At 72.6% G+C, this 57,671-nt stretch carries 39 protein-coding genes (2 of these 39 running past the window's edge); 27 read left to right on the top strand and 12 right to left on the bottom strand.

Annotated elements, in window-relative coordinates:
* The 3 genes from WMF19_RS43850 to WMF19_RS43840 all read right to left on the bottom strand — a co-directional run.
* Window positions 1-3,140, bottom strand: the 5' portion of a protein-coding gene (locus WMF19_RS43850) for a hypothetical protein (protein WP_437895809.1). It extends 88 nt beyond the left edge of the window; 3,140 of the gene's 3,228 nt are visible here — the first part of the coding sequence; it begins with the start codon at window positions 3,138-3,140; the stop codon falls past the left edge of the window.
* Complete coding sequence (locus tag WMF19_RS43845) at window positions 3,137-6,835, bottom strand: protein kinase domain-containing protein (RefSeq protein WP_437895808.1); 3,699 nt, start codon at window positions 6,833-6,835, stop codon at window positions 3,137-3,139. The genes WMF19_RS43850 and WMF19_RS43845 overlap by 4 nt, the downstream gene beginning before the upstream one ends.
* A 310-nt stretch (window positions 6,836-7,145) precedes the next feature.
* The gene (locus WMF19_RS43840) at window positions 7,146-10,679 is read right to left on the bottom strand and encodes an AAA-like domain-containing protein (RefSeq protein ID WP_437895807.1); all 3,534 of its coding nucleotides are present in this window, start codon (window positions 10,677-10,679) and stop codon (window positions 7,146-7,148) included.
* Between the two features lie 626 nt (window positions 10,680-11,305).
* On the opposite strand from WMF19_RS43840, the gene WMF19_RS43835 reads away from it, so the two are divergent.
* From WMF19_RS43835 to WMF19_RS43805, 7 genes are all read left to right on the top strand, one after another.
* Window positions 11,306-13,276 carry an alpha-amylase family glycosyl hydrolase gene (locus WMF19_RS43835; protein ID WP_437895806.1) on the top strand — a complete coding sequence of 657 codons (1,971 nt, stop codon included), beginning with the start codon at window positions 11,306-11,308 and terminating at the stop codon, window positions 13,274-13,276.
* Window positions 13,277-13,315: 39 nt separating this feature from the next.
* On the top strand, window positions 13,316-14,395 hold the full coding sequence (locus tag WMF19_RS43830; RefSeq protein ID WP_437895805.1) for an ABC transporter ATP-binding protein: 1,080 nt from the start codon (window positions 13,316-13,318) through the stop codon (window positions 14,393-14,395).
* A gap of 7 nt (window positions 14,396-14,402) precedes the next feature.
* A complete protein-coding gene (locus WMF19_RS43825) occupies window positions 14,403-16,706 on the top strand; it encodes an extracellular solute-binding protein (RefSeq protein WP_437895803.1) in 2,304 nt (767 codons plus the stop codon).
* Window positions 16,703-17,563 carry a sugar ABC transporter permease gene (locus WMF19_RS43820; protein WP_437895802.1) on the top strand — a complete coding sequence of 287 codons (861 nt, stop codon included), beginning with the start codon at window positions 16,703-16,705 and terminating at the stop codon, window positions 17,561-17,563. Before WMF19_RS43825 ends, WMF19_RS43820 begins: the two co-directional genes overlap by 4 nt.
* A 230-nt stretch (window positions 17,564-17,793) precedes the next feature.
* Window positions 17,794-20,667 carry a response regulator gene (locus WMF19_RS43815; protein WP_437895801.1) on the top strand — a complete coding sequence of 958 codons (2,874 nt, stop codon included), beginning with the start codon at window positions 17,794-17,796 and terminating at the stop codon, window positions 20,665-20,667.
* Entirely contained in the window at window positions 20,661-21,584 is a 924-nt protein-coding gene (locus tag WMF19_RS43810) for a response regulator (RefSeq protein ID WP_437325580.1), read from the top strand. Before WMF19_RS43815 ends, WMF19_RS43810 begins: the two co-directional genes overlap by 7 nt.
* A gap of 272 nt (window positions 21,585-21,856) precedes the next feature.
* Entirely contained in the window at window positions 21,857-23,956 is a 2,100-nt protein-coding gene (locus WMF19_RS43805) for a substrate-binding domain-containing protein (RefSeq protein WP_437895800.1), read from the top strand.
* A 112-nt stretch (window positions 23,957-24,068) separates the two neighbouring features.
* On the opposite strand, the gene WMF19_RS43800 is transcribed toward WMF19_RS43805, so the two are convergent.
* On the bottom strand, window positions 24,069-25,250 hold the full coding sequence (locus tag WMF19_RS43800; protein WP_437895799.1) for a serine hydrolase domain-containing protein: 1,182 nt from the start codon (window positions 25,248-25,250) through the stop codon (window positions 24,069-24,071).
* A gap of 174 nt (window positions 25,251-25,424) precedes the next feature.
* Here WMF19_RS43800 and WMF19_RS43795 point away from each other — a divergent pair, with 174 nt between their 5' ends.
* Window positions 25,425-25,898 (top strand): MarR family winged helix-turn-helix transcriptional regulator, encoded by a 474-nt coding sequence (locus WMF19_RS43795; protein WP_437895798.1) that lies wholly within the window; start codon window positions 25,425-25,427, stop codon window positions 25,896-25,898.
* Between the two features lie 71 nt (window positions 25,899-25,969).
* Here WMF19_RS43795 and WMF19_RS43790 read toward each other — a convergent pair whose 3' ends face one another.
* On the bottom strand, window positions 25,970-27,505 hold the full coding sequence (locus WMF19_RS43790) for a hypothetical protein (protein ID WP_437895797.1): 1,536 nt from the start codon (window positions 27,503-27,505) through the stop codon (window positions 25,970-25,972).
* A gap of 184 nt (window positions 27,506-27,689) precedes the next feature.
* Entirely contained in the window at window positions 27,690-28,460 is a 771-nt protein-coding gene (locus tag WMF19_RS43785; protein WP_437325575.1) for an SDR family NAD(P)-dependent oxidoreductase, read from the bottom strand.
* Window positions 28,461-28,601: 141 nt separating this feature from the next.
* Here WMF19_RS43785 and WMF19_RS43780 point away from each other — a divergent pair, with 141 nt between their 5' ends.
* Window positions 28,602-29,513 carry a LysR family transcriptional regulator gene (locus WMF19_RS43780; protein ID WP_437895796.1) on the top strand — a complete coding sequence of 304 codons (912 nt, stop codon included), beginning with the start codon at window positions 28,602-28,604 and terminating at the stop codon, window positions 29,511-29,513.
* Window positions 29,514-29,680: 167 nt separating this feature from the next.
* Here the strand turns inward: WMF19_RS43780 and WMF19_RS43775 are convergent, their stop codons facing one another.
* The 5 genes from WMF19_RS43775 to WMF19_RS43755 form a co-directional block, all read right to left on the bottom strand.
* The gene (locus WMF19_RS43775) at window positions 29,681-30,301 is read right to left on the bottom strand and encodes a DUF1349 domain-containing protein (RefSeq protein WP_437325573.1); all 621 of its coding nucleotides are present in this window, start codon (window positions 30,299-30,301) and stop codon (window positions 29,681-29,683) included.
* 138 nt (window positions 30,302-30,439) lie between these two features.
* A complete protein-coding gene (locus tag WMF19_RS43770) occupies window positions 30,440-30,814 on the bottom strand; it encodes a response regulator (RefSeq protein ID WP_437325572.1) in 375 nt (124 codons plus the stop codon).
* Window positions 30,815-30,828: 14 nt separating this feature from the next.
* Window positions 30,829-32,262, bottom strand: a complete 1,434-nt coding sequence (locus WMF19_RS43765; RefSeq protein ID WP_437895795.1) for a sensor histidine kinase — start codon at window positions 32,260-32,262, stop codon at window positions 30,829-30,831.
* Between the two features lie 195 nt (window positions 32,263-32,457).
* Complete coding sequence (locus tag WMF19_RS43760; RefSeq protein ID WP_437895794.1) at window positions 32,458-33,741, bottom strand: c-type cytochrome; 1,284 nt, start codon at window positions 33,739-33,741, stop codon at window positions 32,458-32,460.
* A gap of 5 nt (window positions 33,742-33,746) precedes the next feature.
* A complete protein-coding gene (locus tag WMF19_RS43755; RefSeq protein WP_437895793.1) occupies window positions 33,747-34,325 on the bottom strand; it encodes a hypothetical protein in 579 nt (192 codons plus the stop codon).
* A 362-nt stretch (window positions 34,326-34,687) separates the two neighbouring features.
* On the opposite strand from WMF19_RS43755, the gene WMF19_RS43750 reads away from it, so the two are divergent.
* The 7 genes from WMF19_RS43750 (at window position 34,688) to WMF19_RS43720 (ending at window position 43,956) form a co-directional block, all read left to right on the top strand.
* Window positions 34,688-35,722 carry a BMP family lipoprotein gene (locus WMF19_RS43750; protein WP_272102290.1) on the top strand — a complete coding sequence of 345 codons (1,035 nt, stop codon included), beginning with the start codon at window positions 34,688-34,690 and terminating at the stop codon, window positions 35,720-35,722.
* A gap of 19 nt (window positions 35,723-35,741) precedes the next feature.
* Entirely contained in the window at window positions 35,742-36,839 is a 1,098-nt protein-coding gene (locus tag WMF19_RS43745) for an ABC transporter permease (RefSeq protein ID WP_437895792.1), read from the top strand.
* A gap of 49 nt (window positions 36,840-36,888) precedes the next feature.
* Window positions 36,889-37,971 (top strand): ABC transporter permease, encoded by a 1,083-nt coding sequence (locus WMF19_RS43740; protein ID WP_437895791.1) that lies wholly within the window; start codon window positions 36,889-36,891, stop codon window positions 37,969-37,971.
* A complete protein-coding gene (locus tag WMF19_RS43735) occupies window positions 37,968-39,524 on the top strand; it encodes an ABC transporter ATP-binding protein (protein ID WP_437895790.1) in 1,557 nt (518 codons plus the stop codon). The genes WMF19_RS43740 and WMF19_RS43735 overlap by 4 nt, the downstream gene beginning before the upstream one ends.
* Entirely contained in the window at window positions 39,521-41,503 is a 1,983-nt protein-coding gene (locus WMF19_RS43730; RefSeq protein ID WP_437895789.1) for a DUF1585 domain-containing protein, read from the top strand. The genes WMF19_RS43735 and WMF19_RS43730 overlap by 4 nt, the downstream gene beginning before the upstream one ends.
* Complete coding sequence (locus WMF19_RS43725; protein ID WP_437895788.1) at window positions 41,503-42,225, top strand: hypothetical protein; 723 nt, start codon at window positions 41,503-41,505, stop codon at window positions 42,223-42,225. Before WMF19_RS43730 ends, WMF19_RS43725 begins: the two co-directional genes overlap by 1 nt.
* A gap of 180 nt (window positions 42,226-42,405) precedes the next feature.
* Window positions 42,406-43,956 carry an AAA family ATPase gene (locus WMF19_RS43720; RefSeq protein ID WP_437895787.1) on the top strand — a complete coding sequence of 517 codons (1,551 nt, stop codon included), beginning with the start codon at window positions 42,406-42,408 and terminating at the stop codon, window positions 43,954-43,956.
* A gap of 48 nt (window positions 43,957-44,004) precedes the next feature.
* On the opposite strand, the gene WMF19_RS43715 is transcribed toward WMF19_RS43720, so the two are convergent.
* Window positions 44,005-44,391, bottom strand: coding sequence for a PD-(D/E)XK nuclease domain-containing protein (locus WMF19_RS43715; RefSeq protein ID WP_437895786.1), 387 nt, complete (start codon window positions 44,389-44,391; stop codon window positions 44,005-44,007).
* Window positions 44,392-44,552: 161 nt separating this feature from the next.
* Here WMF19_RS43715 and WMF19_RS43710 point away from each other — a divergent pair, with 161 nt between their 5' ends.
* From WMF19_RS43710 to WMF19_RS43660, 11 genes are all read left to right on the top strand, one after another.
* Complete coding sequence (locus WMF19_RS43710; protein ID WP_437895785.1) at window positions 44,553-45,944, top strand: DUF1501 domain-containing protein; 1,392 nt, start codon at window positions 44,553-44,555, stop codon at window positions 45,942-45,944.
* Window positions 45,941-47,215, top strand: coding sequence for a c-type cytochrome (locus WMF19_RS43705; protein WP_437895784.1), 1,275 nt, complete (start codon window positions 45,941-45,943; stop codon window positions 47,213-47,215). Before WMF19_RS43710 ends, WMF19_RS43705 begins: the two co-directional genes overlap by 4 nt.
* 122 nt (window positions 47,216-47,337) lie before the next feature.
* Entirely contained in the window at window positions 47,338-49,053 is a 1,716-nt protein-coding gene (locus WMF19_RS43700) for a metallophosphoesterase family protein (protein ID WP_437895783.1), read from the top strand.
* 218 nt (window positions 49,054-49,271) lie between these two features.
* Window positions 49,272-50,159 carry a BPTI/Kunitz domain-containing protein gene (locus WMF19_RS43695; protein ID WP_437895782.1) on the top strand — a complete coding sequence of 296 codons (888 nt, stop codon included), beginning with the start codon at window positions 49,272-49,274 and terminating at the stop codon, window positions 50,157-50,159.
* Between the two features lie 241 nt (window positions 50,160-50,400).
* Window positions 50,401-51,534, top strand: a complete 1,134-nt coding sequence (locus WMF19_RS43690; protein ID WP_437895781.1) for a hypothetical protein — start codon at window positions 50,401-50,403, stop codon at window positions 51,532-51,534.
* Window positions 51,531-52,154 (top strand): RNA polymerase sigma factor, encoded by a 624-nt coding sequence (locus tag WMF19_RS43685; protein ID WP_437895780.1) that lies wholly within the window; start codon window positions 51,531-51,533, stop codon window positions 52,152-52,154. The genes WMF19_RS43690 and WMF19_RS43685 overlap by 4 nt, the downstream gene beginning before the upstream one ends.
* The gene (locus WMF19_RS43680) at window positions 52,151-53,023 is read left to right on the top strand and encodes a hypothetical protein (RefSeq protein ID WP_437895779.1); all 873 of its coding nucleotides are present in this window, start codon (window positions 52,151-52,153) and stop codon (window positions 53,021-53,023) included. Before WMF19_RS43685 ends, WMF19_RS43680 begins: the two co-directional genes overlap by 4 nt.
* 61 nt (window positions 53,024-53,084) lie before the next feature.
* Window positions 53,085-53,840: a hypothetical protein gene (locus WMF19_RS43675; protein ID WP_437895778.1), complete on the top strand. Its 756-nt coding sequence runs from the start codon at window positions 53,085-53,087 to the stop codon at window positions 53,838-53,840.
* Window positions 53,841-54,024: 184 nt separating this feature from the next.
* Complete coding sequence (locus tag WMF19_RS43670; protein WP_437895777.1) at window positions 54,025-54,825, top strand: BPTI/Kunitz domain-containing protein; 801 nt, start codon at window positions 54,025-54,027, stop codon at window positions 54,823-54,825.
* Between the two features lie 303 nt (window positions 54,826-55,128).
* Window positions 55,129-56,850 (top strand): DUF1592 domain-containing protein, encoded by a 1,722-nt coding sequence (locus tag WMF19_RS43665; protein ID WP_437895776.1) that lies wholly within the window; start codon window positions 55,129-55,131, stop codon window positions 56,848-56,850.
* Window positions 56,847-57,671: the 5' portion of a DUF1552 domain-containing protein gene (locus WMF19_RS43660; RefSeq protein ID WP_437895775.1), read on the top strand. 585 nt of this gene lie beyond the right edge of the window; 825 of the gene's 1,410 nt are visible here — the first part of the coding sequence; it begins with the start codon at window positions 56,847-56,849; its stop codon lies beyond the right edge, outside the window. Before WMF19_RS43665 ends, WMF19_RS43660 begins: the two co-directional genes overlap by 4 nt.

Genomic DNA, 57,671 nt, shown 5'->3' with positions numbered 1-57,671 from the left:
GCGCCCAAGGAGCTGGAGCTGGTCGGCGCCATGGTGATCGGCGCCATGGTGATCGGCGCCATCACCCGCGAGTCCGGCGTCGCGCGCTGGGACAGCGCGTCGCCGCGCCACCTGCCGTCGACGTCCGCCTCGGCCCGCCCCGGCGCCTCGCTGGACGTCGAGCTCCACTCATGAAGACCAGCCTGCGGGAACGGCGTGCGCTCGGCCAGGTACGCCGCGAGCAGCCGATCGCGCTCGAGCTCTTCCGTGCTCGGCGGCGGGGGAGGATCGAGCGTGGGCAGCTCGTCGGTCCACGTCAGGTCCGCTTCGTCCAGGCTCGGGCCGGAGCCGGCGCTGGAGCTGGAGAACGCGCGCGGCGCGTTCCGCTCCGTCGGGACAGGCTCCGGGGCGTAGCTCGGGGCACCACCCGGCGCATGGCTCGAGGCACGGGCCGGCGCCGGGCTGGGGATGCGGGGCTGCGCGTAGCCAGGGGCACGGTCCGACGCGTGGCTGGAAGCACGGGCCGGCGCCGGGCTGGGGATGCGGGGCTGCGCGTAGCCAGGGGCACGGTCCGATGCGTGGCTGGAAGCACGGGCCGGCGCCGGGCTGGGGATGCGGGGCTGCGCGTAGCCAGGGGCACGGTCCGACGCGTGGCTGGGAGGACGTGGCGACGCGTAGCCAGGGGCGCGTTCCGACGCATGGCTGGAAGGACGGGGCGGCAGATAGCCAGGGGCGCGGTCCGACGCGTGGCTGGAAGGATGTGGCTGCGCGTAGCCAGGGGCGCGTTCCGACGCGTGGCTGGGAGGACGTGACGACGCGTATCCAGAGGCGCGTTCCGACGCATGGCTGGAAGGACGGGGCGGCAGATAGCCAGGGGCGCGGTCCGACGCATGGCTGGAAGGACGGGGCGGGGTGTACGTGGGCGCGTGATCGAGCGCGCTGGCGGGCGGATGCTCGGACGTGAAGGAGGGGCTCCGCGAGGTCGGCGGCGGCCCCGGCGGCGGCGGATCGATGGTCGGGAGCTCGTCGTCCCAGTCCCAATCCTCCGGATCGACTCGGGAATCCGACCGGCGCACCGACGCGCCGAGCCGGAGATCACCCGACCTCCGCGACGCCGGGAACCCCGCCGGAGGGCCGATCGTCGGCAGCTGGCCCACGCCCTGGTCCCGCGGCGGCGCGTCGTCCCGGCGCTCGATCTGCCGCGACGGGCGCGTCGGCTCGGGCGCGGGCACGGAGTACCTCGTCGACGCGACCTGCCCGAAGGGCCGCGAGTCCCGCGGCAACCGCGGCGGAGGAGGGACCGCCATCGCCGCGCGCGCCGCCGCCGTCGAGGGGGGCGGCTGCGTCGAGATGAGGTTCTCGTCGCGACCCCGCTCGGCCGGCGCCGGGCGCTCCGCCTGCGCGGGCTGCCGCGGCTGCACGCTGGTCGGCGACGATCCGGCCTGCGCGGCGCTCGTGAGCGGCTTGCCGAGCCACGCGGCCTCCTTGCGCGCCTGCGCGGCGCGCGCGCCGTCCTCCGAGCGGAGCGCGCGCGGCGCGAGCGTGTCGCCCGGCTCCGTCGGCGGGACCTCGTCGCCGAAGAGCACCGGCGCGGCTGCCGTCACGCGCGACTCCACCCCCGCCGCGCCGCCCCTCCCGGGGCGGAAGCCGAACGCGGCGCGGATCGCCCGCTCGTGGTGAGGCTCGACCTCGACGGGCCGGACGATGAAGCACGGCTCCGCGCCCGGCGCCCGCACCGAGAGGTCGACGTCGAGCGGCGCGCCGAGGAGGTGACCCTGCTCGTCGAACAGGACGCGCACCGGCGGCTGCGCGAAGTGCGCGGGCGACAGCGGCGTCGAGAGGACGACCCCGAGCTCGCCGGTGCTCAGCTGCACGAACGTGCCGGTCGGGATGATGCCGAGCGCGCCGACGAGCAGCTTGCCGATCGCCCGGTCGGTCGCGCTCTCGGCGCCCGCGATCATGCGCTGGAGCACGGCGTCGAGCGACGAGGCGCCGCCCGACGCGGTCTCGATCGTCGGGAAAGGCGCCGTCCGGAGCTCCGTGAACTGGCGGGCCGCCGCGAGGATCCGCGCGAGCACCGTGGGGCTGCGCCGGCCGCCGTAGAGCGGGCCCTGCCGGCCGCCTTGCCGGAGCGCGAGCGCCTCGTAGGCGATCACCGTGCGCGTGATCGAGGGCGCGTGCAGCTTGCCGAGCGCCGTCAACATGACGGCCGCGCTCGCGGGCAGCCGCTCCTTCTCATCGTCGCTCAGGCCGCGCTCGAGGAGAGAGCGCGCGACAGGCTCGCCCCCGTCGGTCGAGCCGGCGAGCACCCCCGTGAGCCGCAGCCGGCTCACGTCGTAGAGCAGCGCCGCCGTGACGAGGCTCCCGAGCATCCTCCTGTCGGTCGTGAGCTGCCGGGCGATGCCGAGCGCGACGATCGCCGTGGACACGCTGATGCCCGCCTCGTCCGGGTCGGCGATCTTGCCCGCGGCGACCGAGAGCAGGAGGCGCGCGTCCTCCTCGGCCGCGGCCACGAGCTTCTGCGCGACGCGCTTCACCCGCTGCGGCAAGATCGCCGGGGACGAGCGCAGGGCCGCGTAGAACGACCGCATCACGAGGATCGCCGCCGCGTAGGTGCGGCTGATCCGGCCGATGCGCGTGCCGTCGCCGTCGATGGCCCCGCCGGGGAACGGGTTCGTGAGCTTGCGGACCCGGACGCCCCGCAGGCTCGACTGGAGGAGCCGCGCGGCGATGCTGCGGTCGCGCTGGGCGTCGGCGAGGAGGCGGGCGAAGGCGGCGAGCTCGGCGCGACGGACCGTCTTGTCGAGCACGAGCTCCGAGACGTCGCAGGCCTCGAAGAAGCTGCCGAGCTCCAGGGCGACCTCGTACGTCTCGCGCGAGGCGCGGAGCATCTGGCCGTTGATGAAGAGGGTGTTGCCCGCGAACACGATCGTCGCGGCCTCGCTCCCCGACAGCTCGCAGAACTGGACGATGCTGTCGATCGCGGACGGAACGAGCGACAGCACCGCCTGGTTCGAGTCGCTGTGCAGGAGGCACGCCTTCGCGAGCCGGTAGATCATCTGCACGAGGCCGAGCGCCGCGCGGCGCCGCACGTCGGCCTTCACGCCCGAGATCGCCGTGTCGCCGGTGCTCTCGTGGAGGTTGGCTTTCTCCTCGCTCACGGCTTCCTCCCGCCCCGGGGGGACGGAGACGGCGCCGGCTTCGTCGAGGGGACCGCGCTGCTCGGCGCGGGCTCGATGGCCGTGCGGGACGGCGCGCCGAGCGACAACGAGGCGGGGCCCTGCCGCACGCTGTACGGCGCGGCGCTGGCGCTCGAGGGCGGGGCGGGGGACCTCGGCGCCATGGCCGGGCGCGGCATCGACGTCGGCATCGGCGGCGGCGCGGCCGTCGGGGTGGACGACGCGGCAGAGGAAGGCGGCGGCGGCCCACGCCGGCTGAACGGCACGGAGGTGGGAGGCGCCGAGGCGGCGCTCGTCGAGGCGGGCACCGGCGACACGAGCGGCGCCCTGTAGGCGGGTCGGCCGGCGTCGCCGCCGTTCGGGGCCATGGTTCCGGGGCGCGGGGTGCTCCACGGCTCGAGCTGGTCCGGCAGGCTGAGCGGCCCGCCCGGGCTCACGCGCCGGACCGAGACGGGTGAGTACGAGCGCTTTGCGCGGGAGGGCGGCGCGCTCGCGTCCGGGGGCGCCGGCACCGGCGGGCGCTCGCTCGGGCGGGTCGGCGCGACCAGGCGCGCGGCGATCGCGACCGCGGCGCGCGCGGCGGCGTCGCGCACCGGCGGGGTGTTCCACCAGCGCGGCTTGGTCGCCTCCTTGACCGCGCGGAGCGCCTCGTAGCTCCGCGCCTGGCAGAGGAAGTGCGCGGCCAGCTCGCGGGTCTGCTCGATCGCCTCGGACGGGATGAGCTGGCGCTTCTCGAGCAGCTCGATCGCGAGCTTCTCGGCCCGCGCGGGGTTCAGCTGCGCGACGGTCTCGAGCCACTGCCGCCGCTCGGCCCCCGAGAGGTCGTGGAACGACGGCGCGACGATCCGCCGCACGAGCGTCGGGCCCGCGGCGAGGACGCCGAGCTTGCCGATGAGGCGCAGGGCCTCGCAGCGCACCGGCGGCGCGGGATCGTCGAGGAGCTTCTGGAGCTCGTCCCGGACGCGCTCGGCGGCGGAGCCCGCGGAGCCGCTCTCGCTCGCCGCGGCGTCGGGGAGCTCGGCGAGCGCGCTGATGCGCACCTCGACGTGCGGGCTCACGAAGCCCGCCTCCAGCGCTGCGAGGGCGCCGGGGGTCTTGAGCTGCGCGAGCAGCTGGAGGAGCGTCAGGGCGAGGGGGACCGGGGCGCGAGAGAGCAGGTCCCCGAGCTCGGCTTCCCGGCCCGGCGCCCACCGCCGCATGTACGTGAACAGGACCTCGCGCAGGCGCTCGGACTGCACCGCGCCGTGGCACTGGCATGCGGCGCTGAAGAGCGAGCCGTCCTCGAGCGCGTCGAGCGCGTGGGCCAGCCCCTCGACGATCGCCGGGTCGAGCGGCGCCACGCTCCGGCTCGCGCCGGTCTGTGCCGCGTTCCGGCTCGCGCCGGCCAGCATCGTGTTCCGGCTTGCGCCGGCCTGCGCCGCGCTGCGCCCTGCGTCGGCCTGCGCCGCGCTCCGGCCTGCGCCGGCCAGCATCGTGTTCCGGCTTGCGCCGGCCTGCGCCGCGCTTCTGCCCGCGCCGGCCTGCGCTGCCACGCCGGCCTGCGCCGCCACGCCTGCGGACGCCGCGCCGCCGAGGGCAGCGCCTGCGGCCGCGGCGCCTGCGGCCGCCGCGCCATGGCCCGCCGCGCCGGGGGCCGACGCACCCGCGGCCGCCGGCTCCTCCGGGTGAGCCGTCGCGAGATCGTTGAGGATCGCTCTGAGCGCCTCGACCGGGAACATCGCCTGCGCGAGCGCCCGGTCGACGGCGCGCGGCGAGAGCTGCGGCAGCGCGGCGCTCTGTCGACCTGCCGCGCCTGCCGTGCTCGCCGCGCCCATTGTGCCGCGCTGCATGCCGTCGAGCCGCGCGAAGAACGCGCGCCGGAGCATCGTCTGCACCTCGAACGCGAGCTCGTAGCTGTGCAGGACGATCTGGTCGGCGGTCCACGCGGTGAGCGCCCCCGTCATGCGGACCTCGTCGCCGTGCCGGACGGCGTCCACGTAGCCGTCGACGAACGCGTCCATGTAGCGCTCGTTCCACTGCTCCGACGGCAGCGAGATCTGGGCGCCGAGCGTGCTCCGGGTCAGCGGGTCGATGGCGAGCGCCGAGGCGGCCGCGCCGGTCTCCGCGAGCGCGGCCTCGACGTTCCTCTGCAGCGCCCTGCCCGCGAGCGAGCTCTCGTCCCAGAGGCTCTCGATCTGCGCGAGGGCGCGCGCCCCTACCGCGACCTCCCGGCACTGCTCCTCGAAATCCTCCAGATCCTCGTCGCCCTCGGCGAACTGGTCGATCGCCATGTACGCGATGTGCTCGAAGCGCCGGTCCCAGAGCGCCGTCACGGCGTCGTCGTCCTCGCCCATGCCGAAGCTCTGGTCGCGGAGCAGGATGGCGGCGAAATCGCGGAGCTCGGCCTCGGTGATGCCGGCCTTGATCTGGATCTTCCGGATGCCGTCGGCGAAGAGCTGGTAGGGGATGCGATCGAACGGAGACCTGTCGGGCTGCCAGATCGGCTGGCCGCCCGAGGTGAACGCGCTCGGGGTGACCTCCCAGCGGACGCCGAGGGGGTTCTGCGAGAGCGTCCGCGTGATCTCGTCGAAAGCGAAGTGGATGCCCTTGTTCACGTGGGGGTGGTTCCACCCGTACTGGCGGATGTTGCTGAGCACGAGCGCGAGCTGCTTCCAGACGCCGACGAGCCGCTGGCAGGTCTGCTCGACGAGCGCGATCGACGGCGGATCCTGGTCCTCGTCGATGGTGTCGTTGCCGCGGACGAGCACGCGCGGCGCCTTCTTCTCGCGCGAGGGCGTCAGCTGGCCGGCGGCGTGCGCGGCCGTCAGCCGGCGGAGCTCGCCGCGCATCGCGGCGGCGCTCTGGAAGCGGCCCCCGCGCTCGAAGGCGAGCGCCTTATCGACGAACGCCACGATCTCGACAGGCAGGTCGGGGACCTCGGTCGCGATCGACGGCGCGGTCTGCGTCGCCGCGAGGAAATACGACTCGGACTCGCTCCGGCCGCGGTTGAGCCGCTTGCCGGACAGGAGGGTGAACAGGCTCGCGCCGACCGACCAGAGGTCGGACCGGCCGTCGATGCCGGACACGCCCATCGCCTGCTCGGGCGACATGAAGGCCGGCGTGCCGAACGTGAGCCCCGCGCGCGTGGCCTGCCGCTCGGGGTCGCGCATGCGGGCGATGCCGAAGTCGAGGACCTTCACGTGGCCGGCGCTCGTGACGAAGATGTTGGCCGGCTTGATGTCGCGGTGGACGATGCCGATCGAGTGGCACTTCTCGAGCAGATCGAGCACGACGTCGAAGACGGGCAGCACCTGGGCGAGCGGGAGGGTGCCGCCGGCGCTGCTCGCGAGCCGCTGGAGCGTGGTGCCGGAGAGCAGCTCCATGACGAGGAACGGCTCCCCGCGGTCGCTGAGGTCGTCCTCGACAACGGCGACGCGCGCCGGGTGATCGACCCGGTTCGCGATCTTGCCCTCGCGCAGGAAGCGGTCCCGCAGCTCGGCGTTGCGCGCGAACTCGATGTGGAGGACCTTGACCGCCGCCCGCGTCCCCCTGCGGTGGGTCGCCGCGAACACCGCGCCCATGCCGCCGACGCCGAGCAGATCGTCCAGCCGCCACTTGGCGTTCAGGGCTGTCCCGATCCGCGCAGCGGCGGTGTCCACGAGGTTCGGCTCCTCGGCGTGCAGGTCGAGCGGGGCCATAGACCGGGCAGCGATCAGGGGCCGCGCAGTGCGCGGCAGAGGGCGAGCAAGCCTGGCCGAGCATACATGGTTCCCGCTCAAGCGCGAACCATGACAAGAACGTCCGCCCCCACGGAATAAAGGTAGGAGAAGCATCCTGTGGGGCTGCTCCCAGACGTCTCGCAGCGCGCAGTTCGCGTTGGTTCACGTCGGTTCACGTCGGTTCACGTCGGTTCGCGTCGGTTCACGTTCCCGCGTGCAGCCGATAGACGATCACGGCCCAGCGCGGAGAGCGCCGACACTCTCGGACAATCACCGACGATTCCCCGCTTCAGCGCACGTCCGGCCGCGGCGCTGCGCCGGCGTCCTGCTCGGGGGCGCCTGGCCACTCGGGACACGTGGCGCGGTAGTCGATGCCGGGCATGAGCTGCGCCCATTCCTCGCGCGTGAAGTTGCGCCCGGCGTAGGCGCACGCGCGCGCCATCAGGGACTCGGCCGCGATCGAGAAGACGCGCGCCGCGCCGTCGTTCGCTGCGGTCACGACGCGGGTGGCGTCGGGGCTGAACACGGCGTCCGTCAGCGTGACGCCCTCGGCCCGGAGGGTGATCGCCTCGCCCTGCCCGTCGACGGGGAGCACCCGCGCGATGCCGTCGCTCGACACCGCGACGAGGCGCGCGCTGTCGCTGCTGAACGCGACGGTCCGGACCGCCGCGCCGAGGCCGCTCAGGAGGAGGGGCTGGTCCTGGCCGTCGACGCGGAGCAGCCGCACGCAGCCGTCGAGCGCGGCGATCGCGACGTGGTTCCCGTCCGGGCTCACCGCGATCGCGGCGATCGCGCGGTCCTCGTACCCCGACGGGAGCACGCGAGGGGCGCCGCGGCCGTCCGCGGGCCACACCTTCACGTTGGGCCCCGACGTCGCCACGATGTGCTGGCCATCCGGGCTGAACGCCGCCCTGAGCAGCCCCGCGCGCTCGTCGCGCAGCACGACGGGCTCGCCCGGGACGCCGTCCTCGAACACGCGCAGGATGCCGTTCCACGAGGTCGTGACGATCCGGGTGCCCTCCGGGCTGAAGGCGACGCCCACCACCCGGTCGTCATGGACCCCGAGCACGATCGGCTGGCCCCGCCCGTCGGCGCGCCAGATCCGCGCCGTCTTGTCGGCCGAGCCGGTGACGACGCGGCTCCCATCGGGGCTGAAGTCGACGCTGAGCAGGTGGTCCTCGTGCCCGCGGAGGACGACCGGCTCGCCCGAGCCGTCGGCCCGGAAGACGCGCGCGGTCTTGTCGGTCCCGGCGGTGGCGATCCTGCTGCCGTCGTGGCTGACGGCGATGCCGGTCAGCGGCCCCGCATGGCCGCGCAGGAGCAGCGGCTCGCCCGGCCCGTCGAGCCGCCACACCCGCGCCGTGCCGTCCTCCGACGCGGTGACGACGCTCGCGCCGTCGCGGCTGAAGGCGGCGCTGTTCACGACCCCCTCGTGGCCCTCGAGGACCATCGGCGCGCCCTTGCCGTCCGCGCGGAAGACGCGCGCGGTCCCGTCCGCGGAGGCCGTGACGACCGCGGCGCCATCGGCGCTGAACGCGGCGCTGCGCACCGCGCCCTCGTGCCCGCGGAGGACGACGGGCTCACGCCGGTCCGCGTCGAGGATGCGCGCCGTCCCGTCGCCCGTCGCGAGGACGACGCGGTCGTCCACCGGGCTCGTGTCCGCGCCCTCGACGCCCGGCTCGAGCCCCTTCAGCGCCGCGGGGGCGCCGTGCCCGTCGGCGCGGACGACGTAGACCGTCCCGCTGATGGCCGTGGCGAGGATCCGGGCGCCGTCGTGGCTGAACACCGCGCGCCGGATGAGCCGCTCGCCCAGGGGCACGACGAGCGGCGGCTCGCCCTCCATGTCGGGGCGCCACACGTAGATCGCGCCGCCCGTCGTCCCCGCGACGACGCGGCTGCCATCCGGGCTGAACGCCACGCTGGTCGGCGCGGCGTCCCTCGTGCTGAGCGCGCGGTCCTCGCGGCCGTCGGGGCGCCACAGGCGCACCGCGCCGTCGGTCGACGCCGTCGCCAGGAGGCTCCCGTCGTGGTTGAACGCGACGGCGACGACGCCGCCGGGGGTGCGGGCCCGCAGCACGATCGGCTCGTCGTGCCCGCCGAGGCGGAAGATCCGCGCGGCCCCGTCGGCCGAGGCGGTGGCGACGAGGCGGCCGTCGGGGCTGAAGGCCGCGTGCTGGACCGCGCCGCCGCCCCCGACGAGCACCTCCTGGTCGACGGCGGGGCCCCAGACCGCGTCGCCGAGCGCCTGCACCACGGCGGGGCCCGCGGGGCGGCCGCTCGCCCTGGCGGCGAGGGCCGCCTCCACGGCGAGCAGGCGCGCGCGGGGCAGCAGGCCCCCGGCGCGCTCCTTCGCCGACTGAGCCGCGAGCCGCCGGGCGTCGTTCTCGCGCGACTCCTGCTGGGCGCGGAGCAGCGCCCGCTCCTCCTTCCCCATCTGCCAGACGAGCACGAGGATCAGGCCGCCGAGCAGCGTGACGGCGACGGCGAGCACGGTGATGAGCCGCCGCGTCGATCGCCTCTGGCCCTCCGCCCGCGCGCAGGCGGAGAGGAACGCCGTCTCCTCCGCCGAGAGGTCCCCCCGGCCGTCGCACCACGACGTGAGCTCCGCGAGCGCCGCGCCGCCGACGAGGTAATCGTCCCTCTGCCCGTGCGACAGCCAGCGCGCGAGCGGCTCCCTCGTGGCCCGGTCCGCCTCGCGCGACAGGACCCACGCCCTGTCGAAGACGCGGCGGAAGACGCGATTGCGCACGTCCAGGTACGGCGCGCCCGAGGCCGCCGTCCGCTCCACGGAGAGCCCCGAGAGCAGCAGCGTCCGCTGGATCGGGTCCCCGGCGTCGACGCCCACCCGGTGGCCATCGAGCAGCTGCTTGTACAGCCGGAGGAGCGCCGGCGCCCGCCAGCAGCGGGGCCCCTGCGCCTCCAGGCATCGCTCCGCGTGGCGCAGGTTCGGGTCCTCGGTCCGGCCCTGGTCCAGGAACCGCCGCGCCACGGCCTCGTCGACGTCGAGATCGCGCCGCTCTCCGGCGAGATCGGCGCAGAGCCGCTGCGTCATGTAAGGGTGCCCCGAGGTCCACGCGAAGACCGCGTCGAGCAGCGCGTCGGGGTCGGCCACGAGCCCCTCCAGGCCCGCGCGGAAGCCGCGCACCTCGGCGCGGGTGAAGTCGTCGAGCCGGATCGGGCGGCCGATGTTGAACGGCGCGCGCGCCGGATCCGCGGCGAGCTCCGAGGGCGCCGCCGCCCCGAGCAGGCAGAAGGTCAGCCGGGCGTTGGCGGGGCGCTCCGCGCGCCGGTTCACGAAGGCCCGGAGGATGGCGAAGAAATCGTCCCGCGAGAACGGCAGGCCCAGCGTGGCGTCGACCTCGTCGATGAACAGGACGATCGCGGAGGAGATCTCGACGAGCACGACGTCCTCGAGCCAGCGCAACCAGCAGTGCACCGGCCCGAGGTGCCAGTGCGCGTCCCAGAACTCGTCCGGCGGCTCCAGCCCGAGCTGCTCGGCGATCTCCGAGGCGAGCCCGAGGTACCAGCTCACCGGCGAGGTGGTGTCGGTGCCGAGCGCCCCGAGATCGACGCTCGCACACTCCACCTGCTCGGCGCGGAGCCGCATCGAGACCTGGAGTCGCAGGCTGGACTTCCCGGTGTGTCGGGGCGACAGCACATAGCAGAGCTCTCCGCGCAGGAGCGCCTCGAAGAGCTCTCTGTCCGCGGGGCGCTCGATATAGATCACGCCCTCGCCCACGGTCCCGCCCGCCTGGAACCGGCGCCTGTGATCTCGGGCACTGGCCTTCGCCTGATCGAGGTCGGGAGGCGCCGAGAAGGTCACGAATCTGACGGTGCCATGCGACGCCAGGACCGTCAACGGAACGACAGCCCGTGTCGCTGGCGTCCGCGGTGAAACAACAGAGCTCGCGGCGGCGCGGTGAATGTCACGCGAATGTCGCCTCGACCGGATGGGCTGGCGCTCACGCGATCGGGACTCGTCCGCGGAGGCGCCGGCGACGCGCGGCCCGGGCTCTACTGTGCGCCTGTGCGCCTGCGCGCCTGCGTTGCGCGCGGCGCGATTGCGTGTGCGCCGATCGTGTCGCGCCGCGAAGGCCCGCTTTTTACGTCCAGAAATCGTGGACCGGTCCACTGCTGCCGGTGTAGCGTCCGCGCCGTGCGAGGTGCGTTGAGGTTGGGGCAGAATCGCGTCGTGGCCGTGCTGGCCGCCGTGCCGCTGCTCGTCTGTGCATTGCGCTCTGCGGCTCGGAGGGCTCCTGCGGATACTACGGCTTTGCCTGACACTCCAGAAGTGCCTGCCGGAGCGCGCGGGCGGCCTGACCCGGCCGCGCTCGCGCCGGCCGCGCCGCTGCCCATCGGGCTCATCAGGCGAGATGGTCTCTCGTCCGGCGCGTGTGTCGGCTCGCGTGGATGTGTGATGGCTCAACACGCCGAGCTAAGGTGATCACGATGGACCGGCGGCGATCGAGACTCTCCCTCTGGCGGACCGCGCGCGCGGCCGCCCTTGCGCGCGCGGCCGGGGCCGCCTCGCTCGCGCTCCTCGCGGCGGCGTGCGCCGAGCTCGACCAGGAGCCCGCGCGGTCGGTCTCGCTCTCGCTCGGGACGCACGCGAGCGACTGGCGGGAGGAGATCATCTATCAGGTGCTGATAGACCGCTTCGCCGACGGCGACGCGGGGAACAACACCCGGGTGTCCTCGGCGCCGGGCAGGTGGCACGGCGGCGACTGGAAGGGGCTCGAGGAGCGTCTGCCCTACCTCGAGGAGCTCGGCGTCACCGCGCTCTGGATCTCGCCGATCGTCAAGAACGTCGACAGCGACGCCGGCGTCGACGGATACCACGGTTACTGGACGCAGGATTTCACGGAGCTGAACCCCCATTTCGGCGACCTCGCGTCGCTGCGCCGGCTCGTCGCGTCGGCCCACGACCGCGGCATGAAGGTCATCCTCGACATCGTGACGAACCACGTCGGCCAGCTGTTCTATTACGACATCAACGAGAACGGGCAGCCCGACGCGGACGCCCACGGCAGCGGCGGGGACGGGCGCCTCCAGCTCAAGGAGGTGAACGAGTACGATCCGGAGTTCGATCCACGCGGCGTCCAGGCGCGGACGTCGCTCGGCAAGTCGTCCCGTCGGGCGCCGATCGTCTTCCGTCACGACCCCGCGACCAACCACCTCCCGCCGCGGCCCGAGGTCTTCCAGAACCCCGAGGTGTACAACCGCAAGGGGCGCATCCTCGATTTCGAGGATGTCGACCAGCTCGTGCACGGCGATTTCCCGGGCGGCCTCAAGGACATCGACACCTCCCGCTGCGACGTGAAGCGGGCGATGGTCGACGTGTTCGTGCGCTGGGTCGAGCTCACCGACGTCGACGGGTTCCGCATCGACACGCTGAAGCACGTCGAGCACGAGTTCTGGCGCTATTTCACGCAGAACGTCCGGCTGCAGCTGGCCGCGATGGGCAAGACCAACTTCTTCATGTTCGGCGAGGCCTTCGACGGCGAGGACGACCTCGTCGGCAGCTTCACGAGGCACGAGGTCCCGGCTCACCCGCACGACGAAGCGCTCGGCGGCGATCTCGAGCGCGAGAACGGCGACGAGGCGGAGGGGGGCTGTCCGGGCGCCGCGCCGATCACGGGGGACTCGGTCGACTCCGTCCTGTATTTCCCGCAGCACTATCAGGTCTTTCGCGATGTTTTCCGGGACGCCCGGGCCACGCGGCGGATCGAGGAGCTCTGGGACGCGCGGGCGCTCAACTACGGCGCTGAGCCGAACGCGAACGGCATTGGTGTTCCGCCGCTGAAGGCGCTGGTCAATTTCATCGACAACCACGACGTCCCGCGCTTCCTCCATGTCGGCCCGGGCGCCTCGCCCTTCGAGGCCGATCCCGAGGCGGCGCTCAAGAATGCGCTCCTGTTCCTCTTCACGGAGGACGGCATCCCTTGCCTGTACTACGGCACGGAGCAGGGCTTCAGCGGCGGCGACGACCCGGCGAACCGCGAAGATCTCTGGGAGAGCGGCTATGACACGCAGCGCCCGCTCTTCCGGTGGGTCCAGCGGCTCACGGCGCTGCGCAGGGGCTACCAGGCGCTCACCCTCGGCGAGCAGCGGGTGCGCTGGTCGACGGAGCGGACGGGCGAAGAGGACGAGGACGCGGGGATCTTCGCGTTCGACCGGGGGGAGCCGGACGGCGACTATGCGCTCGTGGTGCTCAACACGCACCCCCGGAAGCAGAGCGCCACGAGCTTCGACGAGGCGGCGATGACCACGGGGCTGACGCGGGGGACCGTGCTCATCGACGTGCTCTCGCCCGAAAAAAAGACATATAGGGTGGGCGCGAACGGCGCTGTCACCGTCACGCTGCCTCCGGTGAGCGGGGCGCTGCTCATCCCGGAAGACCAGGTCATCCATGGTCTCTGATCCTCCCTGGCACTCCTACCTTCCAAGAGAGTCTCCAATATGGCGTCTGTCAAAGTGCGCGGACTCAACAAGCGATTCGGCCAGACCCACGTGCTGCGCGGCATCTCGGTCGACGTGCCCGACGGATCGTTCGCCGTCCTCGTTGGCCCGAGCGGCTGCGGCAAGTCGACGCTGCTCAGGCTGCTCGCCGGGCTCGAGGAGGCGGACGACGGCACGATCGCGCTCGGCGACCGCGACGTCACGCGGCTGGAGCCGCGCGATCGCGACATCGCGATGGTGTTCCAGTCGTACGCCCTCTACCCGCACCTCACGGTGCGCGAGAACCTCGCCTTCGGCCTGAAGCTCCGGAAGACGCCGCCGGCCGAGATCGAGGCGCGCGTGAAGGAGGCGTCGGAGATGCTCGGGCTCGGCCCGCTCCTCGAGCGGCACCCCCGGGCGCTCTCCGGCGGCCAGCGGCAGCGCGTGGCCATGGGCAGGGCCATCGTGCGGCGGGCGCAGCTCTTCCTGTTCGACGAGCCGCTCTCGAACCTCGACGCCGCCCTGCGCGCGCAGGTGCGGGTCGACATCCGCAAGCTGCACGATCGGCTCGGCGCGACGAGCGTCTACGTCACCCACGATCAGGTCGAGGCCATGACGCTCGCCGACGAGATCTTCGTGCTCAACAAGGGCGTCGTCGAGCAGTCGGGGCCCCCTCTCGAGGTCTTCGCCCGGCCTCGCACCCAGTTCGTGGCGAGCTTCCTCGGCAGCCCGGCCATGAACTTCGTCGACGCGCGCCTGGAGAGCCGTGGCGACCGGTGGGTCGCGGCCCAGGGCGACCTCGCCATCGACATCGACGCGGCCGACTTCCCGGGCGCGCTCTCGTCCGGGCGGCGCGTGACGGTGGGCGTGCGCCCGCACGAGGTGGACCTCGCCCCTGGCGACGGCGGCACCCCGTTCGATGTGGCGATCGTCGAGGCCCTCGGGGCCGAGTCCTATGCGCACGGCACCGTCGCTGGGGCGCCGTTCGTGGCGCGCCTCGACCCGGCGGCGCGCGTCGGCAAGGGGGACACCGTGCGCGTCGCGCTCCGCCAGGTGCACCTGTTCGACGCGGACTCCGGGCTGAGCCTGCGAGAAGCGTGAGGCGACCGTGCCGAGCCGTCGCTGTCGTTTCGCGCTCGCGTTCGCGCTCACGCTCGCTGCGCCCGCGCTGATCCTCCTCTTGCCCGCGCTCGCGGCCGCGGCGCCGATCCGGCTGTGGCACGCCTACCGCGACGACGAGGCCAGGGCGCTCGACGCCATCGTCGCGGCCTTCAATGGCGAGGAGGTCGAGGTCCTCGCCGTCCCGTTCGACGCCTACGCCTCGAAGCTCCAGGCCGCGATCCCGATGGGGGAGGGGCCCGACCTGTTCATCGACGCCCACGAGCGGCTCGGCGACTTCCGCGCGCGCGACCTCGTCGCGCCTGTGGGCGACGCGCTCGAGCCGGGCGGCGAGGCCGTGTTCCAGGGGCCGGCGCTCGCCGCGGTCCGGCAGGGGGGCGAGATCCTCGGCCTGCCGATCAGCCAGAAATGCGTGGCGCTCTACATGAACACCGCGCTCGTGAAGGAGGCCCCGGCGACCCTCGAGGACATCGAGGCGCTGGCCGGCTCGCTCCCGCAGGGCGTTTATCCGCTCGCGTACGAGGCGTCGAACGCCTACGCGCACATGCCGATCCTCGCGGCGTTCGGCGGCGCGATGCTGGGCGAGGACGACCAGTTCGGCTTCGTCGGCCCGGGGCCCGAGCGCTCGCTCGAGCTCGTCCGTTCGCTGATCGCGCGGCGGATCGTCCCGGAGGACGCGAACGGCGCGTTGGTGACCGACCTGTTCAACGCGGGCCGCGCCGCGTTCGTGATCAGCGGGCCGTGGTTCGCGGGCGGCCTCCGGGAAGAGGCGAGGCGGCGCGCCCGCGTCGTCCCGCTCCCGGAGGTGCGCGAGACCGGCCTCCCGATGCGGCCGTTCTTGACCGTCGAGGCGGTGATGCTCTCTCCCCAGGGCGCGCGGCGCGCCGGGGCGCGGGCGCTCGCGCGCCACGTCGCCGGCGCCGCGGCCGCGGCCACGCGGCTCCGGGTGGCGCGGACGCCGCCGGTGCGGAGCGACGTGGCGATCCCGGCCGGCGACGCCTTCATCGCGGCGTTCACCGAGCAGGCCAAGGTGGCCATCCCGATGCCGACCTCGCCGGCGATGCGCTCGACCTGGGAGCCGTCCACGCGCGCGATCCGCAAGGTGCTCCGGGGCGACGCGCCCCCCGACGTCGCGCTCTCCGAGGCCAAGCGCCGCTTCGACGACGTCCGCCGGCCGCTCCCGCCCCCCGCCTCGCCGGCGCCGCTCCTCGCTGCGCTCGGCGCGCTCGCGCTGCTGCTCGCGCTCCGGTGGGTCCGCGCCTCGAGGCGCGCGGCGCCCGGCACCGCGCACTGGCGCTTGTTCCGGCGTTCGCTCAGACGCTCGTTCGTACGCTCGATTCCAGCCTACAAGTACGTCGCGCACGCGGTCGTCGCGATCGGCGTGCTCGTGGTGGTCCCGCTCGTCATCGGCGCGGCGACGTCGCTCTTCGCCGGCAGGGGCGAGGGCCTCCGGTACGTCGGCCTCGCCAACTTCATCAGCATCCTCACGGCCCGCGGCGGGCCGCTCTTCGCGAGCGGCTCGTTCTACCTCGTGCTCGCGGTGACCGTGCTCTGGACCGCGGTGAACCTCTGCCTCCACGTCCTCCTCGGCGTCTCGCTCGCGCTGCTCCTGCGCCGCCCGACCCTGCGCCTCCGGGCGCTCTACCGGGTGCTCCTCATCGTGCCCTGGGCCGTGCCGAGCTACGTGACCGCGCTGTCCTGGAAGGGCATGTTCCACCGGCAGTTCGGGGCCGTCACCGGCCTCATCGAGGCGGTGAACTCGGCGCTCGGGACGAGCATCGAGCCCATCTCCTGGTTCTCGAGCTTCACGACGGCGTTCACGGCCAACGTGACGACCAACGTCTGGCTCGGCTTCCCGTTCATGATGGTGGTCACGCTGGGCGCGCTCACCGCCGTTCCGGACGATGTGCTCGAGGCCGCCGAGGTCGACGGCGCAACGCGGTGGCAGCGTCTACGGAAAATTACGCTGCCTCTGATCAGGCCGGTGCTCGCGCCCGCGGTGACGCTGGGCGCGATCTGGACGTTCAACATGTTCAACGTCGTGTTCCTGGTGTCCGGCGGCGACCCGGACGGCACCACGGACATCCTCGTCTCCGAGGCGTACCGGTGGGCGTTCACCCGCGAGGCCCAGTACGGCTACGCGGCGGCGTACTCGGTGCTCATCTTCCTGCTCTTGACGCTCGCGACGCGGGAGTGGCGCTTCCGGCGGCGGACGCCTGTGTCGGCCCTCCCGAAGGGCGGGGCCGAGGCTGGATCGGCGCCCGTGCCGGCGGCGGCGACGGAGGCCGCGTGACGCGGAGGTCCTCTCCTGTCGAGTCGATCGCGGTGCACGCCGCGCTGATCGCGGCGGTCGCGTTCGCGCTGTACCCGGTGCTCTGGGTCGCCTCGATCGCCTTCTCCGGGGCGCGCCCGCCGGTGCCGGAGGTGCTGCCCATCCCGAACCAGCCGACGTTCGAGCACCTCGTGGCGGTGGTCACGACGTCGAAGAAGGTCGGCGGCGAGCCGATCTGGCTCTTCCCCCGCCAGCTCGCCAACTCGATCGTCGTCGCGCTCGCGACGGCCGCCGTCGGCGTCTCCGTCGCCGTCCCGGCGGCGTACGCGCTCGCGCGCTTCCAGTTCCTCGGCAAGGACCGCGGCCTGCGCGCGCTGCTCGCGACGCAGATGTTCCCCACGGTGGCGAGCGCGATCCCGCTGTACCTCCTGCTCGACGCGCTCGGCCTGCTCAACTCGCGGACCGGGCTCGTGCTCTGCTACGCGTCGACGGCGGTGCCGTTCTCGATCTTCCAGCTCCGGGCGGCGTTCAAGGCCATCCCGGTCGACCTGGAGGAGGCGGCCATGGTCGACGGGGCGACGCGATTCCAGGCTTTCCTCCGGGTCGTGCTCCCGGCGGCGCGGCCGGCGATCGCCGTGACGGCGCTGTTCGCGATCATGACGGCGTACAACGAGTTCATCCTCGCGGCGACGCTGCTCGGCAAGGAGGAGATGTTCACGCTGCCGGTGGTGCTTCAGCGGTACATCGGCGAGTACGACGCGCAGTGGGAGCGGTTCGCGGCGGGGGCGCTCCTCGTGTCGCTGCCGGTCATGGCGGCGTTCTATGTGGTGCAGCGTCACCTGATCGCGGGGCTGACGACGGGCGGCGTGAAGGGGTGAGCGCGCCGCGGTGAGCGCGGCGGCGGGCGCCTCGGCCGCCGCGCGCCGGCGGCGCGGGCCGTCAGCGCCGGGTCCGCCGGCGACGCGACCCGCGCTGCCCGGCCTCGTGGTGCTCGGGGTCGAGCGGCGTCCCTCCTACTTGCCCGCTGTGCCCCGGCGTCGCCCGTCCATGGGACCCGACCCTCGCGGCCGTGGACGCCCGATCGCGACCCCGCTATCTCCATGAAGCCATGCCGAAGGCCGAGGATCCCCCGCCAGTCGCCGCGCCGGGGACCGCTCACGCGGACCTGCGCCCGTCGCTGGGCGGCGAGCCCCGCCCATCGCTGGGCGGCGAGCCTCGCCCATCGCTGGGCGGCGACGCCGACGGCCGCGGCACGTTCCTGCCGCTCCCCTCCGCGCTGCAGCGGCGCCTCAGCCGGCCCTCCTGGGAGAAGTTCGTGCTCCCGCTGCTCGGCCCCGTGCTCGCGTTGCTCGTCATCGGCGCGGTCGCCACGCTCGAGGCCGCGCTCGACTGGACCGTCCCGAACCCGCCCGCGATCCTCTCGATGATCATCGTCTTCGCGGCGTTCAGCGGCGGCCTCTGGAGCGGCATCGTCACCGCGCTCATCTCGTGCGTGTACTTCGCGCTCTACTTCTCCAAGGATGGCGTCCTGTTGTCGTACGAGGACGACAAGCTCCTCCGGGTCGTCGTCTACGCCGTCACCACCCCCGCCATGGCGGTGATGGCGAGCATCGCCAAGCGCCGCGCGGACGCCATGGGCGAGGCCTCGCTCGAGAACGAGCGCGAGCACTCCGCGAGCCTGCGCGCCCTGCTCATGCAGCGCCAGGCGGTCGAGGAGGAGCTCCAGCAGGCCAAGGAGGCCGCCGAGGCGGCGAGCCGCGCGAAGAGCGAGTTCCTCGCCAGCGTGAGCCACGAGATCCGCACCCCGATGAACGGCATCATCGGCATGACGTCGCTCGCGCTCCAGACCGAGCTCACCCAGGAGCAGCGCGAGTACCTCGAGATGGTCAAGATCTCGGCCGACGCGCTGCTCTCCATCATCAACGACGTCCTCGATTTCTCGAAGATCGAGGCCGGCAAGCTCGAGATGGAGCCCGTCGTCTTCGACCCGAGCGAGATCATCGGCGACGCCGTGAAGACGCTCGCGCTCCGCGCCCACGAGAAGCGGCTCGAGCTCGCCTACGACGTCGGCCCCGACGTGCCCGAGGCGCTCGTCGGCGATCCGCTGCGCCTGCGCCAGGTCCTCGTGAACCTCGTGAGCAACGCGGTCAAGTTCACCGACGCCGGCGAGGTCGTCGTCCGCGCCGAGGTCGACTCGCGCGCGCCCCTCACGCCGGAGGAGGAGGCCAGCGCGGACAGCCAGAGCACGCCGAGCCTCTACGCGGGCGAGGCGCTCGGCGACGCCGTGGTGCTCCGCGTCAGCGTGATCGACACGGGCATCGGGATCGCCCCGGACAAGCAGCGGCTCGTCTTCGACGCGTTCGCCCAGGCGGACGGCTCGACCACCCGCAAGTACGGCGGCACGGGGCTCGGCCTCACGATCTGCGCCCGCCTCGTCGACATGATGGGCGGCAAGATCTGGATCGAGAGCGAGCTCGGCAAGGGCAGCACGTTCCACTTCACCCTCCAGCTCCGGGCGCTCGAGGGCGCCGCCCGGTCGCGCCGCCTGGAGATCCCGAAGGACCTCCTCGGCACGAAGGTCCTCATCGCGGACGACAACGCGACCGCGCGGCGCATCCTCGCGGACACGATCGAGGGCTGGGGGATGAAGGCGGTCCCCGTCGACTCGGGGGCGGCGGCGATCGCCGCGCTCTCGGAGGACTCGGGCGTGTGGGCGCTGCCCTGGGGCAAGCCGGGGGGCAACGCGGTCGGGCCGAGCAGCTCGTTCGGCCTCGCCATCGTCGACGCCCGCATGCCGAAGGTCGACGGCTTCGCCGTGGTCGAGCACTGCCGGAAGCGCGAGATCTTGAAGGGGCGCGTCCTCATGCTGCTCAGCTCGACGTCCGCGCAGGCGGACGTCGCGCGCTGCCGCGATCTCGGCGTCTTCGGCATGGTCACGAAGCCCGTGAAGACGTCCCACCTCCAGGAGGCCGTGTTCCACGCCTTCGGCATCCCGACGCGGACCTCGCTCCGGTCGGCCGACCCGCGCCGCGCCGCGTCCGGGATGCGCGCGCGCGGCCTGCGCGTGCTCGTCGCCGAGGACAACGCGATCAACCAGAAGCTGATGCGCCGCTGGCTCGAGCGGCAGGGTCACCACGTGCACATCGTCGAGAACGGCCGCCTCGCCGTCGAGAAGATCGCGGGCGGGCAGTACGACGTGGCCCTGCTCGACGTGGAGATGCCCGAGATGGACGGCCTCCAGGTCGCGCGGGTCGTCCGCGCCCGCGAGCGGCGCGTGGGCGGGCACATGCCGCTCATCGTCGTGACCGCCTACGCGATGAAGGGCGATCGCGAGCGCTGCCTCCGGGCCGGCTTCGACGGCTACGTGTCGAAGCCGGTGCAGGTCGAGGAGCTCTACGACATGCTCGACCGGTTCGCCGCCGGGCCCGCCGCCCTGGAGATCGAGGACCCGGCGCGCATGTCGCTCGGCGCCCCGAGCTCGTACGCGTCGGTGCCCTCGTCGACGTTCGACAGCGGGCCGCCGAGCACCCGGGCGGAGGAGCGGCTGCAGCCCTCGCCCTCCTCGATCGCGGCCCGGCCGATGTTCGATCGCACCAAGGCGCTGGAGCGGACGGGCGGCGACGCCGACCTCCTGCGCGAGCTCGCCGAGGTCTTCCTGGAGGAGTGCCCGCGCTGGATGGGCGACATCGACGACGCGGTGGCCGCCGGCGACGCCCGCAAGCTCCAGCGGGCCGCGCACAGCCTGAAGGGCGGGGTCGACAGCTTCGGCGCGCGGGGCGCGTTCGAGGCCTCCTTCGCGCTGGAGAAGATGGCGCGCGCGAACGAGCTCGGCAGCCTGGCCGAGGCGCAGTTCGCGCTGCGGGCGCAGATCGAGCGCCTGCTGCCCGAGCTCGCCGCGTTCGTGCGCGAGGGCGCGCCGGCGGACCCGGCGCCGCCGGTGCAGGGCGAGCGGCGCTCTGATAGCGAGGTGACGCGATGGTGAGGGTGCTCGTGGTGGACGACTCCCCGATGGATCGGCGCCTCTCCGGGAGCTTGCTCAAGAAGCGCGCCGGGATGGAGCCCGTGTACGCCGAGAACGGCGTCGAGGCGCTCGAGACGATCGCCAGGTCGATGCCCGAGATCGTGCTGACCGATCTCCAGATGCCCGAGATGGACGGCCTGGAGCTGGTCGAGGCGATCCGCCGCGAGCACCCGTACCTCCCGGTGATCCTGATGACGGCGCACGGCAGCGAGGAGATCGCGGTGCAGGCGCTGCGGCGCGGCGCCGCGAGCTACGTCGCGAAGCGGAGCCTCGCGGCGGAGCTCGTGAACACGGTCGAGAACGTCCTCGCGGTGGCGCGGCTCGATCGGCGGGAGCAGCAGCTCCTCTCGTGCCTGACGGCGACCGAGTCCCACTTCGAGCTCGACAACGACGTGGCGAAGGTCCCCGCGCTGGTGGGCCACGTCGAGCAGAGCCTCGGCCGGATGCGGCTGTGCGACGAGACGGGCCGGATCCAGGTCGCGGTGGCGCTGCGCGAGGCGCTCGTGAACGCCATCGTGCACGGCAACCTCGAGGTCAGCTCGAAGCTGCTCGACGAGCAGCCGAGCGCCTTCTCCGCGCTCGTCGAGCGACGCCGGACGGAGAGCCCCTTCCGGGATCGGCGCGTGGTCGTCGTGGCGCGGGAGACGCGCACCGAGGCGACGTACGTGGTGCGCGACGAGGGGCCCGGCTTCGACCCGCGCAACCTGCCGGATCCGACCGACCTCGCCAACCTGGACAAGCCGAGCGGCCGCGGCCTGATGCTGATCCGCACGTTCATGGACGAGGTGCGGCACAACGAGAAGGGCAACGAGATCCGCATGGTGATGCGGTGTCGCTCGCCGGGGGCCGGCGGCGAGCCGGGCGAGGACGGCGGCTGACGCCGTCGCGACGCGACCTGCTATCCTCGGCGCTAGCGCGCGCAGCCGTGGGACGGGGGAGCAGGGAGAGCGAGGTGATGGTTCAGGGTAGCCGGGGCAGTGAAGTCGAGTCGCCGGGGCAGCGGGGCGGCGGATCTGACGGCTCGGTCCAGGGAGATGGCGCTGCCGGACAGCGAGCCACGGGAGGAGACGCCGGCGGCTCGACGCGCGTCGCGAATCGCCTCGCGGAGTCGCCCCTCGGCGGAACAGGCGTCGATGAAACACCACGTGTGATGACCGTCGGCGTCATCACCCCCTATCTGGACGGCTCCTTCTGGAACCCGGTCCTGACGGGCATCCACGAGGCAGCGCAGCAGCACGGTTGTCGGACGCTGGTGATGCGCGGCACGCCCGCCTCGCTAAAGGCCCCTTCGCTCGCCAGAGAGCAGGTGGATGGATGGATCGTCGTGATCGGGGTGGACGGCATCGAGCAGCTCGCTGGCGAGCGGGTCCCGCGCGTCGTCGTCGGCACCCATGTCCACAAGGGCAGCTGCCCGTCGGTGATCCCGGACAACCACAGCGGGATCCGGAGCGCGGTGCGCCACCTGATCAGCCACGGTCACCGGCGCATCGCGTTCGTCGGCTGCTTCCATGAGTCCGATGTACGCGAGCGCTTCGACGCCTACCGAGGGACGCTCGACGAGGCGGGGATACCGTTCGATCCAGAGCTGGTCATCCGGACCGACGACAACTGGTATCCCGGCGGCGAGAAGGCCGCCCCGCAGCTCATCGCGCGGCGGCACGCGTGCACGGCGGCGATCTTCGGGACGGACAAGAACGCGCTCGGGATGATGCCGTTGCTGAAGGCGGCGGGCGTCCGTATCCCCGAAGACATGGCGATCGTCGGCTTCGACGATGTGCCGGAGGCGCAAACGGCCGACCCGCCGCTGACCACCGTGCGCCAGCGGTTCGAGATGCTGGGGAGCGCCGCGTGTGATCTCGTCGTCTCGATGGTCGCCGGCGAGACGGCCCCGCCCGACCTCGTGCTCACGCCGAACACCTTGATCCAGCGGATCTCGTGCGGATGCGACGTGCTACAGAGCTTCCTCGACGAGGGCGCGGCGCCGGGGGAGGGCGCCGACGGTGACCTGGACCGACGGATGGTCGAGCTGCTCCTCGCGCCCCTGCCCCTTCCGCCCGATACGTCGCCTGCCGCGGTATGGCCGGGGGTGGCCCTGGTGCTCGAGGCGTATGAGGCGGCTATCGAGGGCGCCGCGCTCCCTCCGGCGAAGGCGCTGGAGCGCGCCTACCAGGAGGCCGTCGGCATCTCGTCCGATATGGGCACCTTGATGGCGATCGTCCGCGTGCTCCGCCGGGCCCACGAGCGGCGCCGCGAGCGGCTGGGCGGAGATGCGGCGTCCGCGCAGCGGGTCGAGGCGTTCCTGGACAGCGCGCACCTCTCGATCGCTCGGGCTCGGCTCAGCGTCGAGGCAGAGTTCGTGGCGCAGCTCGGGATGCTCGTGAGGTCGAATCACGACGTGGGCCTCGCGCTGTTCAGCGGCTCGCAGGAAGAATCCCTCTCGCTCTCATGGCTTGCAAAGACCAAAGCGGGCTGGGCGTGCCTTGCGCTCCGGGAGGACGCGTCCACGCTCGTCGTCGCCGGCGCCTACAGCCGCGACGGCGACGCGACGCCCCCGATCGGCAGCCGCTATCGGCAGGAGGCGTTCCCGCCTGCGGATCTGCTGCCGCCCTCGGTCGCGAGCGGCGCGCTCATGATGATCCTCCTGCCGATCCGCACCGCCCGGCGCGACTGGGGGTTCCTGGCGCTCATGGGGTCGACCCTCCGCGAGCTGACCGGCGACGAGGGCACGCTCGGGGTCTGGGCGTCGCTGCTCGCCGCGGCCCTCGAGCGCAACGAGCTCGTCGAGTCGCTCTCGGCCAAGAACGCGGAGCTGCAGACCGCCTATGCGAGCGAGCGAGCGCTCTCGGACACGGTGCGCGAGCTCGGCTGCCCGCTCATCCCGCTCCTGCCCGGCGTGCTGCTCGTGCCGCTGATCGGCGCCATCGACCGCGACCGCGCCCTCCAGGTGCTGACGGCCGTCGTCGAGGGCGTGGACCGGCACGAGGCGCGCTTCGTGCTGCTCGACATCACCGGCGTGCCGGCGGTGGACGTCCAGGTCGCCCACGCGCTGGGCCAGACGAGCCGCGCGGTCGCCCTGCTCGGGGCGCGCGTCGTCCTTGTCGGCGTGCGCCCCGAGCTCGCCAGGAGCCTCGTGGACGTGGAGCTCGGCGATCTGTCCACGTACTCGTCCCTTGCGGCCGCCCTTCACGAGCTGACGGCGAGGGGCCGCCGCCCTGCCGGCGCGAGGCGCCGCGCGGCGCGCTTCGCCTGATGGCCGTGGCCGGAGGCGGCCTGGGGAGGACCGATGCTGCAACCGAGGCTCGTCGAATCCCTGCTCGCGTCTGTCATCGTCATGGAAGGGGCTGCACGCGCGGAACCAGCGCTCATAGACACGAGTACACGGCCTCGATCAGCGCCGGCCACCGCGGGTCGCCGCCCTCGCCGCTCGCGATGGTCTGGTTCGGTGTGTAGCCGAACCCGAGCCCCGCGTCGGGGTCGGCGAAGCCGAGCGCCCCGCCCGCGCCAGGGTGGCCGAAGGTCCGCGGGCCGCGCCCGAAGGGGCGCAGCGCGCTCGGCAGCATGAACCCGAGCGAGAACCGGCTCTCCGCGAGGAGGACGGCGTCGAGCCCGGCCGACCTTTCCGCCAGCGCCGCCTCGATCGCCTCCGGCGACAGCACGCGCGCGGTGCCGGCGAGGGTACCGCCGTTCGCGAGCGCGCCGTACATCCGCGCGAGCGCGCGCGCGTTCGCGTGGCCGTTCAGCGCGGGAATCTCCGCGCGCCGGGCGCGGACGGTGTTGACGAGCCCCGGCGACACGAGGTCGCGCGGCCTGGTGAAGGCCATCGAGGTGAGCGACGCCGGGTCGCGGAAGCTCGCGCCGAACGCGCCGCCCAGGCCTTTCGCGCTCGCGATGGTCGGCGGCACCTCGGCGATCCGCCCGTCGTGCTCGGCGCCGGTGCCGATGTGGAAGTCCAGGCCGAGCGGGCCCGCGACGGCCTCCCGGAGGAACGCGCCCACGCGCTGGCCGCTCGCGCGCCGGATCACCTCGCCCACGAGGAAGCCGAACGTCACCGCGTGGTAGCCGTGCCGGGCGCCCGGCTCCCAGAACGGCTCCTCCGCGGCGAGGGCGGCGGTCATGGCCTGCCAGTCGTAGAGCGCGCCCTCCTTCGGCTCGGCGCGCAGCGCCGGCAGGCCGGCGCTGTGGTCGAGCAGCTGGGCCACGAGGACGCGCCCCTTGCCGGCCGCGCCGAACTCCGGCCAGGAAGCGGCGACCGGCGCATCCACGTCGAGCGCGCGCTTCTCTGCGAGCGCGTGGGCGCACAGCGCCACGGCGCCCTTCGTCGCCGAGAAGACGTTCACGATCGTGTCGAAGCGCCACGGCGCGGACTTCGCCGCGTCCCGGAAGCCGGCCCAGAGGTCGACGACCACGCGGCCGCGCACCGCGGCGCACACGGCGGCCCCGAGCTCGGGAAACCGCTCGAAATTCGAGGCGAACGCCGCGCGCACGGGCGCAAACGCCGGATCGCAGGAGCCATGGATCGCGAGGTGCATCGCTCGTCCCTTCATCCCTTCCTCGGGGCAGCACGGCCCGGGCGCGCGCGGGCGAGCCGCCCGGCCCTCCGAGCCCGACCCCGATGATACGCAACCTACGTTGCGCAACATTGGTTGATGAATAGGCCCGCCGCCCGCGGTCGTCAACGTCATTTGCGCAACCTCGGTTGCGGGTTACACGCTCCCGTCGTGAAGCCTGCGCGCCCGGACGAGGACCTGGTGCTGCTGTTCGCCGCCATCGCGGCCGCGAACAGCGACGAGGTGATGCGCCGCGTGGAGCGGGCCGGCCACGGCGATCTCCGGCCGAGCCATGGCTACGTGTTCCAGCACCTCATCCCGGGGCCGGTGAAGGTGAGGGAGCTCGCGGAGCGGCTCGGCATCACGGCGCAGGGCGCCTCGAAGGCGGTGGCGGAGCTGGAGGAGCTCGGCTACGTGCGCCGGCGCGTCGCCGAGGACGACCAGCGCAACCGCCTCGTCGAGCTCACCGACCGCGGGTGGGCGGCGGTCGAGGCGGGGCGCGCCGCGCGCGCCGCGGTGAACAGGCGGCTCCGCGCGCTGCTCGGCGAGGAGCAGGCCGGCGCGCTGCTCGCGTCGCTCCAGCGCATCGCGGAGCGCACGGGGGGGCTCGAGCTCCTGTCCTCGCGCCGGCTCCGCCAGCCGTAGCGCGCCCCGGGGCCGACCCGGCGGCTGCGCGGCCGAAGCGGCGACCGAGGCGTCGATGTGCGGCGCGCGTCTCAGTCGCCCGGCGCGGCAGGCGCGAGGAGCGAGGTGTCCACGCGCAGCACGCGCGCCGTGAAGGGCCCCACGCGTGACGCCTGCGTGCGCATGGCCACGGTGAGCTCCGTGCCGAACGCGGACACGTCGACGAGCGGGTGGCGCCGGTACACATCGCTGAAATGGCTCTCGCCTGCGATCGCGGGGAGCGGCAGCGTCACAGCGACCTCGGGCGCGCCTCCGGCGGCAGGCACGCGCACGAGGCGCAGCTCGCCGCGGCTCGCGTCCGCCGCGATGTTGCCGACGCACGTCGGCAGATCGGTGTTTTGCACCTCGTAAGCGATCGTCCAGTCGATGTGGCTGATCAGGAATGCGATCCACACGTCGCCGTCGCTCGTGCGCGCGGCCGAGAAGGCCGACCATTCGAGGCCGGAGGTCACCTCGTGGCAGTCGGCCGGGCAGCCCTCCGACGCGGGGTCGCCGAAGCCGCGCTGGCAGCTGTACGTCGGCGTCGCTGTGCCGGGGATCGCCACCTCGTCGACGCCGTCGTCCTCGCCGGCGCTCTCCAGCCGCAGCCCGTCGGGGTGCTGCACGACCGCCGCGAAGCGCGGAATCGTCGCTTGACCAGGGGGCTGCGGCGGCGGGACGGGCTCGTAACGGAGCGGCGAGCTCGCGGAGACCGGAGCGCCGAGGCTCCGCTCCGTGGTGCCGTCGAGCACCTCGATCTGCCAGCTCCCGGGGCGCGCTTGGACGATACCGAACGCCAGCGGCGCGTCGTCGGGCGCGAGGGCGAAGCGGGTCCAACTGCTGTCGGCCGGCCGGCTCGCCGGCGCGACGTCCCAGGCGCCGCCGGACGTGCGCGTCGCGTGCGCGATGCTCTCCGGCGCATCCGTGAGGATCCAGATGTGCGGCTCGCCCTGGGAGTCCACCGCGACATCGAGGACCGGCACGTATTTGTCGTCGCGATCGAACACCATCTGCTTCTCGGCCGCGCCGCCGGCGAGCGGCAGGAACACGACACCGCCGGGATAGCCGTCACCGCTGCCTTGCGTCTCGTCCACCGCGGCATATGCCTTTCCGTCCGGCGAGAGCGCCACGCTCACGCTATTGCTCTGCACGTCGAAGTCGCGCTGCGTCGCCCCGTCGTCGTCGAGCTCGAACAGCCGCGTCGGGGCGTTGCTGCTCGTCACGAGGTACGTCGCGCCCGGCGCCGGAAGGGCTCGCACCCCGCCCGCTGCAAAGTCGAAGTCGGTGCACGTCACCTCCACGTCGAGCGTGATCGCGCAAGGCGCCTCCGCGGAACAGGCATCACCGTGGTCGCCCCGCTGCGAATCACACGTCGCCGGGCCGCCGCCGGCGCCGCCCTGACCGTCGGCGCCGCCCTGACCGCCCGCGCCGCCTCGACCGCCCGCGCCGCCTTCACCCCCGGCGCCGCCGGCCCCTCCTGTGCCAGCTGGCACGCTGGTATCTCCCTGGCACCCGAGCGTCAGCGACAGGCCGGCGAGCATGCCGGTCCCGAGGATTCGAACGATGAGCAACTGCAATTCTCTGCGCATGAGCGCTCGCCTCCTTGCGATGCGCTCTCATCCAGCACCAAACGTGCCAGTCGAGCTCCTCCGCAAAAGCCGCCCTCACGCTCGATGGCTTGTGCCGTTCTGTGTCGGAATGTTCGATGTGCTCGCTGCTCCCGCTGCAGGCGCTGGCCCGACGATCACGCGCCTGCCGCGGGCTAGGAGCGCCTCAGAGATTCATCCCGCCTGACGCCTCGATGCGCTGGCCGTTGATCCACTGGCCCTCGGGCGAGAGGAGCGCGGCGACCGCGCCGCCGATGTCGTCCGGGAGGCCGACCCGGCCGAGGGCGGTCTGGGCGGCGATCATCTTGTTCAGCTCGGCGTTGTCGCGCACGACGCCGCCCCCGAAGTCGGTCTCGATCGCGCCGGGCGCCAGCGTGTTCACCGCGATCTTCCGCGGCCCGAGCTCCTTTGCCAGGTAGCGGGTCAGCACCTCCACGCCGCCCTTCATCGCGGCGTAGGCGGAGTAGCCGGGGAAGCTGAACCGCGTGAGCCCCGACGAGACGTTGAGGATCCGCCCTCCGTCCGCGATGAGCGGAAGGAGCTTCTGTATGAGGAAGAACGTCCCCTTGAAGTGGACGTTCATGAGGGCGTCGAACTGCTCTTCGGTCGTCTCGGCGAAGCTCGCGTGGCCGCCCATGCCAGCGTTGTTCACCAGGTAATCGAAGCGATCGCGCCCGAAGCGACCGGCGAGCTCCGCCTTCACCGCGGCGGCGAACGCGTCGAACCCGCGGGTGCTCCCCAGATCGAGCGCGATGGCCGCCGCCTTGCTCCCCTTGGCCTCGATCTGCTTCACCACATCCGCCGCCTCGGCCGCGCCGCCGCGGTAGGTGATGATGACGTCCACGCCGCGATCCGCGAGGTGGAGCGCCATGCTCTTTCCGAGCCCGCGGCTTCCGCCGGTGATGAGGGCGACGGGGCTACGCTTGGATGTGCTCACGGTCGGGTCCTTTCGATGGCGACGCGGCTGCTCGCCGCTGTCTGCGGCGGTTGCTCGCCGTTGCCTGCGACTCTGAATAGCGATCCGATCCCGGTTGCGGAAGGCCCGAGGCTCCGACAGACTGTTTCGCCAGTCGAAACAATGACCGTCGACGTCGGAGCGCTGAAGATCTTCGTGAAGGTGGCGGAGCTTGGCAGCTTCACGCGCGCTGGCGAGCACCTCGGCATGCCCAAGGCGCGCGTGTCGCTGCGGCTGAAGGCCCTGGAGGCCGAGCTCGGCACCCGGCTCCTCCAGCGGTCGACGCGCGTCGTGCGCCTCACGCCGGACGGAGAGGAGCTCCTTCCGCGGGCGCGGCGCCTCGCGCTCGAGGCCGACGAGCTCGGCGCGATGTTCCAGGCCGCGCGGGGCCTGCGCGGGCGGGTGCGGATCGATCTGCCTGTGAACTTCGCGCGCGACGTCATCATCCCGCGCTTGCCCGAGCTGCTCGCGCGCCACCCCGAGCTCGAGGTGCTCCTCAGCACGACCGATCGGCGCGTCGAGCCGCTCCGCGAGGGCTTCGACTGCGTCCTGCGCATCGGCGCCCCGGGGGGCGACGGGCTCGTCGGCCGCAGGCTCGGCGTCCTGCGCATGATGAACTGCGCGAGCCCGTCCTATCTGCGCCAGTACGGCACGCCTCGCCGTATCGAGGATCTCGACCGGCACCTCCTCGTGCATTACTCGACGACGCTCGGCGCCGAAGCGCCGTCGTTCGAGTACCCCCACGACGGCGGCTACCGCGAGTGGCCGATGCGCAGCGCGGTGACGGTCAACAGCGCCGACGCCTATTTCGCCGCGTGCCTTGCGGGCCTCGGCATCATCCAGGCCCCGCGGGCGGGGAAGCTCGCCAGCATCACCGCGGGCGAGCTCGTCGAGGTCTTGCCCTCCCTCACCTGCGCGCCGATGCCCGTCTCGCTCCTCCACACGCACGGCAGGAGCGTACCGCGCCGCGTGCGCGCGGTGATGAGCTGGCTCACCGAGGTCCTCTCTCCTCACCTCGAGGCGCTCGACCGCTGATCCACGCGCTTCCCATGTGGTTTTCGGGGGATGGGGTACTCTGGCCGAAGGTAGGGGTTTTTGAGCCGCCAAGACGCCAAGAGAGATATAAAAATCTTGGCGTCTTATGGTGTCTTGGCGGTTCCATCATTCCGGCAGGGTGGGGTAAGTACTCCACCACGGAGGGCTCACGCCGCGCGCCCCGGCGCGATCCGCAGCAGATCGAACTCCGCCACGAAGCCCTCGCCCAGCGGGCTGCAAGCGTAAAGGCCGCACTCCACCTCGCGCGCGCCGTCGTCCTCGTGAAGGTGGGCCATGCGGATCTGCGTCCACGCCGCGCCGTCGTCCGAGCTGTCGACGAGGTAATCCGGCCCCTCCCGCCGGACGCGCAGCCAGATCTCGCGGCGATCCGAGGGAAACGGCTGGGTCGACCAGTCGCTGTAGCCCGCGTTCGTCACCACCGCGCCGAGCCGGCTCGGGCCGTCCGGCTCGAACTCGACCGACGTCTTCAGCCAGCACGACTCCGCGATCCGCACCATGAGCCCTGCCTGATCGTACTGGTGCGCCGGCCGGAACCGCACATGGCAGGTCATCACGAAGTCGCCGCCGGCGCGGGTGAAGAGGAAAGGCCCGTTGTCGTTGCGAAAGCCGTAGTGTGTCCGCTGCCAGTAGTCCGTCTTCGCGGCGGGCTCGACGACGAGCACGCTCCGCTGCGGCTCCACCGCCCAGCGCGCCGGCGGGTTGCGCCACGCGAGCCGCGGATCGATTCCAGGGTTGGTAAAGCCCTCTTCCAGAAGCTGTCCTGTCATGACGCAGACCTCCGAGCGCCGCACGGCGCGCGGTCCGCCCGCGCGCGGGCGAGGGTCGGGAGGCTACCACGGAGCGCGCCGCGGTCGGGTGGCCCCCTCTGCGGTCCAGCCGCGCCCCGCTGCGATCGGCGGCGCCGCTCACGCCGAGGGCTCGCGCGGGCCGAGCACCGCGTCGTAGAGCTGGTCGAGATCGAAGGGTTTGGCGAGGAACCGCGCGAGCCCGAGGCCTCGGGCCAGCTCCGAGACGTCCACCGCCGCGCTCACGAGCACCACGCGCACCGCCGGATCGACCCGCGCGCGGATCGCCTTCGCGCAATCGCGGGGAGAGAGCCCTGGCATGAAGTAGTCGCACAGCACCGCCCGCAGCCCGTCGCGCTCGCGCTCGAGGAGCGGGAGCGCCTCGACGCAGTCGGCGACCTGGAGGCACTGGAGCCCCCACCCGTTCAGGCTGATGGCGACGAGCTCCCGGAAATCGGGGTCATCGTCGATGACCAGCACGCGGTTTCGCACCATGTTCCCTCTGCCCGCTAGCGCCTCAGTTCCAGCGAAAAGACCATGAGGTCATCGGGCCTCCGCTCGATCCAGAACCTCGCGCCGTGGAGCCGGGCGATCCCCTGGACGAGGTGGAGGCCGATGCCCGTGTTGCGCGGCTCGTCGCGCTGCCGCTCGAAGCCGACGACGGCGAAGGGCTCCAGCAGCTTTTCGAGGTCCTCCGGGAGATCCTTCCCGCCCCGGACCTCGATCGTGATGAGCACGCGCGCGGCGGAGCCGGCGTCGATCGTGACGAGCACCGGATCGCGCTCCAGCGCGACGGACACGGCCTGGACGAGCAGGCTCCAGAGCGCCTGCTCGACGAGCTCTGGATCGCCCAGGATGTGCGCGTCTCCCCGGGGCACCAGGCGAATGCTGTGATCCCTGGCCACGAGCTCGAACTCTCCGATCACGCGGCGGGCGAGCTCCTCGACGTCGATCGCCTCGGGCTTGAAGGGGAGCTCGCCTCCGGAGATGCGCGCCGACCACAGGAGATCCTGGACCAGGCGGCCGAGGCGCGTCGCCTGGCGATCGATGATCGTGAGGGCGCGCTCGCGGATGGCCGTGTCGTTCCGGTGGGTGAGCGCGACCTGCGAGAACCCCTTCATGGTGGTGAGCGGCGTCTTCAGCTCGTGCGCGGCGACGGCGAGGAACCTGTCGCGATCCTTGTCGCGCTCGGCGATCGCCTTGAAGCTCGTGTTCAGCGTGTGGCCGAGCACGGCGAGCTCGTCGTCCCCGCAGTCCCCGAGCGGCTCGTAGACGCCGAGCTCGCGGAAGCGCTGGACGGCGGTCACCATCCGGTGGATGCGCGGCGCGATCGCGCGGCGCACCGCGAGGCCGAAGAGCGACGCCGCCGTGACGCCCCCGAGGCCGACGGCCATGAAGACGAGGAGGATGCGCCGCCGGATGCGGTCGAAAGCGTCGTAAGCGACCTCCATGTAGCGCAGGTTGATCTTGTGCAGCTTGACGAGGGCGTCGCCGAGGTGCTCCACGTCGGCGCGCCGCAAGTGGGGCGCGGCAGGCGTCGGACCCGCGAGCCCGGTCGTGCGCTCGAGGTGCATCACGACAGCGGCGACGGTATCCGCCGCCTCGCGCTCTTCCTCCAGGAGCACGAGCTCCCCGGCCCGAGCGAGCGCTGCGCGGAGGTGGATGGCGTCCGGTAGGGTCGAGGTCGCCGTCAACCAGTCGCGCTGGTACCGATCGATGAAGAAGCGGAGCCGCATCATGGGCTCCCGGACCTCCAGCGAGACGTCCGATGACGGGCGCGCGAGCAGGGCATAGAGAGCGTTCGATGACTCGATGCCGTTGCTGATGACGACGAACGGCTGGAAGACGTAGTGACGCAGGTAGGCTGTCTCGGTGGCCAGCCGCCTGAGCGCGACAATGGACATCGTGACGCCCAGGGCGGCCAGGAGCAGCTGACTCAACACGAGCAGGGAAAGACGCCTTCCTATGGACATCCTCACCGGAAGACCGTTGCTCCCGCCGCTCGGAGGCGAGCCCGCGTGCTGAGCGCGTTGAGACCACCGAGGCATTGGCCACCTCCTCGGTGTCGCCGTGGAAGCAAGGGAGGCACCACGACAACGCCGGACCGACCCTGGCGATCGCCCCCTCCCGCTCGTTCGCTATTGCGGCCGCCCCTGCGCGATCCAGCTCTCGACGAGCTGGATCTCCTCCGGCCCGACCGCGGGTAGCCCGAGCGGCATGCCGCGCACCGCCGGGGCCGCGCGGCCCGCCTCCTCCGCCTGCCGCGCCAGCAGCGCCGCGACGAGGCGCGGGGCGCCGTCCGGCCCACGCGAGAACACGCTCCGCCGCTCGCCCTGATCGTCGACGTAGCCCGCGGCGATCCCCTCGTACGTGGCGAGGTTCAGCCCGCGCGGCTTGAACCCGAAGCCGCCCGTGTTTCCGGGCCCGCCGTCGCCGAGCGCATAGTCCGGCTCGGAGTGGCAGTGCCTGCACGTGACGCGGAACACCCGGCGATCCACCTCGGCGTAGGTCACCCGCCGCGACAGCAGCGGCAGCCGCTCGGGCGCGCTCGCCGGCGCCCGCGGCGAGAGCTCCGCGGTCGTGACGAAGGCCGCGATGTCCCGCGCCTCGGCGGGCGACATCGGCACCTGGGGCATCGGCGTTCCCGGCTTGATCGCCGCGGGATCGAGCACCCACGCGACGAGATCGGCGGGCTCCATCCGGTCGCGCGTGTGCCTCAGATCCGGCGCCAGGGCGATCGCGGCGCGCGTCTCCTTCTCCATCCCCTTCACGGGCGCGACCGCCGTCAGCCCGGTCGTCCCGGAGAAGGCGTGGCACGTCCCGCACCCCTTGGCCTCGTAGAGCTCGCGCCCCCGGGCCGCGCTCGCGCCCTCCAGCGGCGCTGCGGGATGTTCGTGCCCCTCACGGCGATCGCGCGTGAGGTAGGCCGCGATATCGCTCGCCTGCTCGGGCCCGATCGCGAGCCGCGGCATCGTCGCGTGCAGGCGCGGGCGCACGTCGTGCGGCGACAGCAAGAACCCGCGGATCCAGTCGCGGCGCAGCCTGTCACCGGCGGCGGCGAGCGACGGCACGTCGCGCAGCTGCACGAGGTTCTCGTTCCACCGCTTCATCGCCGCGGCCGGCGCCTGGAACCGCCCCGCCGCGATGTCCTGGTGGCACTGGACGCAGTGGGCGTCGCGCGCCGCGGGCGCTTGCCCGGTCCCGTCATGGCAGCGGTTGCACTGGAACTCCGCGACGAGCCGCTCCCCGCGCGCCGGATCGCCGGCCAGCGCCGGGGCGGCGGCCGGAGCGGTCGCCCCGGCGCCGCCGTCGCTCGCGGATGGCGGCGCGGCCAGCGCGGGGCCCCGCGCGTCCTCGGAGGTGCACCCCGCGGCGCCCGAGGCGAGCGCCGCGAGCAGGGCGAGCAGCGGACGGGCGCGCATCGGCGTCAGCTCTGCGGTCCGGCCGCGCCGGTCGTCCGGCAGAGCGCCTTGTTCTGCGCCATCGTCTCGCACCGGGTGGCCGCGGCGTCGTGCCCCGCGTTGTCCCCCGAGAGCGCGCGCAGCCGCGCCAGCGCCGCGTATGCCTCGGGGCTCGTCAGGAGGTCCTTCTCGGCCAGATCGCCGAGCAGCTTGAGCGCCTCGCCGCGGTGCTCGGGCGCCCTGGCGAGCGCCTCGCCCAGGTCGGTCTGGAGCGCCGGATCGTTCTTCCGCTGCTCGTTCAGCCGGCGCAGCGCGCGGATCGACCAGTCGATGTTCCCCTTGCGCTCCTCGGCCGACGCTCCGCCCCACGTCTCGAGCAGCTCGCGCGGCAGCTGCGGGCCGACCTGGAGCGCCCCGTCCGCGCGCGCCGTGGCCACCGCGAGGACGCGGAAGGCCCTGTTGATCAGCGGGTCCTTGTCATAGGAGATCCGCCGGATCTCGGGGAACATCCGGATCACGCTCCCCGCCGCCGCGGTGAACCGGCCGTCGTGAAGCGCTTGCTCGGCCTGCGCGATCCCCATCACGCGGTGGTCGATCGCGGGCATGATCTCGACTCCACCGCAGGCCGACGCGTCCGCCGAAGGGACGAGGGCGGACGCGATGAGAGCACAAGAAAGCGTGAATCGAACGGCGGGACCATTCATGGAAGGACCTCCTCGGGAAGGCTGCGCCGGCGCGCCCCGTCGCTCGTCGGGCGCTGCCGATCGACTGTGACAACGCTCGAGGAAAAAATGTTGCTTCCCCGATCGCGAACTCGAGGGACGGCGCGCCGTGCTCCCGCGCAGTCGACCGTGCTCCCGCCCAGCAGATGAGAGCGCTCGTGTGAGCAAAGGTGCGCCGCTGCGATACGGTGGTTGCCTTGGTGCGCGGCCCGGTGTCCAATGCGGGCCTTCCAAGGAGATCCGGCATGTTGAAGAAGCGGCGCGTCGCGATCGCGGTCCTGCTGGCCCTCGCCAGCGCGCTCCCGGGGTGCAACAGCAGCAGCAAGAAGGCCGACTGCGCGAGCCCCGAGGTGTTCTGCGTGGGCCTCGTCACCGACATGGGCAAGATCGACGACAAGTCGTTCAACCAGTCGGCCTGGGAGGCGATCCAGCGGGCGCAGAAGGAGCTCGGCGCCACGACGCAGTACATCGAGACGACGGATCCGAAGGACTACCCCAAGAACATCGCGACGTTCGCCGAGGAGCGCTACGACGTGGTCGTCACGTCGGGATTCGGGCTCACCGAGGCGACGCGCGGCGCGGCGGATCAGTTCAAGGACGTCAAGTTCATCGGCATCGACCAGTTCCAGATGGCGACCAAGCCGAACGTCGTGGGCCTCGTCTTCCCCGAGGACCACGGCGGCTTCCTCGTCGGCGCGCTGGCCGCGATGATGACCAAGACGGGGAAGATCGGCGCCGTGCTCGCCACCGACGCCGTCCCGCCCGTCTTCCGCTTCGGGGAGGGCTTCCGCGCCGGGGCGCGCCACGTCAAGCCCGACATCGAGCTCAGCGTCGTCTATCACAACGACGTCGGCTTCGATAAGACGTTTACCGATCCCGAGTGGGGGAAGACGACCGCCGTCTCGATGATCGACAAGGGAGTCGATATCGTCTTCGGCGGCGGCGGCAAGACGGGCAACGGCGCGCTGCTCGGCGCGGCCACGAAGGGCGTTTACGCCATCGGCGTCGACACCGACCAGTACTTCACGGTGCCCGAGGCCCAGAAGGTCCTCCTCTCCAGCGCCGTCAAGCTCATCTCCGACGGCGCCTTCGAGCTCATCAAGTCGGCCAAGGAGGGGAAGCTGCCGTCGGGGAACTTCCAGGGCAAGTCGGGGTATGCGCCGTATCACGATCTCGACGCCAAGGTCCCGGCCGACGTGAAGGCGAAGATGGAGGAGCTCCGGAAAGGGCTCCTCGACGGGACGCTCAAGACGGCGGTGCCGCCGGCCAAGGGGCCGTGACCGCCCTGGGCTCCCGAGGATGCGAGAGAAGCTGATCCGGCGCTTCGAGCCGCTGCTCCTGCCGGCCCTCTCGGTGTTCACCGCGATGGTCCTTGGCGGCGTCCTCATCGCCGTGGCCGGGGGCAACCCGCTCGACGCCTACGCCGGCATGCTCGAGGGCGCGCTCGGGTCGCCGCGGGCGGTGAGCGAGACGCTCGTCTGGGCGACGCCGTACATCCTGGCTGGCCTGTCGGTCTCGCTGGCGCTCAAGGGCGGCCTCTTCAACATCGGCGCGGAGGGGCAGCTCGCGCTCGGGGCGCTCTCCGCGGCCTGGGCGGGCCACTGGCTGCCGCAGCTCGTGGGCGGCGGCCTGCCCGCGGCGCTGCACGTCCCCGTGACGCTGCTCCTCGGCGCGCTCGCGGGCGGGCTGTGGGCCGCGGTGCCCGGCTGGATCAAGGCGCGCGCCGGGGGACACGAGGTGATCAGCACGATCATGCTCAACTACGTCGCCCTCAACGCGGTCAGCTTCCTCTTGAACGGCCCGATGAAGGACCCCGAGGCGTCCAACGTGCTCTCCCGCACGCCGCTCATCGACGAGAGCGCGCGCATCCCCGCGCTCGTGGACGGCTTCCGGCTGCACTGGGGCTTCCCGCTCGCCCTGCTCGCGGCGGCGCTCGTCGGGTGGGCGCTCCGGCGGACGACGTTCGGCTTCGAGATCCGGACGGCCGGGCAGAGCCCGGACGCCGCGCGCTACGCCGGCGTGCGGGTGAGCCGCACCGTGATCGCGACCATGGCGCTCTCGGGCGCCTTCGCCGGGCTGGCCGGCGCCATCGAGGTGAGCGCGCTGCACCACCGGCACGAGCTCGGGTTCTCGCAGGGATACGGCTTCGACGCGATCGCCATCGCCCTGCTCGGCAAGGCGCACCCCGGCGGGACGGTGCTCGCGGCCCTGCTGTTCAGCGTGATGCGCAGCGGGGCGACCCGGATGCAGTACCTCACGCAGGTGCCGATCGACGTGATCTCCGTCATCCAGGCGCTGGTCCTGCTCTTCGTCGCGGCGGACGCCCTGGTCCGGCGCATCTACCGCGTCCGGGGCTCGAGCGAGCGGCTCGTGCTCACGCGCGGGTGGGGCGGTTAGCGCGCCGGCTCGAGCGAGCGGCCGGCGCGGGGAGCAGGGAAGGACGAAGATGGCTTATCGACGCTACGCATTCATCGCGGTGGTCGTGGGCGTGCTGGTCCTCGTCGTGACGCTCGTCGGCGCGTCGCAGGTGCCGCCGCTGACGATCGTGGCCAGCATGGCGGCCACGACGCTCGCCGTCGCCACCCCGCTCACCCTGGGCGCGCTCTCGGGCGTCTTCTGTGAGCGCTCCGGGGTCGTCAACCTGGGCATCGAAGGGATGATGCTCGCGGCGGCGTTCTCGGGCTGGTTCGGGTCGATCTACGCGAGCGCGATCCTGGGCTTTCCCCCGCTGCCGAGCCTGCTGCTCGGCGTCGTGATCGCGGTCGCCACCGGCGCCGCGCTGGGGCTGTTGCTCGCCGCGCTTGCGGTGACCTTCTCGGTGGACCAGATCCTCGCGGGGACGGTGATCAACTTGCTCGCCGTGGGGCTCACCGGCTTCTTCAACCGCCAGCTCTTCTTCGGGCCGGGAAGCGCGTTCGGCGGGCAGGTGCCCCACGCGCCGGGCGTCCTTCCGCGCCTCGGCGTCCCCCTGCTCGCGGACATCCCGGTCGTGGGCCCGGTGTTCGAGCAGCAGCCGATCGCCGTCGCCGCCGTCGCGCTGGTCGCGCTGACGCACCTCGTGCTCTTCCGCACGCGGTGGGGCCTGCGCGCGCGGGCCGTGGGCGAGCACCCCCGCGCGGCCGCGACGGTCGGGATCGACGTGGCCCGCGTGCGCTACGTGAACGTCGTGATCGGCGGCGCGATCGCGGGGCTCGGCGGGGCGTATTTCACGCTGGAGTCGGTGCCGTCGTTCGAGCCGATGATGACGAACGGGCGCGGCTTCATCTCCCTCGCGGCGATGATCTTCGGCGACTGGACGCCGTTCGGCTCGTGGGCCGCGGCGCTCGTCTTCGGCGCGGCGCAGGCGTTCCAGATCAACCTCCAGCTCTTCCGCGACCAGATCCCGCCGTCGTGGTCGTTCCTGCAGCAATCGTCGGTCGTCGGGCTGGTGCCGTATCTGCTGACGCTGCTGCTCCTGACCGGCGTCATCGGCAAGACAACGCCGCCGGCCGCCGACGGCCTGCCGTACGAGCGGGAGGGGCGGCGGTGACGGCGGTCCTCGAGGCCCGGGGGATCACCAAGCGGTTCTCCGGCGTCCTGGCGAACGACAGGGTCGATCTCGACCTCCGCGAGGGCGAGATCCACGCGCTGCTCGGGGAGAACGGCGCCGGCAAATCGACCTTGATGAACATCCTTTACGGGCTGCTGCGCCCGGACGAGGGGACGCTCCTCCGGAGCGGGCGCCCGGTCGCGCTGCGCTCGCCGAGCGACGCGATCGCGCTCGGGATCGGCATGGTGCACCAGCACTTCATGCTGATCCCTGTGTTCACTGTCGCCGAGAACGTCGTGCTCGGCGCGGAGCCCGTGCGCGGCGCCCTGCTCGACCGCCGGCGCGCGAGCGCCGAGGTCCGGGAGCTCTCGGCGCGCCACGGGCTGGACGTCGATCCCGACGCCCGGGTGGAGGACCTCCCGGTCGGCGTGCAGCAGCGGGTGGAGATCCTCAAGGCTCTTTACCGGAAGGCGGAGATCCTGATCCTCGACGAGCCCACGGCCGTGCTCACGCCCCAGGAGGCGGACGACCTGTTCCGCGTGCTGCGGGGGCTGACGGCGCGGGGGGTCTCGGTCCTGTTCATCACGCACAAGCTCAGGGAGGTGCTCGCGGTCGCGGACCGGGTGACGGTCATGCGCGCTGGTCGCGTGGTGGGCGCCGCGATCCCGGCGGAGACGGACGAGCGCGGCCTTGCGGCGACGATGGTGGGCCGCGACGTGGCGCTCCAGGTGAGCAAGGCCCCGGCGAGCCCGAAGGACGTCGTGCTCGAGGTGCAGCGCCTCGGCGTCGCGGGCCGCCGCGGGTCCGGCGCCGACGTGGTGCGCGAGGTGAGCTTCTCGGTGCGCGCGGGCGAGATCCTGGGGATCGCCGGCGTGCAGGGCAACGGCCAGACCGAGCTCTGCGAGGCCATCACCGGCCTCTCGCCGCCCCGCGCCGGGCGCGTGCTCCTCCGTGGCCGCGACGTCACCGGCGCGCCGCCCCGCGCCCTGATCGAGCGCGGCGTCTCGCACGTGCCCGAGGACCGCCAGCGCCACGGGCTCGTGCTCTCGTACGCGATCGCGGACAACCTCGTGCTGTGCACCTACCACGAGCCCCCGTTCGCCGTGCGCGGCGTGCTCCGCGACGACGCCCGCGAGGAGAACGCGAGGCGGTTGATAAAGACCTTTGACATCCGCGCGCCCGGCCCGGAGACGCCCGTCTCCGCGCTGTCGGGCGGCAATCAGCAGAAGGTGATCCTCGCCCGGGAGATGAGCCGCCCCGTGGAGCTGCTCGTGGCAAGCCAGCCGACCCGGGGCGTGGACGTCGGGTCGATCGAGCACATCCACCGCGAGATCGTGGCGGCGCGCGACGCGGGGGCGGCGGTGCTGCTCGTGTCGGCGGAGCTCGACGAGATCCTGGCGCTGTCGGACAGGATCGCGGTCATGTACCGGGGCGAGATCGTGGCGACGCGGGACGCGGGCGCGGTATCGCGGACGGAGCTCGGGATGCTGATGGCCGGGGTGGTCCCTGGCGAGGAGGCCCCGCCGCCCGCCGCGGGTGAGGTCGGCGCATGAGGGGGCGCGCGCTGCGCGCGCTGGCCGTGGCGGCGCCCCTCGCGGCGGCGGCCGCGGCCTCGTTCGCGCCGCCGTCCGCCGCCGCCCCGACGCTGGAGCGATACCGGTACTTCCGGGCGCTCTCCCTCGACCTGAAGGGGCGGCTCCCGACGCGCGAGGAGCTCGCCGAGCTCGAGTCGCCGGGCTTCGATCTGGACGCCTGGATAGAGCGTCACCTCGACGGCCCGGGGTATGCCGAGCGGCTCACGCGCATCTACATGGATGTCCTGCGGCTCGAGCTCGGCCCGACGGGGCTGTTCACGCCGCCCGCGACGACGCTCCGCCGGGTGGAGGTGCTCGGCCCGGAGGGCAAGCCGCTCTATGTCTATTACCGCGTCGGCCAGCGCCGCCTGAACCCGGTGATCGACGGGGAGTTCTGCTTCTCCGACGCCGAGAGCGGGCTCCGGGTCGCGGCCTACGCGCCTGTCACGGGGACGCCCGCCCGCATCTCCCAGCGGCTGCTCGACGAGCGGACAACGCTCGTGCGCCCCTACTGGCTTTACCGGGATTACCTCTCCGTCGTCCCGACGCAGCGTTATGGCGACGGGTGGAAGGACCCGGACAGCGCCTATGTCCCGCTGCCGCAGCTCCTTGTCGAGCCTGACGGCAAGACGCCGACGGTCGAGGTCAGGGTCTGCAAGGAAGAGGCGCAGACCGCCGAGGTCGGCCACATCTATGCGAGCGACATCCCTTCATCGCCGAAGGGCGCTCCGCCGCTGCCGGGTCGCGCGCGCCCGCCGGTGCGCGAGGATCGTTATGCGCAGGCGCACCGGGGCGAGCCCATCTCGTGTCGGAGCGCGCTCGCGCCGGCGATGAGCGTCGATTGCGGCTGCGGGATCGGCCTCGAGCACTGCCTTCCCGCCGACAGCGCGGGCAGGGATCCGCGCGGCTTCGTGCTGCCCGCCCATACCCCGCTCGGCATCGAGGATCCCATCGGCTCCGTGCCGCACACGATCACCGGCTGGAACAAGTTCTGGTGGTCGCAGGAGGCGATTCATACAATGAATCACGTCTTCGCGGCGGATCGCGATTTCCGGGAGATCCTCACCGGTCGTTATACGTTCATCAACGGCCCGCTCGCGCAGTTTTACCGGTCGAGCGCGCCCGCGGCGTGCTGCTCTCTGCACCCGTCGTTTGGGATGCGCGAGGACGAGGCGCCCCTGTTCTTGCCGGGCGCGGTGCCGCCGGTCGTCGCGCCGCACGACGTCTCGGTCTGGACGTTCATCCCCGATCGCGGGCCGCGCGCGGCGGGGATCCTCACGATGCCGGTGTTCCTCACCAAGTATTCCTCGCGGCGCGCGCGGGCGGCGGCGCTCTACAGCGCGTTCCTGTGCAAGAGCTTCACGGCCGAGCACGCGGAGCTCCCGCCGTCGGAGGAGCCCGACCTCATGATCCGGCCGGGCTGCGCGAGCTGTCATGCGACGCTGGAGCCGCTCGCGGCGTACTTCACGCGGGTCGAGGAGACGACGTGGACCTATCTGCCCGCCGAGAGGTTCCCGATCGAGAACCCGGTGTGCAAGCTGAACGCGGAGGGGAAGACGGGGCAATCGTGCCAGCGCTTCTACGACCCCGTGTTCTCGAGCCGGGAGCGCGGCGTGCTGCGGGGCGCCTATGCCTCGGCGGATCACGCCGAGCGCGGCCCGGCCGGCGCCGCGGCCGATCTCACGCGCATGCCGGAGTTCGCGTCGTGCGCGGTCGAGCGCGTCACCGAGTCGTTCCTGGGGCGGCCGCTGCGCGAGGAGGACGAGGCGCTGCTCGGCGCGCTGCGCGAGCGGTTCGTGTCGCGCGGCTACCGGATGCGGCCGCTGGTCGAGGCGATCGTCCGCTCGCCGGCGTATGCGCGCGCCAGCAACGTGCGGCCTGCGCTGGAGCGGGGCGGGGCGGCGAAGGGCGGAGCGGAGGAGCGGGGCGGCGCGGCGCGCGGCGAGGGAGCGCGGTGATGCAGGGCCGGGGGAGGGCGCCCGGCCGGATGGGGGCCTTCGTCCTCGCGATGGCCGCGCTGGCGGGCGCGTGCGCCCCGCCGGAGGCGATCTCGCCGCGACCGGCTGCGCCGCTCCGGGAGACGGGGCGCGTCGCGCAGAGCCGCGCTCCGAAGCAGGATCTGCGGCTCATCCCGGCCGAAGCATACCTGAGGACCTATCTCCGGCTCTTCGGCGGCCTCGCGCCCGCCGAGGTCGAGCGCCGCGCGCGGGGGGACGACAAGGCGGCGCTGTTCGACACATGGGGAGACTACCTCGCGGCGCTCGGGCTCCCGGATTACGGCCTGGATCTCCCGCGCGCCACGCAGACCAACGCGCTCATGCTGGCGGCGTTCGAGCGGCTCGGGATCGCGCTCTGCGACCGCGCCCTGGAGCATGACCTCAAGGCAAAGGAGCGCGTCCCGATCGAGCGGCGGCTGATCTTCGCGTTCGATCTGCCCGCGCAGGATCCGGACGAGGCGGCCTTCGCCCCGCGCTTCGACGTGCTGCACCGGACATTCCTGAGCTACCCGGCGCGCCTCGCGCCGCCGGACCGGGAGGCGAAGTTCTTCGCGCTCTACCAGGGCACGGTCGCGCGGCACCGCGCGAAGGGCGCGCCGAAGTCGCGATTTTCGCCGGAGGAGGCGGGGTGGGCGGCCGTCTGTTACGGGCTCGTGCGGCACCCGGAGTTCCACCTGTATTAGGGGGGCTGTCGGATGTGGCGGCCGGGCTACGGCGCTCCGGGCGACGACTTCCCGGGCGGCGATCGGCGATCTTGAACGCTGCTGCCCTGGTCGCGGCGTTGCGGCGGACCGCGCCACTCACCGTCCCGCGCCGCCGGTCTAGCGTGACTCCCCGGGCTCCCATGGCAGGATGGCGGCGCGATGGCACGCTTCTTCAACACCGCCGGCCCGTGCAGGCCCGACCTGCACTACATGGTCGACCCCCTCCGCCGTATCGAGCGGCTGCGGCGGCTGATCGACCGCCAGAGCTACTTCGTCGTGCACGGTCCGCGGCAGACGGGCAAGACCACGTCGCTCCTGTCCTTGGCCACCGCGTTGACGCAGGATGGGCGCTACGCGGCGGCGCTCCTGTCCCTCGAGGTTGGCCGCGCCTTCCCCGAGGATGTCGGCGCCGCGGAGGCCGCCATCCTTCAAGCATTTCGAGAGGATGCGTCCTTCCAGCTCCCGCCCGATCTGCGTCCGCCGCCCTGGCCTGACGGGGCGCCGGGCCACCGCCTAGCCGGCGCGCTGGCCGCGTGGACGCAGGCTTGTCCTCGCCCGCTCGTGCTTTTTCTCGACGAGATCGACGCGCTCACTGGCCCCACGCTGCTCTCGGCGCTGAGCCAGCTGCGCGGGGGGCACCGCCGCAGGCCGCAGGGCTTTCCCTGGGCGATCGCCCTGATCGGGATGCGCGATGTCCGGGACTACCGGGTTACGGTGGGCGACGAGGGCCAGCTAGGCGGCGCCTCGCCGTTCAACGTGAAGGAGGAGTCCGTCCTCCTGCGCGATTTCACGCGCGAGGAGGTGGCGGGGCTCTACGCCCAGCACACGGCCGACACGGGGCAGGTCTTCGCGCCCGAGGCGGTCGACCTCGCGTTCCAGCTCACCTGCGGGCAGCCGTGGCTGGTCAACGCGCTGGCCAGGCAGATGGTGGACGAGCTCGTGCCCGACCGCAGCGTGACGCTCCTGCCCGCGCACGTGCGCGCCGCGCGCGACGCGATCGTCGTCCGGCAGGACACGCACCTCGACAGCCTCGCCGAGCGCCTGCAGGAGGACCGGGTGCGCGCGGTGATCGAGCCCATCCTCGCCGGTTCGGCGCTGGGCGCGGTCCCCGAGGACGACCAGCGCTACGCGATGGATCTCGGGCTCGTCCGCCAGGCGGCGAACGGCGCGCTGGAGATCGCCAACCCGATCTACGCGGAGATCCTCCCGCGTGCGCTGTCCGCGACCGCGCGGCGCTCGATGCCGTCGATCACGCCTACCTGGCTCCGGCGGGACGGGCGCCTCGATCCCGAGCGCTTGCTCGAGGCGTTCGTCTCGTTCTGGCGGCAGCACGCGGAGGCCTTGCTCGCCAGCACGCCCTACGCGGAGATCGCGCCGCACCTCGTGCTCATGGCCTTCCTGCACCGGGTGGTGAACGGCCACGGGCGCGTGGAGTGGGAGGTCGCGATCGGCAGCGGCCGGATGGACCTGTTGGTCGAGCACGGACAGGACCGGCTGGCGATGGAGCTCAAGGTGTGGCGCCCCGGAGAGCCGGATCCATTACGGGAAGGGCTCGCGCAGCTCGATGGATACCTGGACGGCCTGGGGCTCCACCGCGGCTGGCTCCTCATCTTCGATCGGCGCCCCGGGATCCCGCGGCTGCGCGATCGCACCGCGACCGAGGCGGCGCGGACGCCGGGCGGCCGAGAGGTCACGGTGATCCGGGCTTGAGCCCTGGCCAGATCGACGCTCCGCTCGGTGGTCGGGGAGAGGCGACGCTCATCGGCCAACCCCCTCCCGCCGCGCGCACCGCCACCTGCTTGCCGCTGAACGCCACCGCGAGCGCGTGCACCGGAGACGCGCCGGCGGCGCGGAGCTCGGCCGTGTAGTCCCTGCGGTCGATCTGCGACAGCCCATCTTCCAGCGCTTGCTCCAGCGTAGCGTCTGGCCGCCTCGCGCCACCTTCATCTCCGGCACGACGCCGGGTTTGCCCGGCTGTCGGGGCCGCACCAGCACATCGGGCCTCCCTTCGCCGGACTCGCGGTTGGACCGCACCTCGTAGTCGGGCTCCAGCGTGGCGAGCAGGCCTGCGACGAACCCGCGATAGACCTCCTCCGGGCCGAGGCGGCGCGCCTCATGGTACGAGAGGACATGATACGCCGGCACGTAGGTCGTCCCCGCGTCGACCGCCTCGTCGAGTCGGCGTCACGACCAGATCCCCGATGAGCTCGTTCGTGCGGCGCCGGTACTCGCGATGGCGGTCGCGTTCGACGGCAAGGTCGTGCGGGCGCGCGCGGCCTCGGAGGGTATCCTGAGGAGCACGCCCGATGCCTCGCCACGCCTCCTGCCCCCGCCGCCTCGCCGTCCCGCGCCGCGCGCTGCTCGAGGCCGCTGCGGGCGCGGCGCTCGCCGGCGTCCTCGGCCTGCCGGCGCGCGTGCTCGCCGCGCAGGGCAAGGCCGCGGAGGACGAGTTCTTCCTCTTCATCCACGCGTCCGGCGGCTGGGACGTGACGCTTTGGGCCGATCCTCGGAACGAGGCCAGGGGCCTCGTGAGCCCTGCGACGACCGACAACACCGACACCGCGGGGCTCCGCCTCTGGGTCGACGCGCCCGCGGCCGGCGGCGCGAAGAGCTTCGCGCCGATCACGCCCAAGGGATCGAGCCTCGTGTTCGGGCCGGGCATCGGCGCCCTCGCGGACATGCACGACCGGCTGTGCATCCTCAACGGCCTGGCGATGAACACAGTGAGCCACCCCGACGGCACGGCCTTCTCGACGACGGGACGGCACCTCAGCGGCGGCCGCACGGTGGCCTCCAGCGTCGACGCGATCTGCGGGAGCGAGCTCGGCGCGAGCCAGACCTTCCCCGTCGTCTCGGTCCAGTTCCCGTCCGCGTTCGTCGGCGAGCGCCTCGATCGGCGCGCCGTCCCGCTCATGGTCGGGGAGATCGGCACCCTCAGCCGCTCGCTGTTCCGCGCGCGCCACTACGACACCGACGAGGACCGCGCCGCGGTGACAGCGCTCCTCTCCGAGGAAGCCAGCTCCCTCGCCGCGCGATCCAGCCACACCGACGCCCTGCACAGCTTCGCCATCCAGGCGGAAGGCCTCGGCAAGATGCTGAGCGCAGGCCTCCAGGAGGTGTTCTCCAGGGGCAAGCTCATCCAGGCGCACCCGGAGTTCAACCACGCGGCCCGCTTCGCCCGGCAAGCGGCCGTCAACGCCGCGTTCGCGATCGAGGCCATGCGGCGGAACGTGGTCCGCTGCGTGAGCTTCTCGAGCAGCGGGTTCGACACGCACACGAGCAACTACCGCCAGCACGCGGCCACCCAGCAGGAGCTCTTCGATCTGATAGCCGCGCTCCTCGGCTCGCTCGACAAGACCCCGCACCCGACCCGGGCGGGCAAGAAGCTCTCGGATCACACCCACATCCTCGTGACGAGCGACTTCTGCCGCACGCCCCAGCTCAACACGGCGATGGGGCGCGACCACTACCCCAACAACTCGGCCATGGTGATCTCCCCGCGCTTCCGCGGGAGCTTCGCGTTCGGCAAGACAGACCCGGAGCAACTCCTGCCGGTCCCGGCGAAGACGTTCCAGGGCGGGCCGCGGCCGATCGCCCCGCCGGATCTGCTCGCCACCTTCCTGTTCGCCTTCGGCATCTCCCCGCGCGAGCACCTGCGCGACGGCGAGGTGGTGCCGGAGCTGCTCCGGTCGCCGTGACGCTCCTCGGCCGAGCGGCGTCCGCCGCCGCGCTGGCGCTGTCGTCCTCGGCGCTGGCGCTGTCGTCCTCTGCGCTGGCGCTGTCGTCCTCTGCGCTGGCGCTGTCGTCCTCTGCGCTGGCGCTGTCGTCCTCTGCGCTGGCGCTCTCGCTCGCCGGATGCGCGGCGCAGGCCGCGGCGCCCCTCCCGCCGCTCGTCGTGCGCGAGGTCGCGTGGCCGTCCCCGGGGAAGCTCGGCCCGGTGCGCGCGGTCGCCGACGACGGGCGCCGCGTCGTGGTGTTCCACGACGGCGCCGCGGCCGTCTTCGTGAACGGCGCCCTCGCGAGGGTGGAGCGCGCGCCCCACCGCTGGGTGAGCGCTGCGGCCCTGCCCGCGCCCGACGGCTACGGCACGTGGATCGTCGGCGTCGACGCCGAGGGCCGGCTGCTCCGGCTCCCGGGCCAGGGGACCTTCGAGGCCGTCTCCGACCGCTACGGCCTCGAGCGCGCCGCGGTACGGTCCGCGATCGGCCTCGGCGAGGGCGGCGCCACCTTCGCGCTGGACCGCGAGATCGCGGTGGCGGACGGCGAGACCGTCACGCGTTACGCGACGGGCCCGCTCGCGACGTTCGCGGCGGGGGCCGGGCGCGTGGCCTTCGCGGCCGGGGGCGACGGGCTCGGCGCCCTCGACGTCGCCACGAGGGCGCTGCGATCGTACCCGCTCCCGGCGGACGGCGCCGCGCCGCTCCTCGCCCTGACCGGCGCGGGCGCGCTGCTCGCGGCGACGCCCGAGGCGCTCTACGCGGAGGACGGCGCCGGCGTCCTGCGCCTCCGGTTCCGGGCGCGCGCCGCGCTCCACGGGCTCGCCGTCTCCGGCGACCGCGCGTGGTTCGCCGACGGCGACGAGCTCGGCGTGCTCGACAAGGCCGGCGCGCGCGAGACCCGCGGCGCGCGCCTCCCGCAGGGCGGCAGGCTCGTCGGCTCGCCGAGCGGCGACGTGTGGCTGCTCGCGTCGGGCGCCCTCCGGCGCTTCGCCGCAGAGGACGACGGCGGGCCCGCCTGGGGGGAGATCGCGCCCGTGTTCGCCCGCGCGTGCGCGCGCTGCCACCGCCCGCGCGGCGAGGGCGGCGTCGACCTCTCCACGCCTGCGGCGTGGGCTTCGCTCCGCGAGGCCATCGCGCGCCGGGTCGTCGACGAGCGGAATATGCCGCCCCCGGGAAACACGCTGTCCGAGGCCGACCGCGCGCGGATCCGCGCCTTCGTCGGGCGCGCAGGGCCGCCCGCGCGGCCGTGATGCGGGCTCGCCGCCGGGGCCGCGATGCGCGCTCGCCCGCGCGGCCGTGAGGCGCGCTCGCCGCCGCCGCGCGCCCGTCTTGCGCTACCCTGGGGCACCATCGCGAAGAGGAGAGCTGCCTGATGATGTCGTTCAGCCCGGATCCGCGCGTCGCAGAGCAGCAGATGCACGCCATCATCTACTACCTCACGGGGTTCGGGTACATCGACGGCGAGCTCGATCCGACCGAGAAGTCCTTCATCCGCGGCTACATCCACGACCTCGTGCGGCAGCGCGCGCGCGACGCCCTCGGCGGCGAGGGGCAGGAGAACCCGGACGTCGTCGGCCGGTGGACCAGCCACTTCCACGAGGTCTTCTCCGAGATCGACCACCAGATCCAGAGCCATTTCACCGAGAGCGTCGCCGAGGGAGAGGACCCGAAGGACTTCGTCCTCTCCAAGATCAAGCTCCGCTGCTTCGAGCTCCTCGACGGCTTCGACGACGACAACCGGAAGGCGCTGCTCGCGACCGTCGACGAGCTCATGCTCGCCGACGGCGTCGTCCACCCGAACGAGCAGCGGTTCCGCGACGAGCTGTCGTCGCTCCTGTCGGCGTCCCCGATCGAGATCGACGACGTGGACATCGAGACGATCGAGCAGGGCGCGGTCGTGATCGATCCGGCCACGCGCAAGCAGGCGCGCGAGGTCGATCACCCGTTCTTCAAGGCGTTCGAGTGGGACTACGCGAGCGATCCGGCCACGTTCGCGGAGCAGGCCAAGGTCGACATGGACCTGATGCGCAGGTTCGAGGCGAAGCTCGAGGAGCAGCGCGCGCGCGGCGCGGGCCGGCTCGACGGCGCGGCGGATTTCGCGGGCTTCGCCGGGCAGGCGCCCTTCCTCGACGGCCACGTCTACGTCGCCTCGCCCGACCCCGCCGAGGACGTCGAGCTCCTGGTCATCGGCGATCTGCACGGCTGCTACTCGTGCCTCAAGGGGGCGCTGATGCAGGCCGACTTCTTCGCCAAGGTGCAGGCCCACCGGGACGACCCCGCGCACAACCCGCGGATGATGCTGGTGTTCCTGGGCGACTACATCGATCGCGGCAGGTTCAGCTACAACGGCATCCTGCGCACGGTGATGCAGCTCTTCCTCGCCGCGCCCGACAGCGTCTTCGTGCTGCGCGGCAATCACGAGTACTACGTCGAGCTGAACGGCCGCGTCCTCGCGCCGGTGCGGCCCTCCGAGGCGATGAGCTCGCTCGCGGCCATCGCCCCGAACGAGGTGTTCGCCGCCTACATGCGCCTCTTCGAGGCGCTCCCCAACATACTGGTCTTCGACCGGATCCTCTTCGTCCACGCGGGGATCCCCCGCGACGAGACCATCGCCGCCCGGTGGACGTCGGTGTCCTCGCTCAACGACCCGGAGATCCGGTTCCAGATGCTCTGGAGCGACCCCAGCGAGGTCGACGCGATCCCCGCGGAGCTCCAGAGGTCCACGGCGCGCTTCCCCTTCGGCAAGCGGCAGTTCAAGAGCTTCATGCAGAAGCTCGGCTGTACCACGCTGATCCGCGGCCACGAGCGCGTCCCGGAGGGCTTCCGCGTCGTCCACGACGACCCCGACGGGGTGCTGCTGACCCTGTTCTCCGCGGGCGGGAAGACCAACGACGACCTGCCAGAGACCAGCAATTACCGCGAGGTCACGCCGATGGCCCTCACCATCCGGTACAAGGGCGGGGTCAGCCAGCTGACGCCGTTCGCGATCGAGTACGAGCGGTACAACGATCCCAAGTACAACGCGTTCTTCCGCGAGCAGCTGCCGCCGCTCGAGATCACCGCCGATCTGGACGACCCCGGGCCCTGATCGGCTGCGAGGTGGGATAACGTCTCCCACGCTTCGCGCGAAGCGGTGGGCGTCGCCCCCTCGACGACGCCGTCATGATGTGCCGCGCCGCTTGGCACACCGCGCCCTGCAGCCCCCTCGATTCCGCGGGCGTTCCGCGGATCCATCGACCGGACGTCGTGGGCACACCGGTTGCCACATGCTGTGACATGCTCCGCGGCTTACCCCTGGGTCCTGGCTTGCTTACCTCCCTACTGCTTGTCGCGGGCTGCTCCGGGACGGTGAACCACACAGGTACGGGCGGCGGGGATCCGGGTGGCGCCGGCTCGGTCGCGGGGACCGGCGGCTCCGGCTCGGTCGCGGGCACGGGCGGCTCCGGCTCGGGCACAGGGACCGGCTCGGGCACGGGGACCGGAGGCGCGGGGATTGCCGGAGCGGGAGGCGCCGGCGGGGGATTGCCCACCCGATGCACGCTGCCGCAGGATATCGGGCCCTGCGATGGCGCGATCCCGCGTTACTGGCATGATCCGCGAACAGGCGTATGCGTCCCTTTCAGTTATGGCGGCTGCGAGGGCAACGAGAATCGCTTCGAGTCGCTCGAGCAGTGCCAGGAGGCCTGTCAGGGCGGCGTTCCTGACATGGATGCATGCGAGTCGCTGGGCGATTGCATCCTCGCATCGCCGGGCTGCTGCGCCGCCTGCGATCCTGTCGATGCCCGCGCGTTCGTCGCGCTCAACCGGGCGAGCGTGCACGACTATCAGATGGCCACCGGGTGCGAGGGGGTGGCGTGCGCGCCGTGCCCGGATGTCGACGAATCCGAGCGCAGCTCTCAGTACTTCGCCGCCACGTGCGAGGCCGGGCGCTGCGTCGTCGTCGACGTGCGCGAGTCGCCGCTGACAGAATGCGCGATCGCGTCGGACTGCGTCCTGCGCGACGGCCTCGACTGCTGCGAGGGGTGCGACGGGAGAGGCATCGTCGCCCTCAACAGGAGCGCGGATCTCCAAGGCATGGTCTGTCCCGGCAACCTCGGCGCCGCGTGCAATCCGTGCCTGCCCGTGTACCCGCCCGGGATGACGGCGGTCTGCTCGTCCGGCAGGTGTCAGCCGCAGATGCCCGCCACACCTTGAGCGAGTAGCGCGCCCGGCGTCGCATAACAGCAGAAATCGGCCTGGGCCCACAGCGCTTTACGCGCACGGATTCGCCACGACGCGCACGAGCTCGCCACGAATGACGGCCGGGCGGACGCGTCACCGCGATCTCTGGTAGGCTCGCGGGCCGTCGAACCATGTCATCCTCCCGAGCTGAGCGCGCAGCCTCCTGCCGATCGCGAAGGAGCCCGACGCCACCGTCGCTCTCGATCCGCGAGACGTGATGGGCCCGCTCGACCCGCGCCGGCGGGACTTCCTCGCTGCCGCCAAGGCCATCCTCCTCGCCGCGCACGCGCTCGCGTTCGTCGCGGCGGCGCGGGATGCCCGTGCCGACACCGCGGTGAACGCGGGCGGCGTCGAGCTCGACTGGAGCGCGCCCGGGGAATGCGCGGATCGAGGGCGCGTGCTGGCCGAGATCGAGCAGCGCCTCGGGCGGTCGTCGGCGGCGAACGGCGAGCCGCCGCTGAAGGCGCGCGCGGTGGTGTCCCGGAACGAGCGCGGGTCCTGGGACCTCCGCCTCACGACGACGCTCGGCGAGACGACACGCTCGCGCGAGCTCCACGGCGAGACCTGCGCCGAGCTCGCGGACGCGGCGGCGCTGATCATCGCGCTCGCGATCGATCCCGACGCAGCGAGCCGCGGCACCCCGACGGCGGCGCCGGACACCGCTGCGGCGCCAGGCGACAGCTCCGGCGCGGATCCAGACGCCGGCGCGGATCCGGGCGCCGGCGTCGCGCCGGAGGTGGACGCCTCTCCGGATGCGCCCACCGCCGCCGAGGCGCCCGCGGCCTCGCCCCCGCCAGGTGCCAGCGCGGCTCCGGCGCAGCGCCCGTCGCGCCCCCTCGAGCTGCGCGGCGCGCTCAGGGTCTCCGGCGTCCTCGACACCGCCTCGCTCCCGGCGGTCGCCCCGGGCGCCGGCATCGCCGCGGGCGTGCTGATCGGAGCCGTCCGTGTCGAGCTGTCCGGCACCTACTTCGGCGCGCAGCAAGCGTTCGTCGAGCGGCCGACGATGGGCGGCGACGTCCAGCTGACCACCGGCGGGCTGCGCCTTTGTTATGCGATGCGTTATCGCTCGATCGAGCTCGGACCCTGCGCCGGCATCGAGGTCGGCGTCATGAGCGCGGCCAGCTTTGGCGCGGCGTCGCCCGGCTCGAACCGGGCGCTCTGGGTCGCGCCGCACCCCGGAGCGCTCGCGACCTTCACCCTCTCGGACCGGCTCCGCGTCCCGCTCACGATCGACGTTCCGTTCCCGGTGACGCGCGATCGGTTCGTGCTCGTCGGCATCGGCGCGGTCCACCGGAGCGCCGCCGCCACGCTCCGCGCCTCGCTGGGGGTCGAGGTGCGATTTCCGTGACGGATCCAGACGGCGCCGGCCATGTACCGTGCGTGACGAGGACGTCTCCCGCGTCGGCGCTTCCCTTCGCGGGGTCCGTGTTCGATCCGCGCTTCGGCGTCCACGACGGGCCCGTCTCCCTCGACTTCGACGCGGTCTACGACGAGCACGCCGACTTCGTCTGGCGAAACCTGCGCCGGCTCGGCGTCGGCGAGGCGAGCCTGGACGACGCCTTCCAGGACGTCTTCGTCGTGGTCCACCGGCGGCTCGGCGAGTTCGAGCCGCGGTCGAGCGTGAAGGCGTGGCTGTTCGCGATCCTCTGCCGTGTGGCGCGCGATCACCGGCGCCTCGTCCGGCGCAAGGGAGGGCTCGAGGAGCTGCCGGGGGGCGTGGCGGACCGCGCGCCCGGGCCGGCGGAGCGGCTCGAGCAGGTCGAGGCGCTGAAGCTCGTCGACGCGCTCCTCGCGGAGCTCGACGACGACAAGCGCGCGGTGCTGGTGATGGCGGAGATCGAGGAGCTGAGCGCGCCGGAGATCGCCGCGGCGCTCGACCTGAAGCTGAACACGGTCTACTCGCGGCTGCGCGCCGCGCGCCGCGAGTTCGAGCTGGCGCTGGCGAGGCGCGGGGGCGGATGGCCATGAGCGATCCGGGCGAGAAGGCGCGCGCGCTCCTGAAGGCGGCCCGAGCGGACGGGCTCGCGCCGTCCGACAAGGCGCGGCTCCGCGCGGCGCTCGCGGGGAAGCTTTCGGCCGCGGCGCCGCAGGAGCCGTCCGCGCCGCAGGAGCCGTCCGGAGAGGCGCCCACGTCGCCGCCGCCCCCGCCGCCGCTCGCGGGCAGCGGGGCCGGCGGCGGCGTCCTCGCGGGCAAGGCGGCCGGCGGCGTGCTCTCGGGCAAGGTGATCGCCGCGGGCGCGCTGATCGGCGCCGTCGCCTTCGCCGGCGGGTTCTTCACCGGAAGGGCGACCGTCGACGTCCCTCCGCCCGCCAGCCCAGCGCCGCCGGCGAGCGCGCCCGCGGCGCCTCCGCCTGCGGTGACGCCGCCCGCGGCGGCTCCGGTCGCCGCGCCGGCGCCGACGGCGCCGCCCCCGCCCTCGCACGCCGCCCGCGCGGTCGCGCCGGCTCCGCCGCGCCCGCTGGACTCCGGCGCAGACGACGCCTCGCGAGCGCCCTCGACAGGCGGCAGCGCGCGCGAGCCGGCGCGCCCGCGCAGCGGACAGCCGGCGCGGCCGAGCACGCTCGCCGCGGAGATGGCCTTGCTGCGCGAGGCGCAGGACGCCGTGCGGGGCGGCGATCCGTCGGCCGCGCTCGATCGCCTCGACGACCTCGGCGCCCGGTTTCCAGAGGGCCAGCTCCGCGAGGAGCGCATGGCCGCGCGCGTGCTCGCCCTCTGCGCCGCAGGGCGGGCGCGGGAGGCGCGCGCCGAGGCAGAGCGGCTCCTCGGCGAAGCGCCGGGCTCGGTGCACGCGGGCCGCGTCCGCGCCTCCTGCGCGTTCCGAGAAAATCTCGACTGACAGAGACGGATGTTCCTCGCGCCGGCCATGTACCGATGGACCGCAAGAGACAGGAGGAACCATGAATCGTTCGACTCGCGTCGCGCTCGCGTTGTTCTTCGCTGCTGCCTCGCTCGGGAACACCGGCTGTCAGCCGCAGGATCTTCCCATCGGCGGCGATGAGGCCAGCTCCGGCGGCGAGGGATCCGGCGCGGCCGGGCTGCTCGTCGCGCACTGGGAGGGATACGTCGAGAACTTCAAGTTCCGCTCGGGATCGGACGTGATCCAGATCGACATCGACACCGTGGAGGGGTCGGCGATCCAGGGGACGGTGCGCTTCGGGGCGGGGCCATCGATGCCCCCGCCTACGGATCCGGACGTGGGTTATCCGCCGAACCCCGGGGTAGAGGTTGGTTACGCGCTCGGCCTGCCCTACGAGGGCTTCGATTTCACGCTGCTGGGCGCGCAGCTCAGCGAGAGCCGGCTGCGCTTCTCGATCGCCCCCACAGAGCTCTGGAAGGGCTGGTGCGAGCTCCAGACGCCGCGCCTTCTGGTCACCCCGGGCGGCCGCGAGCGCACCTACTTCTGCGAGTCCGACCAGAGCTACTGGCAAGGCAGCGACGGCTGCTTCCTGGCCGATCAGCCCACCGACTGTGCCTATATCGATCTGTGCATCAAGGAGGTTTGCCATTGTAGCGAGTCCGGGTGCACAGTGGACGCGGAGCTCGCCGAGGAACGGGTCGACTTCGATCTTGAATTCGATCAACAGGAGGCGAACGGCAGCATCGCGATCGGGAGCGCCATTTTTTACAACGTCCGGCTGACGCGCGACCCCTGACGGCGAGCAGCTCAGGGACCGGTCGCCTCGACGACGCCGTCATGGTGTGCCGCGCCGCCTGGCACACCGAGGCCCAGCGCCCGCTCGATCCGGGCCGAGATCAGCGGTCGCATCGGCCGGACGCCCAGGGCATGCCCGTTGCAACTCACCCGGCATGCCTCGGCGCTTAGCCCTGGGTCTTGGCTTGCTTAGCTCCCTTCTGCTCGCCGCAGGCTGCTCCGGGAAGGTGAACCCCGCAGGCTCGGGCGGCGGGGACCCGGGCGGCGGCGGTTCGTCTGCGGAGACCGGCGGCGGTGGGGGTGGTGGCGATGGGCAATTGCCCGTCCGCTGCCTGCTGCCGGCGGATCCTGGTCGGTGTGACGCGGCGTTCCCGAAATACTGGTACGACCCGGCCGCCGGCGCGTGCAGGGAGTTCACCTATGGAGGCTGCGAGGGCAACGAGAACCGCTTCGATTCCCTCGACGCGTGCGAGGAGGCCTGTCGGGGCGAGCTTCCCGACATAGGCGTCTGCAACGCGCCGAGCGATTGCGTCCTGGTGTCGCGGGGCTGCTGCGGCGCCTGTGACACGGCCAGTGCCGAGAACTTCAGAGCCATCAACCGCGCCGGGACGAAGCTCGACGAGATCATCAATGGGTGCGGGGGCGTCGCGTGCGGAGCGTGCCCGGAGGTCACCGAGGCGGAGCGCACGACCCAGTACTTCACCGCCACGTGCGAGGCGGGGCGCTGCGTCGTCCTCGACGTGCGCGAGTCGCCGCTGACGGAGTGCGCGGTCGACTCGGACTGCGTCCTGCGCGACGGACTCGGCTGCTGCGAGGGGTGCGACGGGACAGGCATCGTCGCCCTCCACCAGAGCGCGGAGCTCGATGCCCTGGTCTGCCCCGCCGGCATGGGCGCGTGCCCCCCGTGCGCGCCCGTGTTCCCGGACGGGATGACGGCGGTCTGCTCGTCGGGCAGGTGTCAGCCGCAGATGCCCGCGACACCCTGAACGGCCAGGAACGACCAGCGCTGCCGGCGTGCGCGGTCAGGCGCTGTCTCCTGAATCGTAGATAAGGCACTTCCCTGTACCCACCTGGACGCCTTTCGAGGCTCGGCGCGTCAATGGCCGCGCTGCGCCGATTCCGGTGAACAGCTCTGGCGCACTGGACGGGAAGGACGGAAACTGAAGAAACTGAAACGGACCGCTCCACCGCCGCCTCGCATTGACGCTGGGCGCGTGGCCCCGATAGCCTTTCCCATGGAGCGCTCGTAGATTCTCCTTTCTTCGACCTCATTCACGAAGGAGCTGCCCGTGAATCGAAGCACCCCGAGGATGCTGCTCGCGGCCATCGCGCTCTCCAGCGCGGTCGCGTGCTCGGGAACGTCTGGAGACGGCGGATCGGATCCGGGCGACGGTCCCGGCACCAGCACCGGCACCGGTCCCGGCCCAGGTCCCGGCACCGACCCCAGCGCCCAGTGCGAGCCCGGCGTCACCGCGCCAGGCCCGACCCCGCGCCTGACGCGGCTCACGCACGCGCAGTACGACAACAGCGTCCGGGACCTCTTCGGCAAGGACATGAAGGCCTCGGCGGCGTTCCTCGCGGACCCGGCGTTCGAGGGGTTCAACAACAACGCCAAGGGGCTCCTCGTCTCCGACCGCCTCGCCCGCGACTACCGCCGCGCCGCGGAGACGATCGCGGCCGACGCCGTCGTCGACCAGGCCGTGCTCGGCAAGATCCTGCCGTGCGCGCCGGAGGGCGACGGGGCGGCGTGCGCCCGGCAGTTCATCCGGGAGCTCGGCAAGCGCGTCTACAGGAGGCCGCTCTCGGCGGAGCAGGAGGAGGCGTACGTGGCCGCATATGCCCGCGGCAATGGCCTCTTCGACGCGGGCACGCCGTTCGAGCAGGGCGTGCGCCACGTCATCGAGGCGATGCTCCAGTCGCCGCACTTCCTCTACCGCATCGAGCTCAGCGAGGAGCTCGACGGCGCGGGGATCATCCCGCTCGACGCCTACGAGGTCGCGACGAGGCTCTCGTACCTGCTCTGGAACAGCCTGCCCGACGACGCGCTCCTCGAAGCGGCGGAGGGCGGCGCGCTGGGCACGCCCGAGGGCATCGAGGCCGAGGCGCGGCGCATGCTCGACGACCCCAAGGCCACGAGCGCCCTGGACGACTTCCACGCCCAGTGGCTCCACATGAGCCGTTACGCCGATCTCTCGAAGGATCCGGCGCTCTACGAGGACTTCGACGCCAGCGTGTCCTCGGCCATGATGGGCGAGACGAAGCAGTTCATCCGGCACGTCATCCTCGAGATGGAGGGCGACTTCAGGACGCTGATGACGGCGCCCGTCGGCTTCGTGAACGACAAGCTCGCCCCGATCTACGGCGTGGAGGGGTCGTTCACGAGCGAGCTCGTGGAGACGCCGCTCGACCCGGCGGAGCGGGCGGGGCTGCTCACGCAGGCCGGCTTCCTGAGCTCGCACGCGTTCTTCAACAAGAGCTCGCCGATCCACCGCGGCGTGTTCATCCAGCGCCAGATCCTCTGCACCGACCTCCCGGACCCGCCGGCGAACATCAACACGACGCTGCCGCCCATCCAGGGCGAGATCAGGACCACGCGCGACCAGGTGGAGGTGCACACGTCGCCGGACGCGTGCAACAAGTGCCATGGCGTGATCAACCCCCCGGGCTTCGCGCTGGAGCACTTCGACGCTGTCGGGCGCTACCGCGCCGACGAGGACGGCGAGACGATCGACGCGACAGGCACGATCGCCGTCGGGGACGGCGAGATCAGCTTCGACGGCGCCGTGGACCTCGCGACGCAGCTCGCGGAGAGCCCCGTCGCGCAGCGGTGTTATCTGACGAACTGGTACCGCTACGGCAATGCGCGCCAGCTCTCGCGCGAGGACGCGTGCACGATCGCCGATCTCGACGCGAAGCTCGGCGCCTCGGGGTACAACATCAAGGAGCTGCTGGTCGCGCTCACGCAGACGAAGACGTTCAGGTACCGGGCCGTGGAAGAGGTGGACCAATGAATCGCAGAACGTTCTTGCGGGGCGCGTGCGGGGTGATGCTCGGCCTGCCGCTCCTCGAGTCGCTGCGCCCGCGCGACGCCAAGGCCGATCCGGCGAGCGCGCCGCGCCGGTTCATCGCCTTCTTCATGTGCAACGGCGTGAACATGGCCAAGTTCTTCCCGAGCACGCAGTACGGCGCGCTGACGGCCGCCTCGTTCGGGGCGACGCGCGCGATAGCGCCCCTCGCCGCGTACCGGGACAAGCTGCTGATCCCGCGGGGCATCCACATGGCGCCGCGCGGCTACGGGTTCGACCCGAGCGCGGGCGACGATCACGCGAAGGGGATGGGCTGCAAGCTCACGGCGCAGCCGCTCGTCCAGGGCAGCCAGTACGCGGCGGGGATCTCGCTCGACCAGTTCATCGCGAACAAGCTCAACCCGCCGGGCACGCCTGCGCTGACGCTGATGGTCGGGTCGAAGACGCCGAACGTGCGCGGGCACATCTCCTACACCGCCAGCGAGGCGCCGGTCAGCGGCGAGAACAACCCGTGGCTCGCGTACCGGGACCTGGTCGGCGGGACGGACCTCGAAGAGGAGGCGCTCGTGCGGCTCACGAAGCGCCGCGAGAGCGTGCTCGACCTGGTCTCGGTCGAGTACGAGGCGCTGCTCAAGAAGAAGCTCAGCAAGGCCGATCGCGACAAGCTCGAGATGCACTTCCAGACGGTGCGCGACCTCGAGGTGGACATGGGCGGCTCGGGGATCATCCCGCGCGAGCTCTCGCCGGAGCGAGCGGCGGAGATCGAGGCGATCGACCCGGACACGGTGGCGTTCGACGCGGAGTTC

Source organism: Sorangium sp. So ce124 (assembly GCF_051525235.1).
In the GTDB taxonomy this organism is placed as follows: domain Bacteria; phylum Myxococcota_A; class Polyangia; order Polyangiales; family Polyangiaceae; genus Sorangium; species Sorangium atrum.
Note: the sequence above shows the minus strand (reverse complement) of the source record. Positions and strands in the feature narration are given on the sequence as shown.

Coding starts and splice junctions, on each gene's coding strand:
- WMF19_RS43760 (WP_437895794.1), bottom strand. CDS start 33,741: ATGCGCGCCCGTCCGCTGCTCGCCCTGCTCGCGGCGCTCGCCTCGGGC.
- WMF19_RS43770 (WP_437325572.1), bottom strand. CDS start 30,814: ATGGTGCGAAACCGCGTGCTGGTCATCGACGATGACCCCGATTTCCGG.
- WMF19_RS43675 (WP_437895778.1), top strand. CDS start 53,085: ATGAATCGTTCGACTCGCGTCGCGCTCGCGTTGTTCTTCGCTGCTGCC.
- WMF19_RS43845 (WP_437895808.1), bottom strand. CDS start 6,835: ATGGCCCCGCTCGACCTGCACGCCGAGGAGCCGAACCTCGTGGACACC.
- WMF19_RS43800 (WP_437895799.1), bottom strand. CDS start 25,250: ATGAAGGGACGAGCGATGCACCTCGCGATCCATGGCTCCTGCGATCCG.
- WMF19_RS43700 (WP_437895783.1), top strand. CDS start 47,338: ATGATGTCGTTCAGCCCGGATCCGCGCGTCGCAGAGCAGCAGATGCAC.
- WMF19_RS43790 (WP_437895797.1), bottom strand. CDS start 27,505: ATGCGCAGAGAATTGCAGTTGCTCATCGTTCGAATCCTCGGGACCGGC.
- WMF19_RS43745 (WP_437895792.1), top strand. CDS start 35,742: ATGCGAGAGAAGCTGATCCGGCGCTTCGAGCCGCTGCTCCTGCCGGCC.
- WMF19_RS43830 (WP_437895805.1), top strand. CDS start 13,316: ATGGCGTCTGTCAAAGTGCGCGGACTCAACAAGCGATTCGGCCAGACC.
- WMF19_RS43730 (WP_437895789.1), top strand. CDS start 39,521: ATGAGGGGGCGCGCGCTGCGCGCGCTGGCCGTGGCGGCGCCCCTCGCG.
- WMF19_RS43720 (WP_437895787.1), top strand. CDS start 42,406: ATGGCACGCTTCTTCAACACCGCCGGCCCGTGCAGGCCCGACCTGCAC.
- WMF19_RS43835 (WP_437895806.1), top strand. CDS start 11,306: ATGGACCGGCGGCGATCGAGACTCTCCCTCTGGCGGACCGCGCGCGCG.
- WMF19_RS43740 (WP_437895791.1), top strand. CDS start 36,889: ATGGCTTATCGACGCTACGCATTCATCGCGGTGGTCGTGGGCGTGCTG.
- WMF19_RS43810 (WP_437325580.1), top strand. CDS start 20,661: ATGGTGAGGGTGCTCGTGGTGGACGACTCCCCGATGGATCGGCGCCTC.
- WMF19_RS43755 (WP_437895793.1), bottom strand. CDS start 34,325: ATGCCCGCGATCGACCACCGCGTGATGGGGATCGCGCAGGCCGAGCAA.
- WMF19_RS43725 (WP_437895788.1), top strand. CDS start 41,503: ATGCAGGGCCGGGGGAGGGCGCCCGGCCGGATGGGGGCCTTCGTCCTC.
- WMF19_RS43750 (WP_272102290.1), top strand. CDS start 34,688: ATGTTGAAGAAGCGGCGCGTCGCGATCGCGGTCCTGCTGGCCCTCGCC.
- WMF19_RS43805 (WP_437895800.1), top strand. CDS start 21,857: ATGACCGTCGGCGTCATCACCCCCTATCTGGACGGCTCCTTCTGGAAC.
- WMF19_RS43780 (WP_437895796.1), top strand. CDS start 28,602: ATGACCGTCGACGTCGGAGCGCTGAAGATCTTCGTGAAGGTGGCGGAG.
- WMF19_RS43680 (WP_437895779.1), top strand. CDS start 52,151: ATGAGCGATCCGGGCGAGAAGGCGCGCGCGCTCCTGAAGGCGGCCCGA.
- WMF19_RS43775 (WP_437325573.1), bottom strand. CDS start 30,301: ATGACAGGACAGCTTCTGGAAGAGGGCTTTACCAACCCTGGAATCGAT.
- WMF19_RS43710 (WP_437895785.1), top strand. CDS start 44,553: ATGCCTCGCCACGCCTCCTGCCCCCGCCGCCTCGCCGTCCCGCGCCGC.
- WMF19_RS43815 (WP_437895801.1), top strand. CDS start 17,794: ATGCCGAAGGCCGAGGATCCCCCGCCAGTCGCCGCGCCGGGGACCGCT.